Source organism: Synechocystis sp. PCC 7339 (assembly GCF_019924095.1).
Classification (GTDB): Bacteria; Cyanobacteriota; Cyanobacteriia; order Cyanobacteriales; family Microcystaceae; genus Synechocystis.
Window position 1 is genome coordinate 3505548 of the sequence record NZ_CP063659.1, and the last position, 57671, is coordinate 3563218.

At 48.9% G+C, this 57671-nt stretch carries 55 protein-coding genes (1 of these 55 only partly in view); 25 read left to right on the top strand and 30 right to left on the bottom strand.

The genetic code is table 11. The features are described 5' to 3' along the window. A protein-coding gene (gene aroF, locus IQE94_RS16680) for a 3-deoxy-7-phosphoheptulonate synthase (protein WP_194017512.1) crosses the window boundary here: on the top strand, window positions 1–436 show its final stretch. The gene continues 620 nt to the left of window position 1, outside the view; the window shows 436 of its 1056 coding nt (coding positions 621–1056); its start codon lies beyond the left edge, outside the window; it ends in the stop codon at window positions 434–436. 193 nt (window positions 437–629) lie between these two features. Here the strand turns inward: aroF and IQE94_RS16685 are convergent, their stop codons facing one another. The 3 genes from IQE94_RS16685 to IQE94_RS16695 form a co-directional block, all read right to left on the bottom strand. Next, on the bottom strand, window positions 630–1907 hold the full coding sequence (locus tag IQE94_RS16685) for a DUF4335 domain-containing protein (protein ID WP_255611326.1): 1278 nt from the start codon (window positions 1905–1907) through the stop codon (window positions 630–632). A 181-nt stretch (window positions 1908–2088) separates the two neighbouring features. After that, window positions 2089–3939, bottom strand: coding sequence for a precorrin-3B C(17)-methyltransferase (cobJ, locus tag IQE94_RS16690; protein WP_370630488.1), 1851 nt, complete (start codon window positions 3937–3939; stop codon window positions 2089–2091). Between the two features lie 55 nt (window positions 3940–3994). Beyond that, window positions 3995–5290, bottom strand: a complete 1296-nt coding sequence (locus tag IQE94_RS16695; protein WP_223342350.1) for an NYN domain-containing protein — start codon at window positions 5288–5290, stop codon at window positions 3995–3997. A gap of 102 nt (window positions 5291–5392) precedes the next feature. Between IQE94_RS16695 and IQE94_RS16700 the strand changes: the two genes are divergently transcribed. Continuing rightward, window positions 5393–6898, top strand: a complete 1506-nt coding sequence (locus IQE94_RS16700; protein WP_223342351.1) for a UbiD family decarboxylase — start codon at window positions 5393–5395, stop codon at window positions 6896–6898. Window positions 6899–6938: 40 nt separating this feature from the next. On the opposite strand, the gene IQE94_RS16705 is transcribed toward IQE94_RS16700, so the two are convergent. Beyond that, complete coding sequence (locus IQE94_RS16705; RefSeq protein WP_223342352.1) at window positions 6939–8159, bottom strand: SidA/IucD/PvdA family monooxygenase; 1221 nt, start codon at window positions 8157–8159, stop codon at window positions 6939–6941. Between the two features lie 105 nt (window positions 8160–8264). Between IQE94_RS16705 and IQE94_RS16710 the strand changes: the two genes are divergently transcribed. Continuing rightward, complete coding sequence (locus tag IQE94_RS16710; RefSeq protein ID WP_223342353.1) at window positions 8265–9236, top strand: GTP-binding protein; 972 nt, start codon at window positions 8265–8267, stop codon at window positions 9234–9236. Between the two features lie 69 nt (window positions 9237–9305). After that, window positions 9306–10355 (top strand): WD40 repeat domain-containing protein, encoded by a 1050-nt coding sequence (locus tag IQE94_RS16715; RefSeq protein ID WP_223342354.1) that lies wholly within the window; start codon window positions 9306–9308, stop codon window positions 10353–10355. Window positions 10356–10364: 9 nt separating this feature from the next. On the opposite strand, the gene IQE94_RS16720 is transcribed toward IQE94_RS16715, so the two are convergent. Continuing rightward, the gene (locus IQE94_RS16720; protein ID WP_190599269.1) at window positions 10365–10925 is read right to left on the bottom strand and encodes a hypothetical protein; all 561 of its coding nucleotides are present in this window, start codon (window positions 10923–10925) and stop codon (window positions 10365–10367) included. Window positions 10926–11174: 249 nt separating this feature from the next. Here IQE94_RS16720 and IQE94_RS16725 point away from each other — a divergent pair, with 249 nt between their 5' ends. Continuing rightward, window positions 11175–12350 (top strand): LL-diaminopimelate aminotransferase, encoded by a 1176-nt coding sequence (locus IQE94_RS16725; protein ID WP_223342355.1) that lies wholly within the window; start codon window positions 11175–11177, stop codon window positions 12348–12350. A gap of 24 nt (window positions 12351–12374) precedes the next feature. Then, entirely contained in the window at window positions 12375–12746 is a 372-nt protein-coding gene (locus tag IQE94_RS16730; protein WP_223342356.1) for a DUF1622 domain-containing protein, read from the top strand. A 103-nt stretch (window positions 12747–12849) separates the two neighbouring features. Here IQE94_RS16730 and IQE94_RS16735 read toward each other — a convergent pair whose 3' ends face one another. From IQE94_RS16735 to sir, 5 genes are all read right to left on the bottom strand, one after another. Continuing rightward, window positions 12850–13293, bottom strand: a complete 444-nt coding sequence (locus tag IQE94_RS16735; protein ID WP_255611327.1) for a pentapeptide repeat-containing protein — start codon at window positions 13291–13293, stop codon at window positions 12850–12852. Window positions 13294–13433: 140 nt separating this feature from the next. Further along, window positions 13434–14228 (bottom strand): tryptophan synthase subunit alpha, encoded by a 795-nt coding sequence (gene trpA, locus IQE94_RS16740; protein ID WP_223342358.1) that lies wholly within the window; start codon window positions 14226–14228, stop codon window positions 13434–13436. Window positions 14229–14382: 154 nt separating this feature from the next. Continuing rightward, on the bottom strand, window positions 14383–15558 hold the full coding sequence (dnaN, locus tag IQE94_RS16745) for a DNA polymerase III subunit beta (RefSeq protein ID WP_212719750.1): 1176 nt from the start codon (window positions 15556–15558) through the stop codon (window positions 14383–14385). 98 nt (window positions 15559–15656) lie between these two features. Further along, window positions 15657–16583: an EfeU/Ftr1 family ferrous iron transporter subunit gene (locus tag IQE94_RS16750; RefSeq protein ID WP_212719741.1), complete on the bottom strand. Its 927-nt coding sequence runs from the start codon at window positions 16581–16583 to the stop codon at window positions 15657–15659. 180 nt (window positions 16584–16763) lie between these two features. Then, window positions 16764–18671: a sulfite reductase, ferredoxin dependent gene (sir, locus tag IQE94_RS16755; protein WP_212719740.1), complete on the bottom strand. Its 1908-nt coding sequence runs from the start codon at window positions 18669–18671 to the stop codon at window positions 16764–16766. A 252-nt stretch (window positions 18672–18923) separates the two neighbouring features. Here sir and IQE94_RS16760 point away from each other — a divergent pair, with 252 nt between their 5' ends. Both IQE94_RS16760 and IQE94_RS16765 read left to right on the top strand, forming a co-directional pair. Next, on the top strand, window positions 18924–19586 hold the full coding sequence (locus IQE94_RS16760) for a hypothetical protein (protein WP_212719738.1): 663 nt from the start codon (window positions 18924–18926) through the stop codon (window positions 19584–19586). Window positions 19587–19673: 87 nt separating this feature from the next. After that, window positions 19674–20369 (top strand): hypothetical protein, encoded by a 696-nt coding sequence (locus IQE94_RS16765; RefSeq protein WP_212719736.1) that lies wholly within the window; start codon window positions 19674–19676, stop codon window positions 20367–20369. A gap of 164 nt (window positions 20370–20533) precedes the next feature. Here IQE94_RS16765 and IQE94_RS16770 read toward each other — a convergent pair whose 3' ends face one another. The 4 genes from IQE94_RS16770 to IQE94_RS18735 form a co-directional block, all read right to left on the bottom strand. Next, window positions 20534–21052, bottom strand: coding sequence for an adenine phosphoribosyltransferase (locus IQE94_RS16770; protein ID WP_212719734.1), 519 nt, complete (start codon window positions 21050–21052; stop codon window positions 20534–20536). 176 nt (window positions 21053–21228) lie between these two features. Further along, window positions 21229–21570: a DUF2973 domain-containing protein gene (locus tag IQE94_RS16775; protein WP_212719732.1), complete on the bottom strand. Its 342-nt coding sequence runs from the start codon at window positions 21568–21570 to the stop codon at window positions 21229–21231. A 120-nt stretch (window positions 21571–21690) separates the two neighbouring features. Beyond that, a complete protein-coding gene (locus IQE94_RS16780) occupies window positions 21691–22947 on the bottom strand; it encodes an MFS transporter (RefSeq protein ID WP_212719730.1) in 1257 nt (418 codons plus the stop codon). A 369-nt stretch (window positions 22948–23316) separates the two neighbouring features. After that, window positions 23317–23448 carry a hypothetical protein gene (locus IQE94_RS18735; protein WP_255611328.1) on the bottom strand — a complete coding sequence of 44 codons (132 nt, stop codon included), beginning with the start codon at window positions 23446–23448 and terminating at the stop codon, window positions 23317–23319. Between the two features lie 102 nt (window positions 23449–23550). Here IQE94_RS18735 and pstS point away from each other — a divergent pair, with 102 nt between their 5' ends. Genes pstS through pstB form a run of 4 tightly spaced genes read left to right on the top strand, consistent with a single transcriptional unit; the run spans window position 23551 to window position 27310 of the window. Further along, window positions 23551–24552, top strand: a complete 1002-nt coding sequence (gene pstS / locus IQE94_RS16785; protein WP_212719728.1) for a phosphate ABC transporter substrate-binding protein PstS — start codon at window positions 23551–23553, stop codon at window positions 24550–24552. 33 nt (window positions 24553–24585) lie between these two features. Beyond that, window positions 24586–25572 carry a phosphate ABC transporter permease subunit PstC gene (gene pstC / locus IQE94_RS16790; protein ID WP_212719726.1) on the top strand — a complete coding sequence of 329 codons (987 nt, stop codon included), beginning with the start codon at window positions 24586–24588 and terminating at the stop codon, window positions 25570–25572. Window positions 25573–25576: 4 nt separating this feature from the next. Beyond that, on the top strand, window positions 25577–26449 hold the full coding sequence (pstA, locus tag IQE94_RS16795) for a phosphate ABC transporter permease PstA (RefSeq protein ID WP_212719724.1): 873 nt from the start codon (window positions 25577–25579) through the stop codon (window positions 26447–26449). Window positions 26450–26494: 45 nt separating this feature from the next. After that, a complete protein-coding gene (pstB, locus tag IQE94_RS16800) occupies window positions 26495–27310 on the top strand; it encodes a phosphate ABC transporter ATP-binding protein PstB (RefSeq protein WP_223342359.1) in 816 nt (271 codons plus the stop codon). Window positions 27311–27456: 146 nt separating this feature from the next. Here the strand turns inward: pstB and IQE94_RS16805 are convergent, their stop codons facing one another. The 4 genes from IQE94_RS16805 to IQE94_RS16820 form a co-directional block, all read right to left on the bottom strand. Further along, a complete protein-coding gene (locus IQE94_RS16805; protein ID WP_223342360.1) occupies window positions 27457–27777 on the bottom strand; it encodes a hypothetical protein in 321 nt (106 codons plus the stop codon). Window positions 27778–27892: 115 nt separating this feature from the next. Beyond that, the gene (locus tag IQE94_RS16810; RefSeq protein ID WP_223342361.1) at window positions 27893–28300 is read right to left on the bottom strand and encodes a hypothetical protein; all 408 of its coding nucleotides are present in this window, start codon (window positions 28298–28300) and stop codon (window positions 27893–27895) included. 22 nt (window positions 28301–28322) lie between these two features. Further along, window positions 28323–28805 (bottom strand): YkvA family protein, encoded by a 483-nt coding sequence (locus IQE94_RS16815; RefSeq protein ID WP_223342362.1) that lies wholly within the window; start codon window positions 28803–28805, stop codon window positions 28323–28325. 8 nt (window positions 28806–28813) lie between these two features. After that, complete coding sequence (locus IQE94_RS16820; protein WP_223342363.1) at window positions 28814–28987, bottom strand: hypothetical protein; 174 nt, start codon at window positions 28985–28987, stop codon at window positions 28814–28816. A 525-nt stretch (window positions 28988–29512) separates the two neighbouring features. On the opposite strand from IQE94_RS16820, the gene IQE94_RS16825 reads away from it, so the two are divergent. Beyond that, window positions 29513–29725, top strand: a complete 213-nt coding sequence (locus tag IQE94_RS16825; RefSeq protein ID WP_010873299.1) for a hypothetical protein — start codon at window positions 29513–29515, stop codon at window positions 29723–29725. Window positions 29726–29750: 25 nt separating this feature from the next. On the opposite strand, the gene recO is transcribed toward IQE94_RS16825, so the two are convergent. Continuing rightward, window positions 29751–30566 (bottom strand): DNA repair protein RecO, encoded by an 816-nt coding sequence (gene recO / locus IQE94_RS16830; protein ID WP_223342364.1) that lies wholly within the window; start codon window positions 30564–30566, stop codon window positions 29751–29753. Between the two features lie 126 nt (window positions 30567–30692). Here recO and IQE94_RS16835 point away from each other — a divergent pair, with 126 nt between their 5' ends. Beyond that, the gene (locus IQE94_RS16835; RefSeq protein WP_223342365.1) at window positions 30693–32165 is read left to right on the top strand and encodes a phosphoglucomutase/phosphomannomutase family protein; all 1473 of its coding nucleotides are present in this window, start codon (window positions 30693–30695) and stop codon (window positions 32163–32165) included. Window positions 32166–32429: 264 nt separating this feature from the next. On the opposite strand, the gene IQE94_RS16840 is transcribed toward IQE94_RS16835, so the two are convergent. Beyond that, entirely contained in the window at window positions 32430–33014 is a 585-nt protein-coding gene (locus tag IQE94_RS16840) for a Uma2 family endonuclease (protein WP_223342366.1), read from the bottom strand. 228 nt (window positions 33015–33242) lie between these two features. Beyond that, a complete protein-coding gene (locus IQE94_RS16845; RefSeq protein WP_223342367.1) occupies window positions 33243–34397 on the bottom strand; it encodes an alanine--glyoxylate aminotransferase family protein in 1155 nt (384 codons plus the stop codon). 290 nt (window positions 34398–34687) lie between these two features. On the opposite strand from IQE94_RS16845, the gene IQE94_RS16850 reads away from it, so the two are divergent. Further along, a complete protein-coding gene (locus tag IQE94_RS16850) occupies window positions 34688–35113 on the top strand; it encodes an FHA domain-containing protein (protein WP_212719707.1) in 426 nt (141 codons plus the stop codon). 92 nt (window positions 35114–35205) lie between these two features. Here IQE94_RS16850 and IQE94_RS16855 read toward each other — a convergent pair whose 3' ends face one another. After that, on the bottom strand, window positions 35206–35505 hold the full coding sequence (locus IQE94_RS16855) for a 2Fe-2S iron-sulfur cluster-binding protein (protein ID WP_212719705.1): 300 nt from the start codon (window positions 35503–35505) through the stop codon (window positions 35206–35208). 144 nt (window positions 35506–35649) lie between these two features. On the opposite strand from IQE94_RS16855, the gene IQE94_RS16860 reads away from it, so the two are divergent. Further along, window positions 35650–36351, top strand: a complete 702-nt coding sequence (locus IQE94_RS16860; protein WP_223342368.1) for a HEAT repeat domain-containing protein — start codon at window positions 35650–35652, stop codon at window positions 36349–36351. An 83-nt stretch (window positions 36352–36434) separates the two neighbouring features. Here the strand turns inward: IQE94_RS16860 and IQE94_RS16865 are convergent, their stop codons facing one another. From IQE94_RS16865 to IQE94_RS16880, 4 genes are all read right to left on the bottom strand, one after another. Then, window positions 36435–37601, bottom strand: a complete 1167-nt coding sequence (locus IQE94_RS16865; protein WP_212719701.1) for a sugar phosphate nucleotidyltransferase — start codon at window positions 37599–37601, stop codon at window positions 36435–36437. Between the two features lie 164 nt (window positions 37602–37765). Continuing rightward, window positions 37766–38674: a CoA-binding protein gene (locus IQE94_RS16870; protein ID WP_223342369.1), complete on the bottom strand. Its 909-nt coding sequence runs from the start codon at window positions 38672–38674 to the stop codon at window positions 37766–37768. Window positions 38675–38780: 106 nt separating this feature from the next. Beyond that, window positions 38781–39830, bottom strand: a complete 1050-nt coding sequence (gene fni, locus IQE94_RS16875) for a type 2 isopentenyl-diphosphate Delta-isomerase (protein WP_194015249.1) — start codon at window positions 39828–39830, stop codon at window positions 38781–38783. Window positions 39831–40002: 172 nt separating this feature from the next. After that, on the bottom strand, window positions 40003–41109 hold the full coding sequence (locus IQE94_RS16880; protein ID WP_223342370.1) for a hybrid sensor histidine kinase/response regulator: 1107 nt from the start codon (window positions 41107–41109) through the stop codon (window positions 40003–40005). A gap of 104 nt (window positions 41110–41213) precedes the next feature. Between IQE94_RS16880 and IQE94_RS16885 the strand changes: the two genes are divergently transcribed. The 8 genes from IQE94_RS16885 to IQE94_RS16920 all read left to right on the top strand — a co-directional run bounded on the left by IQE94_RS16885 (window position 41214) and on the right by IQE94_RS16920 (window position 48449). Further along, complete coding sequence (locus IQE94_RS16885; RefSeq protein ID WP_223342371.1) at window positions 41214–41375, top strand: hypothetical protein; 162 nt, start codon at window positions 41214–41216, stop codon at window positions 41373–41375. 277 nt (window positions 41376–41652) lie between these two features. Continuing rightward, window positions 41653–41877 (top strand): photosystem I reaction center subunit IV, encoded by a 225-nt coding sequence (locus IQE94_RS16890; protein WP_190597961.1) that lies wholly within the window; start codon window positions 41653–41655, stop codon window positions 41875–41877. A gap of 34 nt (window positions 41878–41911) precedes the next feature. Further along, on the top strand, window positions 41912–42775 hold the full coding sequence (locus IQE94_RS16895) for a DNA-formamidopyrimidine glycosylase (RefSeq protein ID WP_212719670.1): 864 nt from the start codon (window positions 41912–41914) through the stop codon (window positions 42773–42775). Continuing rightward, window positions 42751–43536 (top strand): NUDIX domain-containing protein, encoded by a 786-nt coding sequence (locus IQE94_RS16900; protein WP_223342372.1) that lies wholly within the window; start codon window positions 42751–42753, stop codon window positions 43534–43536. The genes IQE94_RS16895 and IQE94_RS16900 overlap by 25 nt, the downstream gene beginning before the upstream one ends. A gap of 49 nt (window positions 43537–43585) precedes the next feature. Next, the gene (locus IQE94_RS16905; protein WP_223342373.1) at window positions 43586–45262 is read left to right on the top strand and encodes an NAD+ synthase; all 1677 of its coding nucleotides are present in this window, start codon (window positions 43586–43588) and stop codon (window positions 45260–45262) included. Window positions 45263–45478: 216 nt separating this feature from the next. Further along, entirely contained in the window at window positions 45479–46483 is a 1005-nt protein-coding gene (locus IQE94_RS16910; RefSeq protein WP_212719662.1) for a bifunctional diguanylate cyclase/phosphodiesterase, read from the top strand. A gap of 228 nt (window positions 46484–46711) precedes the next feature. Continuing rightward, the gene (locus IQE94_RS16915; protein ID WP_212719659.1) at window positions 46712–47854 is read left to right on the top strand and encodes a response regulator; all 1143 of its coding nucleotides are present in this window, start codon (window positions 46712–46714) and stop codon (window positions 47852–47854) included. A 142-nt stretch (window positions 47855–47996) separates the two neighbouring features. Continuing rightward, on the top strand, window positions 47997–48449 hold the full coding sequence (locus IQE94_RS16920) for a BLUF domain-containing protein (RefSeq protein WP_194015262.1): 453 nt from the start codon (window positions 47997–47999) through the stop codon (window positions 48447–48449). 248 nt (window positions 48450–48697) lie between these two features. On the opposite strand, the gene pheT is transcribed toward IQE94_RS16920, so the two are convergent. Beyond that, entirely contained in the window at window positions 48698–51130 is a 2433-nt protein-coding gene (pheT, locus tag IQE94_RS16925; RefSeq protein ID WP_212719656.1) for a phenylalanine--tRNA ligase subunit beta, read from the bottom strand. 277 nt (window positions 51131–51407) lie between these two features. On the opposite strand from pheT, the gene IQE94_RS16930 reads away from it, so the two are divergent. Further along, complete coding sequence (locus IQE94_RS16930; protein WP_223342374.1) at window positions 51408–53111, top strand: serine/threonine-protein kinase; 1704 nt, start codon at window positions 51408–51410, stop codon at window positions 53109–53111. 110 nt (window positions 53112–53221) lie between these two features. Here the strand turns inward: IQE94_RS16930 and IQE94_RS16935 are convergent, their stop codons facing one another. From IQE94_RS16935 to IQE94_RS16945, 3 genes are all read right to left on the bottom strand, one after another. Beyond that, window positions 53222–53890, bottom strand: a complete 669-nt coding sequence (locus IQE94_RS16935) for a response regulator transcription factor (protein ID WP_212719641.1) — start codon at window positions 53888–53890, stop codon at window positions 53222–53224. A gap of 98 nt (window positions 53891–53988) precedes the next feature. Beyond that, window positions 53989–57093, bottom strand: a complete 3105-nt coding sequence (ppc, locus tag IQE94_RS16940; protein ID WP_212719625.1) for a phosphoenolpyruvate carboxylase — start codon at window positions 57091–57093, stop codon at window positions 53989–53991. A 245-nt stretch (window positions 57094–57338) separates the two neighbouring features. Then, window positions 57339–57551 (bottom strand): hypothetical protein, encoded by a 213-nt coding sequence (locus IQE94_RS16945; protein ID WP_223342375.1) that lies wholly within the window; start codon window positions 57549–57551, stop codon window positions 57339–57341. Window positions 57552–57671 lie beyond the last annotated feature (120 nt).

The window sequence follows — 57671 nt, forward strand, 5'->3', positions numbered from 1 at the left end:
GAATAAGCCGGTGCTGTTAAAGCGGGGTATGGCGGCCACCATTGATGAGTGGTTAATGGCGGCGGAATATATCCTGGCGGCGGGCAATCCCAACGTGATTCTCTGTGAGCGGGGCATTCGTACTTTTGACGGCCATTACACCCGCAATTGCCTTGATTTGTCGGTGTTGCCGGTTCTGCGCTCCCTAACTCACTTACCTATCATGATTGACCCCAGCCATGGTACCGGTAAGTCCGAGTATGTACCTTCCATGGCCATGGCGGCGATCGCCGCGGGTACCGATTCCTTGATGATCGAAGTGCATCCCAACCCAGCCAAAGCCATGTCCGATGGGCCACAATCCCTAACCCCTGAACGCTTTGATGAAACCATGCAACAATTGGCGGTCATTGGCCAAACAGTGGGACGCTGGCCTAAAGTAGCGGCCCTAGCCTAGGAATCAAACTCTGAAAACTAAGACTATGGTTGGCAAAGTTTTAGTTTTTCCCAAAATCGACCTAGCTCCGGCCATACTGGGAGAACCTCAACCGTTTTCCCCCAAACCTGAGGGGCTTTTGAAAAACTTTCTAAAACCAATTAAACAAGGCCCGACGGAAAAACCAGCGGGCTTTTTTGCTTAATACCGTCGACTATTGGGGCTGATCCTCCAGAAAAGCCTTCACATCCCCCAGGGGAGTTAGGACTAAACGAATAGTTTCTGTCCTGTCATCAGCAAGGGGAGACACCAACGGTTCCCCCGGCGCAGGTTGGGGCAGGCGGGCCATGTAAATGCTAGCAGCCCGGCCCAGGGGCACAGTTCTTTTCACCGTCCCATTGGGTTCAATTTGCAGACGATATTCCAATGTTTGGGTTTGATCCTCCGCTGGTTGCCATTGCTGTTGATAAAATTTACGCACCTCCGCTACCTGGGGAATGGTGTCCAGTAAATTGGTGGAGCGGGGCGGCACAGAGCGGGGGCGGGGTGGTCTGAAACTAATGGGATTGGAACCCGGTGGCAAGGAAGGTAAATCAGGGACGTTGGGTAAAACTTGGCCAGCGTAGGGCAAGGGCTGGCCATCGGGGCGGGGCAAAATAGCTAGGGCATCGGGGGAAGGAGGCTCTGGCGGTGGAGTTAGGGGTTGTAGATTAGTGGGATCGGGAATAGCAATATAGGTTTCCCCTGGGGCTGCTGGAGCTTGTAAATCAGGGGGGCGCACCCTTTCTGGAGGCACCACCAACGGAACATTGGCATTGCGGGGAGGGGGAGTAGCCGCCAGCACGGCACTGGGGGAAGGTAGGGGGTCCCTTAAAGCGAGGGTCTGGGCCAATTGGGGGGAAGGAGTATTGCTCCGAGGAGGCGGAGGCACGAGGTTACTAACTTCGTTGAACTGGAATTGGCTCGGCACTGGCAGTTGAAAGTTGTCTTGTACCACTACTTCCCCTTGGGGTTGCCGCATCCACAGGGCCGCCATGGCGATCGCCAGCGCACCACCGGCCACGATTACTCCCCCTAGGATTAATCCCTGGGGTAACTTTTCCCTGGCAACGGCTAGGGGCATCCGACTGGGTTCTAGGTCCTGGAGACGAAAACTTTCCAGGGCCAGCATCAGATCGTACAACTGGGAAGTATTGAGGATAACGGGGGCCCCCATCCCCAATAGTTCATGGCTCCATAGTCCCTGGGGCCGTAGGCAAAAAGATGGTTCACCGTCAGCATTAAATATCGGCTCCGGATAGGTGCTTGGCTCCAGGGAAGCGCAGGGGTTCAGGCGTTGTTGGAGGTAAGATTCCACCGCTATAGCGAGGGCTTCCAGCTCCTCCGGTGTGCCTGACAAGGTTAGTTGTTCTACTTCCGGCAAGCGAGGATCGTCAAAGTGAAGCGCAAACCGATAATCCGGCGGCAAAGTTTGGGGGGCTCTTTGCCACACCCGCTGAGTTTGCCATAGCTCTAAAGTACAGGTCGGGGGGTATAGCGCCTCAGTTGTACATCCTTCACCAGCTTCATTGGAAAATACTCCCAGTCAACAGACTCACTTCCATCCAGGGTACCTTGAAAATTATGGGGCTAGAGGGTAGTTAACGCCGCTTCAATAACCGAACTGCATTTCCCTAGGCATTAGCATAATAGCCCCGGGGGGTGATCAAATAATCCTGATAATTGTAGGTGTTACTATTGCCGATCAGCACCACCGTCAACATATCAATGGGAAAGTTCAACATTGCCGCCAATGTGGTCCGCACAATGGTCTCATCCCGACGATAAACGGAACGCACTAGGGCCACCGGAGTATCTGGCGATCGCCATTGTAGGAAAATTGCCTGGGCTCGCTCAATCAACACAGTGCGCTTTTGGGATTTGGGATTGTACAAAGCGGTGACAAAATCCGCCTGGGCTGCCGCCGTTAACCGTTCCAGAATTTTTTCCTTGGGAGTAAGCAAATCACTGAGGCTAATGGCACAAAAGTCGTGCATGAGGGGAGCACCTACTCGGGCCGCCGCCGCCTGGAAGGCACTAATACCGGGAAAAACTTCTACTCCTGGGGTTTGCCCATCCCAACCTAATTTCTCCAGTTCCTCTAGCACTAACCCGGCCATGCCGTAAATGCCACAATCCCCGGACGATAACACTGCCACAGTTAAACCCCATTGGGCTAACTCAATGGCTCGCTGACAGCGTTGCCGCTCTTGGGTGAGGGGGAAAGTTTCGCAAATTTGGCCGGGCCGTCGCAGAGGATCGATCAAATCTAAATAGAGTCCATAACCGATGAGCACATCAGCTTGGGTAATAGCCGTGCGGGCCGCTGGGGAAATTTGGCTTAATTCTCCGGGCCCAGTGCCCACTAGCCATAATTGCCCTGGTTTGCCCTGGTATTCCCTTTTCCCCTCAGCGATCGCCACTGTTACCGCTTGCTGATCCTGTTTGACAATGACTTTTTCGACAATTAGTTTGCCTCCTTGACCGTAAATCTGGGCCGCCGTGAGGGCCGCCGCTTCTGCCACACTGGGGGTACCGACTTCCTGGTTGACCACATCGGAGGGATTGGGCACAGGCTGGGTCGCTAACTGTTCCGGGGCAAAGGTAAAAAAGGGTAAATCATATTTACTGGCCAATTGCTGAATGCCTACCTCATCAGCTTTTAAATGCACACTGGCCAGACCGGCGATCGCCAAAGGGCTTAAATTTTTCTGCTCTAAAACTCCTAGCAAAGCCTGTTCTAACAAAGCTAAATTGGTGCCCCGCACACAGCCCAGACCCACCCATAGCAGTCGGGGATGCCATTGAGCCATGGATTGCTCCTGGTATTCTGGAAGATTTTCTTGAATGGTAATGGCCAGGGTTGCCGCCGTTTCCTCAGTTCCAGAAAAGCTAAAACCATGGCCTGGGGGTAAATGGCATTGCCACAAAGTTAACCCCGCTGTTTGTGTTACTCCTACCAGCTTTTGACAAGCCAGGGCAGAACTTACCGCTGTCCAATCTCCTTTTCCTTTGCGCCAACCGAAGGGAATGCCCAAACAATCCACCGCTATTTGCCCTAAGCCACTGGCTCCGCCAGTGAGAATTGCTTTTCCTTGCAACTGTTCCGCCACTATCTCCGCCAGGCGATCGCCGCCGCCTTGGTGACCACTGAGCAAGCTAATCACCGCTGTGCCCATGGCATCCACCACCACCACAGCGGGATCGGTCTGTTTACTATGCAATAGAGGGGCAATTAAGCGGACTACGGCTCCCGTGGCTAAGCCAAAAATAAAGGCTTGATGGTTGCTCCATCTTTCCTCCAAAGCCACAGCTAGGGAATGGTTGTAGGTGTCCACCAGGGGATTGCCACCAAGGTCTAATTCCTCAGCCAAGGATTCTGATAAAAGCAATTTTCCCGTCAACGTTTCCACCACGGGCAGAAGCAATTTAACGGCTTGGGGAGTGACGGCGATCGCCATGAGGGGATGGAAAGTTTTCAACAATTTTTAACTGATGTATTTAAAGGAAGTGTTTTGATAAATAAAATATTTTTAGCTTCTATCGTAAACGGATAAAGGAACGTCCACCTTCATTTATAAGTTCTAGCGTTGATATTGAATTAATAAAATTTTTGTAGCTACCAAGACGACTGTCATTTTTAAGTGCCTTAGTGATTGGAACATTGTACTTTCCAGCAAACTTGGAAGCAATGTATCCTATTTCAAGTTTTTTATTTTTACTATTTTTAGTCTCTTCTTTTATGATTTTAACGAACATTTCTTCCAAAGATTCTTGTTTTTTTGAATGATTAAGTGGAGCAGATTGATTATCAACATCAAACAATGTGATAAAAGTATCTTTAGATTCCGGTGGATCATGGACAACAAAATAATTCTTGTATTCCAAAAATATAAACTTTGCTGTTTTTCCAGGAAAGTGTTGTTGAACAATATCCTTAAGACTTGATCCAAACTTACGATAAAATACGGTTGAAATCTGATTTAACGTAACCCATCGTTGTTGTGACGTGTGATCTGTAATTTCATGAATAATAGATTTGATTTCTTCAATAAATGTTTTTAAAACAGTAAAGTTTTTCTTGGAAAGTTCATTGAAAATAATGGGATATGACAAGACTTCATTTGTTTCAGAATTTTTAATACACAAACTGTTGGTTTGTCGAAAAACTTGATAGACGACAATATCTTTCTGAGATAGAAAGTTGCATAAAGTCTCAAGATCTTTATCCGAAGAACAAACAAAAATTTCTTTTATATCAGGATAATTTAGGCAAATAAAAGATCCTATACTTGTCATTCTTTGATCTGCATTATTTTTGCCTGAAGGCACGTGAAATAGTTCATATCCTCTTTTGTGTAACTCTTCATCTTTATTTCCCAACTTTTTCCAGTTACCAAAAGCCAAGTAGTGTTTTAGAGAATGCCTACTAAGTTTTTTAATTAAGTCTTCTTCTACAACGTCTAAATAAATATTTTCTATGTCAATTAAAAGTACTGAAAATCCTAAAGTTGTCGACTTATCATCTAAGTGTTTGCTATATTCAATTGATTTGTTTTTTATGCATAAGTCCACAATATCTTTATCACTTAAACTAAATGGCACTAGGAATTTACGAAAAATGGATAAGCTAATATTTAGAAAAAAACTATTTTCTCCATTATCAACTAAATTATTAAGATGATAAGAAAAGTATTTTGTAATGATCTGGGATGTTTTCTCGCTATCCCAATCATACTTTCTGTATTTTTCGAGCAGGTATTCCGGATGAATTCTGATAATGTTTATTAAAATATTTGAAAGGTACTTAGCCAAATCATTTGATTGATAAGACATTTTAAAAGAAAATATAAAAATAATCCACGAGAAGATTATAGCTTATTTTCGAAGCTAAAGTCTGTTAGTATTAAATGTGGAAAGTATAGTTTTTTGACTGCCATGGCCAGAGATTTACGGGGATTCATCCAGTTGTTGGAAGCACGGGGGCAGTTGCGCCGCATTACCGCTGAGGTGGATCCCGATTTGGAAGTGGCGGAAATCTCTAACCGCATGCTACAGGCTGGTGGTCCAGGGCTATTGTTTGAAAATGTCAAGGGTTCCCCCTTCCCCGTGGCGATGAATTTGATGGGCACAGTGGAGCGCATCTGTTGGGCCATGAATATGGATCATCCCCTGGAATTGGAAGATTTGGGCAAAAAGCTAGCCCTGTTGCAACAGCCTAAGCCGCCTAAGAAAATTTCCCAGGCCATTGATTTTGGCAAAGTCTTGTTTGATGTGCTCAAGGCTAAACCGGGGCGCAACTTCTTTCCCCCCTGCCAGGAAGTGGTCATTGGGAATGACGATCTCGATTTAAATCAAATTCCCCTGATTCGTCCCTACCCCGGTGATGCGGGCAAAATTATTACCCTTGGTTTAGTGATCACCAAGGACTGTGAAACGGGCACGCCCAATGTGGGGGTTTACCGTCTGCAACTGCAATCCAAAACCACCATGACCGTCCATTGGCTATCGGTGCGGGGAGGGGCCAGACATTTACGGAAAGCGATGGAACGAGGCCAAAAACTAGAAGTGGCGATCGCCTTGGGGGTAGATCCATTAATCATTATGGCGGCGGCCACACCGATTCCCGTGGATTTATCGGAATGGTTATTTGCAGGGCTATACGGTGGTTCCGGGGTGGCATTAGCTAAATGTAAAACCGTAGATTTGGAAGTTCCCGCTGACTCAGAATTTGTGTTGGAAGGCACTATTACCCCCGGTGAAATGTTACCGGATGGGCCTTTTGGTGATCACATGGGCTATTACGGCGGCGTGGAGGATTCTCCCCTAGTGCGGTTCCATTGCCTAACCCACCGCAAAAATCCTGTTTATTTAACCACCTTCAGCGGCCGTCCCCCCAAGGAAGAAGCGATGATGGCGATCGCCTTGAACCGTATTTACACTCCTATTTTGCGGCAACAGGTTTCGGAAATTACCGACTTCTTTTTGCCCATGGAGGCGTTGAGCTATAAAGCGGCCATTATTTCCATTGATAAAGCCTATCCCGGCCAAGCTAAACGGGCCGCCCTGGCTTTTTGGAGTGCTCTGCCCCAATTCACCTACACCAAATTTGTCATTGTGGTGGATAAGAGTATTAATATCCGCGATCCCCGCCAGGTGGTTTGGGCCATCAGTTCCAAGGTGGATCCGGTGCGGGACGTGTTTATTTTGCCGGAAACCCCCTTTGACACCCTTGATTTTGCCAGCGAAAAAATTGGACTGGGGGGACGCATGGGCATTGATGCCACCACCAAAATTCCCCCGGAAACGGATCACGAATGGGGCGAGGTATTGGAATCCGATCAAGCCATGGCGGAACAGGTCAGTCAACGCTGGGCGGAATATGGTTTGGGGGATATTAATTTAACGGAAGTTAATCCCAATCTGTTCGGCTATGACGTTTGAGATCGTCTTTTTTTCAAGGACTCCCAATGGTCTTTGGTCTTCATAAACAAGCTACCAGGCGATCGCCCGCCATCCTAGCCCCAGCCAAGTTCCGGGCCACAGGGCCGAGTTGGAGAGAAGCGGCTCCTCCCATGATGTGTAAATTGCAACCAGGCCAACGTAGGGCAGAATCCAGCACTGGTAGGCCATGGATCATTGGCGCAGGATAGGTGGTTTGAATTTCCCTCAGCAGGGGCCATTGCCGAACGTCGATCGTGCTCCCCGTACAGAGCCAAATACGATCAATCGCTAAATGGGCCAGACAATCATGAGCTCCGGGATAATTGCAACTCACCTGCCAATGATTTTCTTGCCATTGGGCTTGGCTAACTTCGCAATTTTCATAAAAAGTCAGTGACCCTTCTTTTTCCAGACGACGTAGATGGGTTAATACCGCAGGGGTGAGGGAACCTCCATTACGGGCGGATTGAATCAACTGCCAGCGTTTATCCCAACTCGGTTCAGCATAAAAGCCTTTCAAATATTTAGGGCCTAGCCAGCCCGGTTCCGCATCAAAAAGCTTCTCGTAAAATTGCCGCCGGGCCATCATCAGTACCTTAGCTCCCCGTTTAATGGCTCCGATCGCCAAATGGCCGCTGGTCAGGCCACTACCGATGATAAGAATTTTTTCCCCCGTTAGATGCATGCTTCTCAGATCAATTTTTTCTGAATGAGCTAGGGTATGGACTGGATAAGAAGACGAAATCTGATCCACCCAGGCCGGAATTTGGGGCTTTCCCCCGGCGATCGCCAACACCACCCGACGGGTCAGTATTGATTGACCATCCGCTAACCAAAGACGAAATCGCTGTCGATTCTGATGTTCTAGAGGTTCTATTTCCCTGATCTGGGCAGGGTAAACCAAATTTCGCAATTGCCACCGCTCGATAACCTCTTGGCAAAATTCCCAAAACAGAGCTGTACCGGGTAAATCGTAGGGAGGAAATAATTCCCGGGGGCGTTGTTCCGCAAAAGTACGGAGGGCATGGGGATTGGGGTCGGGATGGTGTACCGCCGGGGATCGCAGATGGGGAATTTCCGCTGCCGCAAATTGGTATTGCCAACGCTGGAGCCAGTCACCACTGGGATCAAATACCAAAAATCTTCCCCGCAGGCGTTTTCTTTTTTGCAGTAAATGGGTCACCAGGGTTAGGGCTTGGGGCCCCGCTCCGGCGATCGCCAAATCAATAAACTTTGGCAGGATTCTAGGCTCAGGTACCATAGACAATGAAAATGATTATCGTTATTTTCGATAACAGAACATCCTACGGGTGAATCCGGATTAAAATCAAGGTCGTTAACTATCCTCTGAATCTGAAATCTGATTATGGTTATTGCTAATGCCCTACGTTCAGTTCCAGTCACAGTGCTTACAGGCTATCTAGGGGCGGGTAAAACAACTCTACTAAATCGCATTCTCACCCATGAGCATGGTAAAAAAGTGGCGGTTATTGTCAATGAATTTGGTGAGGTGGGCATAGATAATCAACTGATCATTGATGCCGACGAAGAAATCTTCGAAATGAATAACGGCTGTATCTGCTGTACTGTGCGGGGTGATCTGATCCGCATCATTAGCAACTTGATGAAGCGTCGGGACAAATTCGATCACCTTGTTATTGAAACCACCGGACTAGCTGACCCGGCCCCAGTAATTCAGACTTTTTTTGTGGATGATGAGGTACAAACCCAAACCAGCTTAGACGCAGTGGTGACGTTGGTGGACGCCGCCCACATTGCCCAACACTGGGAAGCAGAAGAAGCTGTGGAGCAAATTGCCTTTGCCGACGTCATCTTACTTAACAAAACTGACCTGGTTACGGAAGTTGAGTTACAGGCTCTAGAAGAAAAAATCCGGGCAATGAATGCGATCACCAAAATTTATCGCACCCGTGATGCCCAGGTGGAGATGGATTCTATCCTTGGGGTGAATGCCTTTGATTTGGGTAATGCCTTAAAAATTGATCCCGAATTTCTCAACGAAACTGCCCACGAACATGACGAAACCGTTCATTCCATTGCTTTAGTGGAACCAGGGGAAATAGACGGATCTAAACTGAACCGCTGGCTGGGGATATTGCTACGGGACCATGGCCCCGATATTTTTCGTATGAAAGGTATCCTCAACATCGCCGGGGAAGACTGCCGCTTTGTTTTCCAGGGGGTTCACATGTTGTTTGAAGGGCGTCAGGATCGGCCTTGGCGGGACAATGAAACCCGTAAAAATGAGTTGGTCTTCATCGGCAGAAATCTGGAAGCCATGGGTTTGGAGAAAGGATTTCGGGAATGCCTGCAATAGTCCCAGGTTTTTTGGCTAATCAAACCGTTCCATTGCCGTTAAATTTTCCCAACTAGTTTCTTCTGTTCCATGGCTAAATCCCTGCTTACCCTCCGTTGGCAAACCATTCTGTCGGATTATGTAACAGCGATCGCCTGGTCACCGAACGGATCTTGTCTGGCGGTGGCTTCAGCAGCGGGGGAGGTAGTGCTATTAACGCTCCAGGAAAAAAATTTACTAACTTTGCGGGAAAAGCAGGGTTTTTCGCTGGATGCAATCGCCTTTTCAGCCGATGGTCAATTTTTGGCAACGGGGGGCCAGGATGGCACAGTGCGTATTTGGCAGGTGGGGGAGGATGGGGCAGTATTACTAACCGAACTGGAAAATAAGCGGACTTGGGTCGATTGCCTGCGGTGGCATCCCCAGCGTCCAGAACTGGCCTTTGCCCTGGGAAAATACACCCAAATATGGGATGGGGGCCTCAAGGCCGTGGTGGCAACGATTAACTTTGAAAAATCGTCGGTGTTGGATATGGCCTGGCATCCCAGCGGCAACTTTTTAGTCCTAGCCGGTAACCAGAGCCTCAAAGTTTGGAAGACAAAAGCCTGGGATGATGATCCACATCTGTGGGATATCAGTGGAGCTAGCGGGGTGATCGCTTTCTCCCTCGATGGGCAGTATTTGGCTTCCGGTAATAATGACCGAACATTGTTAGTTTGGGAATGGGAAAACCTTGACCCCTGGCAAATGCAAGGATTTCCGGGCAAGGTACGGCATTTGGCCTGGTCTATGAAAGCTCCGGAAAGCTCACCCCTGTTGGTTTCTAGCAGTGGTAAGAGTATGGTGGCCTGGGTTCAGGGAGAAAATGATAATTGGGTCGCTCAACCCTTGGACTTACACAATGGGACAATAACGGCGATCGCCTTTAAACCCCGTTCCAACCTATTGGCCTCTGCTTCGGAAGATGGTTTAGTCTGCCTGTGGAAAAAAGCTACCCATGCCGCCCAAGTTCTGGAAGGAGTAGCCGCCGGATTCTCTACCCTAGCCTGGTCACCCCAAGGGAATCATCTCGCCGCCGGGGGCTGTGGCGGGGAATTGCTTCTATGGGCAGAGAATATGACTGGCAAAGGGGATGCGTAGGCACAAGGGTTAGAAAGTTTCCTTTGCCTTTTCCACAGACTCTTCATTTTCCAGGGTTTGCAGAACCACTTGGATATCCTCTTCCGTTGCCAATTCTTGAAGATTGGCCCAGCAATGCCCTTCCACTGGGTCATTAAACCTAGCCTGGTTTTTGCTAAAAAAGGATTTATCGGCAGTGGGGCGGTTACTGGTTAACCTTTGGGAAGTGTAGGGCTGACTCCGTAGTTGTCGCAAGGCACCGATACAGGCCGGACAATCACAGCCAAATAGGGCAACGGCCGCATCACTTTCCGCATAGCTAAAATCGAAGTCGAACTCCTGGGATTGACTGGGGTTCTCCGCTGGAATGGGCACATTGGCCGCTGAAGCCATTAAAACTTCTCCGTGGGGCGATCGCCCTAGGGAAATAACCTCTTCTGGCAGGGGACAGGAAGCCAATGGAGATGGCGGATTCTGGCCGGAATAAGCCTCAAATGCCGACCCCTTGGGCAAATCAAAAATTCCCATGGTCGCTATGGACAGGGCAAAGGCCGGCACGGCCAAAAACTTGAGAGAAAAATTACTATTCATCCCACTATGGTTGTTTCACAAACTTAATCTAGGTACTCGCCAGTAACCATTTAAACAGACATTCTCCGATTATGGGGTTGCCGAGCAAGGAGGAACCGTTAGCCACACTACACCAATCCTTTTTTGTCATGGTTACCACTATTTTGCCGATTACCTAGTTTACCAATACCGTTAGGGGCAAGCTTTTGCTAATTACTTAAACTGGTGGGCTAGATTGGATCGATCCTGATAATTTCTAATCACTTGTTTATGCAATTTGCCGATCGTCTCAATTCCTTTGGTGGCAACGTTTTTGCTGATATGGATCTGGCTAAAGCCCAGGCCAGGGCCCAGGGACAAACCATCATTGATCTTTCCCTTGGTTCCTCCGATTTACCTACCCCCGCCCCCATTATTGCCACGATCGCCAAAGCGTTGCATGATCCCCAGACCCATGGTTACCTCCTGCACCAAGGAACTCTACCGTTGCGCCAGGCGATCGCCGTTTGGTATGAAAAACGCTTTGGCATCGGAGTGGATGCGGAAACGGAGGTGTTGCCCCTGATTGGCTCCCAGGAAGGCACAGCCCATCTCCCCTTGGCGGTGTTGAATCCCGGTGATGTAGCTTTGTTAATGGACCCCGGTTATCCTTCCCACATGGGGGGCGTGTACCTGGCCGGAGGAAAAATTTATCCCATGGCGTTGCGGGCAGAAAATAATTTTTTGCCAGTGTTTGCGGCTATTCCCGATGGGGTTTTAGGCAAGGCCAAAATGATGGTGCTCAGCTATCCCCACAACCCCACCACGGCGATCGCCAGCTTAGAATTTTTCCAAACAGCGGTGCAGTTTTGTCGTGACCATAATTTAGTCTTGGTACACGATTTTCCCTACATGGATTTAGTTTTTGATGGGAGAGAATTGCCGCCATCAATTTTGCAGGCTGATCGCCAAAAAACCTGTGCCATTGAATTTTTTACTTTTTCTAAATCCTATAACATGGGGGGCTTTCGCATCGGTTTTGCCATTGGTAACGCTCAGTTAATTTCTGCTCTGAAAAAAATTAAAGCAGTGGTGGATTTCAATCAGTATGAAGGCATTCTCCAAGGGGCGATCGCCGCCTTGGAAAGTCCACCGGCTATTGTCCAGCAAACGGTGGATATATTTTCCCAACGGCGGGCCACGCTGGTTGATGCTTTAGCTAAAATTGGCTGGGCTGTGCCCCTACCCACCGCCACCATGTACGTCTGGGCTCCATTTCCTCCTAGTTGGTCTGGCAATTCCCTGGAATTTTGTCAAAAACTGGTGGCTGAAACCGGCGTCGCCCTTTCCCCTGGTTCTGGTTTTGGTCAGGGAGGGGAGGGCTATGTGCGTTTTGCCTTAGTGCAGGAACCGGATATTTTAGCCACAGCGGCTAAAAAAATTGGTCAATTTCTTAACCAAAACTAGATTGAAAGGAAAGAGAATAAAACCATGGAAATTTTGGATCATTACCTGGGAAACCTAGTCGGCATCACCAAGTTTTTCCTGGAAAGTTTTTCTGTACTCTGTATTATTCTCGGCTTAATAAAAACTTTGCACATGGTTTGGGCTGCTGATCGCCGTACCATGGGCACCCCGAAATTTTTTAACAGTGTTCGTCTGCAATTCGGTTTGTGGTTAGCCTTGGCGCTGGAATTTCAACTGGGGGCAGACATTCTTTCCACCACCATTGCCCCCACCCTAGAAAGCCTGAGCAAGCTGGGGCTGATTGCTGTGATCAGAACTTTCTTGAACTATTTCCTCGGCAAGGAACTGGAATCGGAGATCAGGATGGAAATGGAGCAACAGGAAAAGAGCCATTAATACTTGCCCCATGGCGATCGCCACTCTCTGACCAGATTTTACCGACACACTCTAACCGCCCTAAAGGGCTAGGCTTTAAAACCATCTTTCTTGGTAAAGGCAATTAGTCGTCGCCGCCGCCAATACCAATGCCGGTGTTATAAATTTCTGCATTTTGGATATTCATGCCATCAACGGTGGCACCGGTTACGTCCACATCGTAGAGTTTGGCAAAGGCAAAATCTGCCTTGGTCAAATTGGCTTGGTTGAGGGTGGCATTGGTGACCATGGCTCCCCGCAGGTCAGCATTTTCTAGGTTAGCGCCGGTTAGATCGGCCCCTTCCAAATTGGCTTGGTTGAGGTTAGTGCTCGCCAGGTTAGCGTTGCGTAAATCGGCCCCAATCAGATGGGCTCCGGCCAGGTCTGCCCCGGACAGGTCACAGTTCATACAGGCATTGGTTTCCAATAGCTGCTGTACGTGATCAGCATTTTCGGCCATCGCCGTGCCTCCCCAGATCAGGGGGCTAGCAACAATTAGACCAAGGGCAATTAATGGGCTTTTAATCATTTTCATCATCTTTCTCCTCTCGCTCAGTTAATCTCACGATAAAGGGAAACTGCCCAGGCTGTCTTCACCCAAACGGGCTAATTTCCCTGGGGGATGGGGATTTCCGCCCTTAATTTCTTGTTTTGGTCAAATAATTGTCTTTAACTGATGGCGGCCTTAAGCTGACGACAAAAATCCTCTAGGGATTGCAATGCTTCTGCTGGGGTTTGTTCCGCTAATCGTTTTACCATGGCACTGCCCACAATTACCGCATCTGCTCCCCAAGCTTTCACCTGCCGAGCCTGTTCCGGTTGGGAAATGCCAAAGCCAACTCCAATGGGCTTATCGGTCACTTGGCGCATCCCGGCCAACAATGTTTCCACCCTTGATCCCACTGCCGTCCTCACCCCCGTTACCCCCGTCACACTGACGAGGTAAACAAAGCCCTGGGATTTTTTGGCGATCGCCGTCTGTCTCTCCGGGGAACTGGTGGGAGCTACCAACAAAATTAACTCCAGCCCCCGCTCGGCAGTGGCCTCCAACAGGCGATCGGATTCTTCTAGGGGTAAATCTGGTACGACTAGACCCTTCACCCCAGCGGCCTTAATTTTATCCAGGAAAACTTCTACGCCTTGGTAAAAAATAGGATTGTAGTAGGTGAATAAAATAATTGGTGCCTTAATTTCCCCGTGGACCTGCCGGACAATGGCGAGCACATCATCCAACTTGACCCCTTTTTGTAAAGCCCTGGTGGCCGCCGCTTGGATAACCGGGCCATCGGCCAAAGGATCGGAATAGGGCACCCCCAACTCAATTAAATCTGCCCCTGCCCGGTCTAAAACCCGCAACGCTAAGGCTGTGGTGGCTAAATCTGGGTCCCCTGCTGTGAGGAAAGGAATCAAAGCACATTCCCCCCTTTGACGGAGAGCAGTAAAACAAGCGGCAACAGCGTTCATGGGCAGGCGACCAAAAAGACAAAAAAATAAGCAAGCATCAGGGAATGGGACAGTTTCCCCAGACAAACCGGCAGAAAGGATGGCCATCAGCGGTTTGAGCCTCACATATTTTGCCATAGTCCCATGGCCAATCCCTAAAGGATTTTGCCCAACCCTAGCCCACTAGCCGCACCGGCATAACCAGATAGGTCATTTTCAGCCCCCCCAGGGGAGTAAAAATCACTGGCTGATTACCTTCATTGAGTTGCATTTGAATATCATTGCTAGGCAATGCCTTCAGTCCGTCCATTAAATATTTGATATTGAAGGCAATTTGTCCGCCTTCGCCAATAATTTCTGCCCCCATGGATTCTTCCCCATGGCCCAAGTCCTGGGCTTCCACCGCCAACCGGAGTTGGTTACCGGGGCTTTGGAGGGTGAAGGTGACTAAGTTATTTTTCTGATCCGCCAGCACAGAAACCCTTTCCAAGGAGGTAATTAACCGTTTTCGTTCCATGGTGACAGTGCGGCTAAACTGTCGGGGAATAAGCTGGTCATAGGCGGGATAGGCCCCTTCCAATTTGCGGCTAGTCAACCTTTGATCCCCCAACTCGAAAATTACCTGGGTATCGTTCACCACCAGGGAAACTAAATCACTATTACCCTGGCTGGCTACCATTCTTTCTAATTCCCGTAGGGCCCGGGCCGGAATGGTAACAGCAAAATCCGCCAGGTCACTGCCAGTAACCACTGCTTCCCCTTCATCGTTTTCAATTTGGGTGGGAGCCTCCACCACAGCGAGCCGGTGACCATCGGTGGCCGCAAATTCCAAACTATCGCTACTACCTTTGATATGCACCCCCGTCAGCACCTGTTTAGTCTCATCAGTACTGGCGGCGAATAAGGCTCCCCGTAACCCTTCATTGAGGGTTGCCACCGGTAACATTAATGGTTTGACTCCTTCCACGGTGGGCAGGGCAGGAAAATCATCCGCATCTAGACCTCGAATTTGGAACCGCCCCGACTCTGAGGTGATAGTGGTTAAATAACTATCCCCAGCCTCTTCATCGGGATCGATCGCCATGGTAATATCTCCGTCCGGTAGGCGAGAAACAATGTCATTGAGTAATTTAGCGGGCAGGGTGATGCGGCCACTCTGTTGGACGTCGGCGGTAAAACTACTCTGGATACCGAGGCTGAGGTCAAAGGCTGTTAAGCGTAGATAATTTTTCTCTGCATCGGCTTCGAGGAGCACATTACCCAACACAGGATGGGTGGGCCGGGAGGAAACAGCCCGACTGACTAGGGATAGACCACTGCTGAGATCACTTTGACGACAGATGAGTTTCATATACGCACGGGAAAAGGGGGGAAAGAAACCCTACCATTTTACGGATGCTAAGAAAAGATTGGTTGAGAGGAGAGATTGGGTCAACGAAAGACCTTGTCCTAGGATTTTGGAGCTACGGTGCTGGGGGAGCCTGGCTTGTTTGCTAAACGCCGAAAATAAAGGCCGCCAATGACGCTTAAAAAGATGCCATAGGTGATCGCCTGGAGTAAATACAGATGGTCTCGGTAGCCCGTCAGGGTTTTGAGCAGAATGCCGGGAAATTGATTATCCGGTAGCCAGGGGGCCAAATTCCATAATTGGGGTCCCAACAGGCAGGAGTCGCCGGGGACAAAACAGAGATAGCCCAGGCCTAGATTAGTCAGACCCATCATGCTGACGGCCAAATCAAGATTTTTCAGCACCCCAATCACGAGTCCCCCAATGATAATCAGCAACAGGGTACCCATCACTTGAAAAAAAAGCTTGAGATTAAGTTTGACCCCAACGCGGAAAATTAATAGGGCCATACCCACTGCCGTAGCAATGCCGGCCAACGCCGCTCCGATCGCCGCCGGATTAGCCATATTCTGTTGGGCCGCAAGGAATAGGACCATTTCAAAGCCTTCCCGCACCACCGCAATGAACACCACCACGGCAATGGCTCTGCCTCCCCCTTCCTCGGCCAAGGCTTGGTCAATTTGTCCTTGGATTTCCCTCCGCAGGGAACGGGCCTGTTTAGTCATCCAGAGCAACATCCAACTCAACATACCCACGGTGATCGCTCCCAACAGAGCGGCCAAAAGAGCTTTGAGGATGGGAGTGTAGGGCCCCGGTAGATGATCCACTCCCTGCAACACCCCTGCGAGCAGGCAACCGACTAGCACACTGGCTACCACACCAGCGCTAATGCCCCGATAAACCCAGCCCTTCAAATGTAATTGCTGGGCCTGGGCCAAACAAGCGAGCACAATGCCCACCACCAAGGACGCTTCCAACGCTTCCCGCAGGGTGATAACGAAAATGGGTAAACCGGCGGCAAAATCCATCTTGATTAACGGGTTAGGGGGACTGGGGGACGGCTAGTTTCAGTTTGGTTAAGCTGGTCGGCAAAATCCTAATTTTTCCCCTCCATAGCCCCAGGAGGGGAGATTTCGATCCCATTGGCCCCCAACTGGGAAGCTGGGACAGTTTAGCCAACGGCATCTTAGGAGGATAATAGTTGGGCCCTATGTGCCGAGGTAAGCGGTGAGGGCTTCCTGGACAATTTGATTCATGGGGCAGTTATCCCGCTCAGACCGGGCCTTGAGCTGGGCATACATTTCATCGGACAGGCTAACCCGGCGTTGATTTTTGCGGTTTTTGTTGCCCTTGGTCGGCACAGTGTAACTCTGGCTAAATTCCCGTAGGGCAGTGAAACCAACCCGATGGCAAAAGTCTCCAAAGCTCTCCTTAGCTTTGCGACTCTGTTTGAAGAAGACAAATAGAGGCTCAAAAAAGCTTTCTAGCTGTTCCAGGGGCATTTTTTCTGTGTAGGCAGCGGCCAAATGTTCCTGATTAGGACTCCCCCCCAGCCACACTTGGTAACTGTTGGGGGCACTGCCGACAAAGCCAATTTCCGCCATGTAGGGCCGGGCACAGCCGTTGGGGCAGCCGGTCATCCTGGTGACAATGCTCTCGTCGGGCAAATCCAGACTGTTTAACAGGTCCCGCAGGCGGGCATTGACGCTGGGCATAATCCTTTCCGACTCGGTGACTGCTAGGCCACAGGTGGGCAGGGCCGGGCAAGCCATAGAGTAACGCACCAGGGTGTCGATCGCCTCTGGGTCGGTAACTACACCGTGCTGTTGAAAAATTTGCTCGATCGCCATTTTATCCTGGGGATTAATTTCGTAGAGCAGGATGTTGTGGTTAGCGGTGAGGCGCAGGGGCAGTTGGAACTCATCCACCACTTTCCGTAGGGCGGTTTTCAGTTGGAAGTCCCCTTCATCTTTAATGCGGCCATTTTCCACCGAGAGACCGAAAAAGAGTTTGCCGTCTCCCTGTTCATGCCAACCGAGGTAATCTTGGTAACGCCAGGCCGGTAGGGGCTTAAAGGATTGGAACGGTTTGCCTAAATACTTTTCCACCTGTTTGCGGAATTTTTCTACTCCCCAGTCTGCCAACAGATATTTCATCCGGGCATGGCGGCGGTTATGGCGATCACCGTAATCCCGTTGGGTGGCCACAATAGCTTTGACCAGATCGTAAACATCGTCTTTCCCTACGTAACCAATGGGGTCAGCGGCCCGGGCAAAGGTTTCCTCTTTATTGTGGGTACGGCCCAACCCCCCCCCAGCCAGCACATTGAAGCCCCGTAGCTCCCCATGGCGATCGGTGATCACCACCAAACTAATGTCGTGGGTATAAACGTCAATGGAATTGTCCCCCGGCACAGTAACGCTAATTTTAAATTTGCGGGGCATGAACTGTTGCCCGTAAATGGGTTCCTTGGGGTCATCTAGGTTGGTGCCATGGAGATTTTTTTGCCGGGCCGCCTTCACCTCTGGCGCTTCTTCTCCACTAATAACTTTTTCCCCATCCAGCCAAATTTCGTAATAGGCACCGCTCTGGGGACTGAGCAGATCCGCCACCTTATTGGCATAATCCCAGGCATAGCCATATTCGGGCTTGTCTCGGAAGGGAGCCGCCGGAGCCATCACATTACGGTTAATATCCCCACAGGCCCCCAGGGTAGAGCCCAAATTATTCACCACAGTGGCGATCGCCATTTTCAAGTCTTTTTTGACAATGCCGTGGATTTGTAAACCTTGCCTGGTGGTCACCCGGAGAGTCTGGTTGCCATGGGTTTTGGACAGATCATCCAGGGCGGTGTAGAGTTGGGCCGGAATCAATCCCCCCGGATTGCGGGTGCGGAGCATAAACTGATAATCCTTTTCCTGGCCCTTAACCCGATTGTCCCGATTGTCCTGCTGGTAGGAACCGTGGAATTTCAAAATTTGGACAGCATCATCCGTAAAATAATTCGCATCATTCAACAGTTCGGTGGCCAGGGGTTCCCGTAAATAATTGCTTCTTTCCTTGATGCCTTCTACCTTGGATGGTTTACGGGGGGCAGCGGTGGGGGTGGTTACCATTAACTCTCTCTATGTAATCGACGGGAAAATCGTCCGTGGTTAATCCACAGAAAACCCTATTTTAACTTTAATAGTGGGCGAGAGATATCATTCCCTTGGTCAAGCGGCGATCGCCAAATAGTTTTCTCTCCCCAAATTTGAGAACAGCAAAACCGATTAAATTTCAGCTAACTAGCTTAATATTGACCCCAATCAACGGCCTTTCTCCCCCTTGGACCCCAAGTTACTGCCCCTCGCCCTCCTCTCCACCAAATGTTAAAAATTCTGCAAAAATTACTCATCGGTGCCCTCGCCCTTTGCCCCACCATAGCCCTGGCCGGGGTGCCCAACGGGACTTGGTTATCCCAGCCCCAAATCCGTTTCTACGCCTCCCAAAACGCCCTGGATCAGGTAATGAGGGATATTCAAAGCCAGGGTTACCGCCTCGTATTCCTTGATTTTCGGGGAGTAGCAGACGATGTACAGGAAGAAATTAGTCAACAAGCCCGCAGTCATAACCTCATTCCCATTGCCTGGATCCAATCCCCCCAACACCGCCGCCTCACCATTGAGCAAATTATCAACGAAGCCCGTCACACCGATGGATTACAGGTGGATGACCATTTTTTTGCCAACTATTCCGCCAGGGATTTTGAGTATTTAGCCAATCAGTATCGCAAGTTTATTTTTTGCTCCATCCAGCCATTCCAAAAGAATCTGGTGCCCCGCTACGGTTGTAACCAAATTGATGTGCAATGTTATACTTCCCCCACATTTAAGCAATGTCTTAATTTGGCAAATCAACTTAACGCAGTGGTGAGTCTCTACGAAAAAGATACGTTCAAGTATCGGGAAAAAATTGGCGGCAAAAATTTTAATGTTTTTCTTTGGCCCTACACCAATCAGCGCCTTTCCGACACGGGCAATTTTCGCTAATCTAACCGCCGCCATACTAATGTGGTTTGAAGGTGGGGGATGGTGGAAGCGTTCCCTGGGGTTTGTAATTGTTAGAGGCTCGTAACCATGAATATCCGTGATATTGGTGCTTTTTTAGCCGCTACTGTGGTGTTAGGACAGGGGGGGGCAGTGGGGGCGGAGGTCAACTGGATTGTTAAGCCTTTGGTTGACTCAGCCAATAACACCGTTAGTTGCCTGGGCCTATACCAAAACTATTCCCATCAGTTAACCAAAGACCAACTAATTTTATTTATTCCTGGGGAATTTGAGCGAATTGAACTAGAGGTTAGTTATGGTGAAGCAAAGCCAACCTTATCTTTGGCCGTGGGGGAAAAATCCACCTTTGGAGTGGCCATCACCGGGGAAATTTTTGCGGAATTACTCCAAGCTGAGCAGCTAACGATTAAAGGGCATCAAGCGGCTCCAAAGGCCGAGGCGTCCGGTACCGAAGTAATCATTGAGAGTCTCAATATGGCGGGCATGGCGGAAGCGGTGGCTGTATTGCGAGAGAAAACCTGTGCCACGGGGGAAATTTATCAGTTTCCTGCCCGATACTTTTTGCGCTACGAAGACCCCATTGCACCAGACCTGGTGCCCCAGCCCATGAATTTACCTAACTGGGATAAACCCCCCAGTGGTCCCCACAACAATAACATTCAATTTCCCCGGCCCTCCCGCCAAGGTCTACCCGATACCACTGGTGGTGGTGGCACTAGGGCGATCGACGATGACAACAATAACAATCCTGACATTCCCTTTTGATAGTGTGTTTGAAAAGTCTAAAAATGCTCACTAATTCTACCTGTCTCACCTTGGGAGGGGGTAAATGGTCAAAACTCCCCCTTTTTGAGTTTAAGGGTGATTCTTTACCGACAATGCAACTTTTCAAACGCTTTCTTAGACCAGCTTGAATACCATTGCAACCCTTAATATTCCACCAGGGAAATAATTGGTAAATCAGGCAAATATTGACGACCATTCAGGGCCACAAGCTCAATGATAAAAGCAAAGCCCAATACCTCACAGCCAAGCTGACTCAGCAATTCCGCAGTGGCCTTGGCGGTTCCCCCCGTGGCAATTAAGTCGTCCACAATCAAGACCCGGTGGTGGGGATCCACTGCATCCTGGTGAATTTCCAGAGAATCTTTCCCGTATTCCAACTCATACTCTACCCGGTGGACTGGAGCTGGTAATTTGCCTGGCTTCCGTACAGGGATAAAACCGGCATTCATTTGATAGGCAAGGGGCATGCCAAATAAGAACCCCCTGGATTCCATGCCCACGACATGATCCGGTACCAGTTCCCGGGATTGACATTCTTCCACCAAGGCGTCAATGGTGTAGCGCAGTCCCTCCGGGCTATTGAGCAGGGTAGTAATATCCCGGAACATAATGCCTGGCTTGGGGAAGTCTGGTATATCCCGAATTAAAGCTTTTAAATCCATAATGCGATGGTTTCAGACCGTCAAGGCCACAGGGTTCAGGGTACAGTGTACCTTTAACCATTCTCATTTCATACGGAACAAGACCCAGCCCTTCCTAAAGCTATCGCCTAGCCACGGTTATAGTCATTTTGCCCAGGGAAAAACCAATTTCTACTGATGCTCGATGGGACTACTGATTACTTCTCGTCTTCCCCTTCCTGGACGGTAACGCTGGGGGACGCATCAAAAATGGCGTTTAACTTTTCCCTGGCATCGTCCACATTAACGGAGCGCATTACCAATAGGGGTTCGCTGATGGGCATACCCTGATTGTCAAACAATTCTGGGTGACTGCTTTGGCCAAAACGACGGGAAAAACTGTTGGGCGGGGTGCGCTGGCTACCCATGCTGACGGAAATTAAGCTCCGAATTAGGTTGCTAACAGCAAGGAAGGCAATCACCGTGAAGGCCAGAATATAGATAAGATGCAGCACTGAAATTTTCCCCAATTGTTCGATGGCGACCCCGCTGAGCGCCATGGTAGAAAAGTTTTTTCAGCATGGAGCTGGGCAGGAAAAATCTAGGAATGATCGCCTAAGTCTTCTCCTAGCTTAACAAGATTTTCCGCCGTTGACAGGAATTACCCAGGCCCAGCGGGTCTATTGGGGAGTGGCGTAGAGGTCTCGACTGCGGCCAATGCAAAACTTGAGAGAACGGCCGATGGTGGGGTTGGAAAAGATGCCAAAAACCATGATGGCGGCTAGGGCCAATCCACCGCTGAGCCAAAATACATGGCGGTAACCAAATATCTCGTTCAGCACTCCCATAATTGGGGCGGCAATGGCAATGCCCCCGTCAAAGCCACTCATGCAAACGGAGAAAACCCGGCCCCTTTCCTCCAAGGAAGAGCGATCGGAAATCAAGGCAATGGTGGTGGGTAGTAAAATGCCACTGCCAGCTCCTTCTAGGGCGGCGGCGGTCAATAATTCCCAAGAGTTATCAGCCTGAGCAAGGCATACCATGGATAATAAATAGCAGATCAAGCTACCGGCAATGAATAGTCCCCGGCCATAGGTGTCCGCTAAGGGACCAAGGAAGAGGCGGGGCAAAAAGCTGGCGATCGCCGCCACACTGTAAAAAATTCCGGCATAGGAGGCTAGGTCAATTTCCCGCACAAAGAGGGGCAAAAAGGTAGCTAAGTTGCCAAACAAAAGACCAATCAGCAGTAATACCAGGGTGGGCACGGCCATGGATCGACTGGTGAGTAGTTTGACGATGGAACGGGGCCGGGGGCGATCGCCGAAAACATCCTCTGCTGATGACTGGTCTGGGGAACGCTTTTCCCGCACCTGCAAGGCCAAGGCCAAGGAAATAAAGCCCAACAGGGAAGAAATGATGAATAGGACTTCGTAGCCGATGGTTTGGGAAATGTAAGCTCCCATGGCCGGTCCAAATCCCATGCCAATGGGCACCGCCAAACTCATATAGCCAATAATTTCCCCCCGTTGCTGGGGCGGGGATAAGTCCACTACTAGGGCGTTATAGCCGGTGGTATAGGCGGCCAGGCAGATACCGTGGAAAGCCCGGATTGCCATCAAGGCCCCCACCGTGGCAGTGAGTAGGTAGCCCAAGGGAGCCAGGGCCACCACTAATGCACCAATAACAATGGCAATTTTTCTCCCCCGGCGATCGACCAACTGGCCAATCCACAGGCGAGAGCCCAACAGGCCAAGGGCAAAACTCCCCATAATCCAACCCACTTGTTGCTTAGTCGCCCCCACATCCTGGGCATACATGGGCAGGGTAGGAAGGAGGGCAGTGAGACTGAGCCAAAACATCAGCACTGAGGCAAACAACAGGGCAAAGGTCTTCTGGGTGGAGGGGGATAGTTGGCGCAGGGTCTGGAAAGAACTCACGGAATAATTTGCTGGGGAGAAAGTAAAAACGTTGCAACTGCTTAAAGTTTCTTTACAGTTGTCCATTCATCATAAGCCTAAATTCCTTCTGACCGTGGGCTAGTGCATGAATACGCAACTTGTATTCTAGGCTGGGAGAGTAAGCATTTTGCTGATGGATTTAAATTTCATTGCCAAAGCCCCAATCTACAAATTAAATGTCGCAAGAGCGGGATCGTGTCTTGCGGGAAAAACGGTAAGCCTACTGGTTGTGTTTAAACAATGATTTTGCCTGTTTTAACCTGGTCTTAATATGGTCTTAATTCAAGCTTAATAAATTAGTGACTTTAGCTAAAGCGAGTGAAATTTAACCGAAAGTTAATCGACTTTTTAATGGGTTTGTGTATTAAAAATAAAAATATTTTTGGGGTTGTAAATTAACAAAATGCCACTAATATTATTAGCTAGAAATCCCCAGACAATTTTCTGGGCTTGTTGACGGTAAACGGCCGGTTTAACCATGGATTTTTGCCGTTTTTCGGTCGATAGCTAAACCAATGGAAGCCCCATCAGCAAAGAAGGGCTGACTTTTTCAACTGCACCATATTCCCATTGTAATTTCCTATGCTTAGTTCATTTCAAAAAGTTGCCACCTTCTCAGTGGTTAGCGTCATCGTTGGTTTTGGTGGCATTGGTCAGGCCATCGCCGGTACTCTGAATGGGGCAGGGGCAAGTTTTCCTGCACCACTCTATCAACGCTATTTTGCAGAGTATAAAAAAGCCACCGGCAACACTGTCAATTACAACTCCGTTGGTAGTGGCGCTGGTATCCGTCAATTCATTGGTGAAACCGTGGATTTTGGCGCTACCGATGCGGTACCAACCTCTGCCCAACGTCAACAGATGAAACGGGGAGTGGTAATGGTTCCCACCGCCGGTGGATCTGTGGCAGTGGTTTACAATTTACCGGGTAAAAAAGTCCAACTTTCCAGGATAGCCCTGGGTAAAATTTTTACTGGGGAATTAAAAACTTGGAACCAGATCGATTCCAAGCTACCCAATATGCCAATTCGAGTGGTGGTAAGGGCCGATGGTAGTGGCACCACTGATATTTTTACCAGCCATCTCAGTGCCATAAATAGTACTTTTAGGAGCAAGATTGGGGCCAGTCAAGATCCCAACTGGGGCTTCCAGGTGCTCAAGGGGCCGAAAAATGATGGGGTGGCGGCCATGGTTAAGCAAACTCCCGGGGCGATCGGCTATGTCCAGGACACCTTTGCCCGTCGCAATGAAGGGCCAAATTTGCAAACAGCTAAGGTGCAAAATAAAGCTGGCCAGTATGTGGAACCAAGCTTAGCAGAGGCCAATAAAGCCATCAGTGGAGCTAAGTTTGACGCCAACTTTGTGGCGGAAATCAATGATCCCGCCTCCGGTTATCCCATTGTGGGTTTGACTTGGTTGTTGGTGTATCAAAACAACAAAAATGCCACCGTCGCCAAGGATATCAAAGCTCTGGTGCGCTGGATTTTAACCACAGGGCAAAACCACAATACCCAATTGGAATACACCAAAATTCCCCCAGCAGTGGCCCAACGGGCGATCGCCGCGGTAGACAAAATCAAATAGTCAGCCAACGTACTCAAAATTAAAGCAATAGTTATGGTGGAAGGTTTTTCGCCTCGTCCGGAATTTCCCCCGGCCCAAGGGGTAAACATTACCCAGGGAAATGCCGTTAACAGTGGCTTGGACTGGGGCTTCAAACAGTTGACCCGTCTCTGTTCCCTCGGAGTGGTGGTGATTCTCACTTGGATTGCCTGGGTGGTCTTTGCCGATGCCCAACCGGCGATCGCCAAGTTTGGTTGGGAATTCATCCTCAGTCAACAGTGGGACAGCGGCGAGCAACTATTTGGGGGCTTGCCCTACATTTTCGGCTCGGTGGTGAGTTCCCTCATTGCCCTGATGTTCGCCTTACCATTAGGGCTGGCGGTGGCCGTGATGACCAGCGAAAATCTTCTGCCCGCCCCAGTGCGGGTTCCCATCGCTTTTCTGGTGGAACTGATTGCTTCTATTCCCAGTGTAATCATTGGTCTGTGGGGAATTTTTGTCTTTATCCCTGTGCTAATGCCGTTACAAGTGGCATTGTTTGACTACCTAGGTTGGCTACCAATCTTTGGCACCGAGCCCTTTGGTCCGAGCATGCTGGCGGCGGGATTGGTGCTGGCGGTGATGATTATTCCCACCATCGCCTCTATTAGTCGGGATATTTTACTTTCTGTTTCCCCCAGCCTCCGCAGTGCGTCCATGGCCCTGGGATCAACTCGGTGGGAAACTATTTGCCTAGTTATTTTGCCCTCTGCTAGTTCGGGGATTGTCGGTGCCACTATTTTGGCCCTGGGTAGGGCCCTGGGAGAAACCATGGCAGTAACAATGGTGATTGGAAACTCTAATATTATCTCTGCTTCCTTGTTGGCACCAGGGTACACTATTCCCTCGGTGTTGGCTAATCAGTTTGCCGAAGCAGTGGACGAGCTCCACATCGGCGCTTTGATGTATTTAGCTTTAATTCTGTTTGTTATTACCCTGGGCATTAACAGTCTGGCGGTATTAATGGTGGCAACTATTCGTCGCCAAGGGGAGGGACAGTAAGGCAATGAAAAATGCAGCCCCCAGTAGTCTGCTTACTCCCCTATCCTTGTTCCGTAATGGTTTTGCCTGGGTGATGGGGGGGTTATCCTTTACCCTAACCCTTGTAGCCCTTCTGCCTTTGTTGGCAATTTTGGCCGCCATTATCCAGCGTGGTTTACCCACCCTTTCCTGGGAAGTGTTTATCCATCTGCCGGCTCCGGTGGGGATAGAAGGGGAACCCAACGGTTTTGCCAATGCCATTGTGGGTACTCTGACCATGGTGGGTTTAGGGGCTCTTTTTAGTGTTCCCCTAGGGGTGATGACTGGCGTGTTTTTAGCGGAGTTTGCGGCCGGTTCGGCGATCGCCAATGGGGTACGTTTCGTCACCGTGATCCTGAGCAGTGTACCCTCGGTAATTGTGGGGGTGTTCGCCTATGGGGTACTGGTTATTACCACCAAGCAATTTTCGGCCTATGCTGGCGGCCTCGCTTTGGGGGTAATTATGACTCCCATTATTGCCTTGACCACAGAAGAAGCCCTCAAGTTGGTGCCCATACAATACCGTCTAGGCTCCGCCGCCCTGGGAGGCAGTAAATGGGAAACCACAGTCAAAACGGTCATTCCCTGTGCCATTCCCGCCATTACCACCGGGGTTCTATTGGCCGTGGCTAGGGCCGCCGGGGAAACGGCTCCTTTGATGTTCACCGCTCTATTTAGTCAGTTTTGGCAAGAGGGATTAATGGCCCCCACCCCGTCTCTTCCTGTACTGATTTATAACTACGCCAGTTCTCCCTTTGAGGAGCAAAATGCCATTGCCTGGACCGCTTCCCTTGTACTGTTAATGCTGGTTTTGATCATTAACCTATTTTCCCGCTTGCTGATCCGTCGGCGCTTTTAATGTGCCCTCAATAGTTAATTTTTCAGTTTTCTCCGTTTACCACCTATGACTAATTTGTCCGGTTCAATGCCTAGCTCAATCGAAAAGGGTTTACAGCCCGCCATCAGGGTTGAAGGTTTGGGATTTTATTACGGTACCAAAAAAGTGTTAGAGGGGGTAACCATGACCATCCCCGTTGGTAGGGTCACCGCCATGATTGGGCCTTCTGGCTGTGGTAAATCAACTTTACTCAAAGCATTTAACCGCATCGCCGAACTGGAGGGCAGAGTAAAAGTAACCGGGACAGTGGAGTTTTTGGGGCAAAATATTTACGATCCCAAGGTCAATATCAACAGTCTACGCCGGGAAGTTGGTATGGTCTTTCAACGGCCCAATCCTTTTCCCACTAGTATCTACGACAACATTGTCTATGGGGTGAAGCTCTGTTGCCGGGCTAGCCGGGGAGAACTGGATGAAATTGTGGAACGCTCCCTCACTAGGGCTGTGTTATGGGATGAGGTCAAAGATAGTTTGAAAAAGTCCGCTTTGGGTCTGTCGGGAGGACAACAGCAACGGCTATGTATTGCCAGGGCCCTGGCAGTTAATCCCAAAGTACTACTAATGGACGAACCCTGTTCCGCTCTCGATCCCATTTCCACTCTCAAAATTGAGGAGCTGATTAAAAGTCTGCGGGAAAAGGTGACCATCACCATCGTTACCCACAATATGCAACAAGCTCTGAGGGTATCGGATTACACGGCTTTTTTTAATACTGACGAGAGCCGTATTGGTCAGTTGGTGGAATTTGATAGCACCCAGAATATTTTCTCTAGTCCCCAGGAAAGCCAAACCAGGGATTACGTAGCCGGCAGATTTGGTTAGATACTGAAAGGAGCTCTACCACTAAATTCAAGTCTGAAATAATTTCAAAGAGAGACTCCTTCTACACTAAGGGGGAATTAATAGTCGTCATAAATTTTGTGTATAATCCCTTCTAAGGAGAATACTAACTCAGACAATAAAAATGTTTATCTACCAGTGCCAACCATCACAGATGGACAGGTTTCTTTAATGTTATCTGTAATTACTTGCCCATACCTAAAAAACATCTGCTGTGACGCACTATTTACAGCATTGGCATTGGTAACACCATTTTGCGCCATATACTGTTTAAAACGCTGGTCATATTGTGCCCTGGCTTCTTTAACTGCATCAAAATGGGCTTTATTATAATTTCTTGCACCACAATAAGTATTCACGTAGTAGTAACTAGCTTCATTAAAAGCAGCGGCCGAATTTTGCTCTGCCTTTTTTGATTGGTCTGAGTGCATACTTTGAGCAAAAGCCATGTTGGAGGGAATTATAGTTATAGTTGCTATGAAGACTGACACACTGACAGTTAAATTTATTTTCATTGTCAACAGTTAAATAATTTTGTAGGAACATTAATAAACGATGCTGAATTTAGCAATATTTTTGACCCCGACTAAGCCAATCACGTTTGAATGGCTCAATGAAGTTATAGAGAATACTAACCATCCTGATTGAATTTTGCATTGTCTTAGGTTCCTTCATATTGATATAGACCGTCTGGTAATTATCAGCTCCCTCTAGAACGTAGAAAGAGACCATATGACTTCTACATGTTGCACTAACTGTTGATTTGAAGTTACCTTGCTTACTACCATTTTGTGAGACAAAAAGTAAGTAATTATATCCCGAATAAGTTGGGGTACTGCTATCAGAAACATGTACGGTATAATTTGCTCCTTTTTGCAACAATCTGACTGGAACTCCATCAATTGTCATGGCCTGAACTAATCCAGATCCAAAACCAAATAAAAGTAAAGCCGCAGAAAATAGAGTTTTCATGCTATGTATTCTCAGAAACCAATCAATTAACTTGAATAGATGTGCTAACTTTATTGGGAAAATCTTTTAAGTCTTCGAGTATTGCATTAGATAAAATACTTTCAGATATAGCAACGAGATTCTTTATCTTATCGAAGCCAATAAGATCAATAGAATTTTCGGGTTCTTTGTCTATCAATTGAAGCCCATAATATAAAATTAAGGCATCATCAAGAAACCCAAAAATAGAATGGGAATCATCAGGAATGTAGTCAATAGGATTGAATACATAACTGTAAATCCCACTAGCTATCGCCTTAGTTTTGACTGATGTTGATGGCTCTCTCATTAGAGAAATTAATTCTATCAGCATTTCCGGGATAACTAAGACTAGATCTATGCACTCAGGGGGTATTGAGTTGATATTGTCATTCTTCAAATAAGAAGAAATTGAAGCAATATCTACTCCATTAATCTGATATTCCCTATGAATATTTTGGATGTGCTGTGTTAGAAGTTCAATCATAAAATATATCAATTGTCATCTTTTTTAGTAATTGCATAACCAACCACAACAGCAACGGCAACATAGGGGGCTGCCGCAGTAGCCGCCGCTGCAATTGCCCCCCATCCTGCAACTGCACCTGCTGCGGCGATAGGTGCTAGATACCGCACAGAAGATTTTACGATAGGTGAAACATCACTCATAAAATTCACCAAAGTAATTTTAAATTACAAGTACATTATCAAATGTACAGCTTTTATCGAAAAATGGACGAAGCCAGTCTCAAAATCAATAAATCTTTACGTTTGTACATAAATGATCATTGATGACTGAAAGAGTCTTGGGCGATTGAGCAACATTATTGTATGCCGAAATACTAAAGCTTTATCAGATCAGATGTTGCATCATCTTAATAAATTGTGATAATTGACTGAGCCTCAGATCGGGGAGCAATGTAGAGAGGAGGGTATATACAGTGAAGCCTAGTTAATTTCTCATCCGAGAAAAGAAAGATAGCGACTGGACTCAGGTAGTGCTTTTCCTTGTTTCAGAAGCACTTTGGAATTGATATTTAACAAGGAAAAGTCAAGGGAGCATCTAGTAAAAGCCCCGTCGGTCAAGGATTTTGGCTATATTTACCCGACCTCAGCCCTGGGTTAATTAGGTATAATGGCGGGTATTGCCTGTCTCAAAATTTTTCGCCCATTGAACCTTATTAGCTAATGCCCATGTTTCTTGAAGAACTTAAGCCAGTGACCCGTGAGCTTTGTCAACAACCGATCGCCTTTGCTGGGGGGTTTGTGTCTGGTGTGCTACGGCTAAAATTGACCGATGATCCCCTGAAAAAATGGTTACAAAAGCAAGGGGTGACGGACTTTTCCGGGGCGGACATTAATCAAACAGCCCAGGATAATCGCCCCCAAAGCATTGATATCGATTAGTTTGGCGTTAATGGGGAGGGGTACGCTAAAAATCCACCTCCCACATACTGTCTAGCAAAACAGCGGCCCGGAAGCTTTTTCCCAGTTGACGTTGGGCATAATGGCGCATTAGGTTTTCCGCTTTTACCCAATCCCAGAGGCGGAAGTTGTTCCGGGCGATCGCCGGAAGATATTGTTGGGGGTCGGGCAAAACGGGTTGGTTGAATTGTTGCAACAAACTGAGTTCCATTGCTGTTAACCGGCGCATTTGAGGAACGGGGCCGATGTCTTTTTGACTGCTGAGGTCAACAATGCCCCCTAATTCCGGGATAAAACCTACCCGCCATTGGCGATCGTAAAAATTAGGGCGAATGGTTTGGGTCGTGATGGCACAGTGGTGAAATTGGGGTGCAAAGCCCTCCGCTCCCAGGCAATGGAACAACGCTTGGGCCAAATGGCCATAAATATCCTCCGCCGTTGCTTCTGTTTCCAACCGGCGTAAATGTTCAGTGAACAGTTCATACAGAGATGCCTGGGCGCTGGCTTCTGTCCCCAGGGCCAGGATTAGTTCGATTAAATATTGCCCTGCCGCCAAATTACAAACATTTTGCCCCAGGCCGGGATAGGAGTATTGGGTTTCCGCCTGGTTAATACGATCCAAACTTTTGCCCGCAAATAGCAGAAACTGATTCACCACAAATAGCTCGGTGCGGCCCCTCAGGCTGGATTTTGGTTTTCTGGCCCCCGGCGCAATGGCTCGAATCAGTCCATATTCCGGCGAAAAAATGGTCACTAGGCGATCGGATTCCCCAAAGGCCATACCTTTAACAACAATGCCTAGGGTTTGGTAAGTACGGCTCAATGGTGGTCAGCGGGGCGATAGTAGATGACTCTCCCATTGTAGAAAATCCTGCCCCAGGGGAAAGGGAAAGCCAAGGCTTAGGGTAAAATAGCCACGGGTAATTGCTCCAACAATAATAGGTTTGTCATGGTTTATACTCCTGCTCCGATTAAATTTGGCACCGACGGCTGGCGGGGGGTAATTGCGGCGGAATTTACCTTTGAAAGGGCCTCCCGGGTGGCGGCAATCTCAGCTCAGGTATTGGCAGAAGAATTTGGGGACAATGGTCGGGAAAATCGAATTATTGTCGGTTACGATCGCCGTTTTATGGCGGAACAGTTTGCCCTGCTGGTGGCCCAAACATTGCAAGAACTGGGCTTTGAAGTTTGGCTGAGCGAATGTTATGCTCCCACGCCGGCCTTTAGTTGGGCCGCCCACCAGGAAAATGCCCTAGGTGCATTGGTATTAACTGCCAGCCATAACCCCGCTAATTACCTGGGATTGAAGGTGAAAGGGGCTTTTGGTGGTTCCGTCGGCGGTGAAATTACCGCAAAAATTGAAGCTCAACTGAAAAATCCCTTACCCCCACCCGAGGAAGGGGGAAGTTTAAAATATTTTGATCCCTGGCCCAGTTACTGCCAAGGCTTACAAGCCAAAGTGGATGTGGAACCAATTAAAACTGCGATCCAACAGGGAAAACTCCGGGTATTTGCCGATGTGATGCACGGGGCGGCAGCCAGTGGTTTGCAACGTTTGCTAGGTTGCCCCATCGATGAAATCAACGGCGATCACGATCCCTTGTTTGGTGGTGGTTCTCCTGAACCTTTGCCCAAATATGTCCCTAAATTATTAGCAGCGCTGAAAACGGTGGCCGAAGCTAGCGGGCCAGAGTTGCGGGTGGGTTTGATTTTTGATGGGGATGCGGACCGCATTGCCGCAGTGGACGGCCAGGGCAATTTTCTCAGTTCCCAGGGTTTAATTCCCATTTTGATTTACCATCTGGCTACCCAAAAGGGCCTCCAGGGGGAAATCGTTAAAACCGTTAGTGGCTCCGACCTCATTCCCAAGTTGGCAGAGCTTTATGGCATTCCCATCACAGAAACGGCGATCGGTTATAAGTACATAGCCGACAGGATGTTAACTAGCCCAGTGTTGATTGGTGGGGAAGAGTCCGGTGGCATTGGCTATGGGAGTCACATTCCCGAACGGGATGCCCTGTTATCGGCCCTGTATGTTTTGGAAACGGTGGTGCAGTCCCAGCAGGATATCAGTGAGCAATATGGTCGGCTCCAGGAAAAAGTCGGCTTTGTTAGTGAATATGACCGCATTGATTTACCTTTGGCCAGCATGGCTGTCCGCACTGCTTTGGTACAAACCCTAAATGAAAACCCCCTAACGGAAATCGCTGGGGAAAAGGTAACAGACGTATTGACCACGGACGGCTACAAATTCCGCATGGCCGGTGGCGGTTGGCTATTAATTCGTTTTAGTGGGACGGAACCTTTACTACGGCTTTACTGCGAGGCTCCCACCAGTTCCCGGGTACAGACGGTGCTCCACTGGGCAAAGGATTGGGCAAATGCGGTAACGCCTGCCAAGCCTGCACAATCATCTCACTGAGGCGGTCCCTTTGGACGTAATCCAATAAACCATCCTCCGCCAAAATTTCCTGAACCACGTCATCCAAAGATTGCTCGTTGGCCCGGGCCCAGTTAATGACCCCGGCGATCGCCACTGCCACCAATTCCTCGTTAGCGGGGAAACGGCGTAGGGCATCTAGTTCGGCGTAGGTTTTGGGGATGGCGTAGTGCATAGGGTTGGAAGCTTAGCACGGTTCTCTCTATTAAGCAATGGTTAAGTTGGAAATAGTGGTCTGCAATGCAGTTAGGGCCAGATGCGATTTAAGGAAAGAAGAAAATCAGGCAGTATATCTTCTCCCGACAAAGTATCTGGCTGTTCCAAAATTTCCACTGTTTTACCTGTGGAACGATAAATCTCCACTTGACAGTTCTGGGGATCGATTAACCAGCCTAAACGGGCACCGTTCTCCATATATTCCCGCATTTTTTCTTGCAAGGTAGACAGGCTATCAGTTTTGGAGCGCAATTCGACTACAAAATCGGGACAAAGGGGGGCAAGCCCTTCTTTCTCGGCTGGACTCAAGGACTCCCAACGCTCCCGGCGGACCCAAGAAGCGTCAGGGGCACGGGTAGAACCATTGGGTAAACGAAAACCACAGGAAGACTCAAATGCCACCCCTAACTCAGAATGGTTTTCAGCCCAATTCCAGAGCTGTGCGGTAATACTCAGATTACGACGGCTGGACTCACTACCCGTTGGTGGGTTCACAATTAATTCTCCGTTTTCAGTTCTCTCTAAGCGTAAATCTGGGTTAGCAACGGCGATCGCCAGAAATTGCTCTGGGGTTACGGTGAGGGGAGTCTCCGGTAAACAAATGGATAACTGCATAAAAATCTGAGCCCTACGTCCAACTCTTTCACCCTATCAGTTCTGCTTCAAACTGGCTGGGTCAAAGCTGTTAACTCCGTTAACTAACGATGTCCAGCATAAGCAAAGGGGAGTCAAAGCCAAGGTCAGAAACTGCCCATTCCCTGGTTTAACTCCCCCCTGGGGCGATATTTGGCTATTTGGCGATCGCCATTGTTAATATTGCCGGTTTAAGACTTTGTCGGGTAATTAACCCTTAGCCAAAACCCCAGCGGCGGCGGCTACTCCAGCTCCCGGAGTCACACCCTCATAACCCAGTTCAATTAAAGTAGCTTCCAAAGCGCCGATGCAACTGAGGATATCCCGGTCACAGACAAAACCGAGGTGTCCAATGCGGAAGATTTTGCCTTTGAGGTGATCCTGCCCACCGGCCATGGCAATATCGAATTTTTTACGCATGGTACTGCGAATTTTCTCTGCTTCCACTCCCAGGGGAGCAACGGCGGTGATGGCATTACTGGCCGCATTGTCGGGGGCAAATAGGGGAAGATTGAGTGCTTTCATTGCCGCCCGGGTCGCATTGGTGTGCCGTTGATGGCGAGCCAAAATAGCCTCCAGGCCCTCCGCTTTCATCATTTGCAGAGATGCCTGCAATCCATACATTAGGTTGATGGGGGGAGTGAAGGGGGAGCTATCTTCATCGGTGGATTTTTTATATTTTTTCAAATCCAGATAAAAACGGGGAATAGTGGCGGTTTCATAAGCCTGCCAAGCTTTGGCGCTCACAGAAACAAATCCCAGCCCAGGGGGAATCATATAACCCTTTTGGGAACCGGACGCCACCACGTCCAGACCCAGCTCATCGATCGCCACTGGAGTAGCCCCTAAACTGGTCACCGCATCCACAATCATCAACGTTCCACCATGGACCTTAGCAGCGGCATTGATGGTGGCTAAGTCATTCAGCACTCCCGTGGAGGTTTCGGAATGGGTAATGATCAAAGCTTTGATGGTCTTGGCAGTATCCGCTTCCAACAGCGTTTTAAAAGCATTGGGATCCAATGGTTTGCCCCATTCAGCCTTAACTTCTTCCACCGCTAAACCGAAGGTTTTGGCTACTTTGACCCAACGATCGCCAAATTTACCGTTGTTGCCCACCAACACTCGATCGCCAGGGCTGAGGAAGTTAATTATGCCGGCTTCCATAGCACCAGTGCCGCTGGTGGTCAGCATCAACACATCATTTTGAGTTTGGTGTAACCATTTGAGGTTTGCCGTCAATTCAGCAATGATTTTGCTAAAGTCACCACTGCGGTGGCCAATGGGATGTTTTGCCATGGCCAACAAAACTTTTTCTGGTACGGGAGTTGGCCCCGGAATCATCAACATTTGCTTATTGTCCATCGCGGTCAATCCTCCCCTTCGCTAAATGCAGTCAGGTAATTTTCTAGGGTTAATTTGTCGGTAATTGTTATCAATGCCGAAGTAATTGGGCATGATAGTTAGGCTTCCCATATTATCAAAACATGGCGCTGGCTAAATCTGCGCTGTGGCCCCAGTTTGACTTCCTCCGTCTACATTGAGGGGGTCTTAATGGGATGCTCCGGCGATTATCCCCGTCAAGATTGCCTGGGTGTAAAAGCAGGACAGACCGTACAATGGGAAACAGTTAATCAAATGCACGCATAACTTGAATGTCCGCCATCACCCTCACCCTCCTCCTGCCGGGTAAAAGCGTTCCTGTCCAAAGCTGGACTTTTGAATCGGAACGAAACGTCCGTGTGGGTAGGGCGGCGGATAACGATGTTGTACTCTACAGTGCTGTAGTATCCCGTCACCATTTAGAACTCCGACCGGAAGGGAATGGCTGGGTCGCCGTCAACTTGGGGGCCAATGGCACCTATATGGAAGCGGAAACCGTGGAAGAACTAGTCCTAGAGGATGGCATGGTTCTGCGTCTAGCCAGTTCGGGCCCCAAAATACAAATTCGCTTCCAGTCTGAACTCAGTACCCTCGAACGGGAACTAGCCAAGCAAAATACCTCCCCGGCCGGGGCAGGGGAAGAACAGAAGTCTGGCCCTCTCCACCCTGGGGATTCGAAAGAGACGGTTATTAATTAGATTTGAGGGTAATTTTGGAACCCGATTAAGGGATATGGCTACCCTCGACAAGGCTTTATCAAATCCTGATCCTGAATCCCCGGCGATCGCCCCTAGCCCTTGGGTTTGGTGTTCACACTCACTGGCCCATTGACCAAGGTTTGGCAAGCGAGGCGGAAATTGTCGGGCTTTTTGCGTAACACCTTATTTTCAAAATCGGTTTTAGGGGAAAGATTTTCTATGCCTGCTGTGATTTCCACTATGCAGGTGCCACATTGGCCGTAGCCGCCACAGTTCATCAATTTTCCCTTGAGGGTGTAAATATCAACGCCATTCTGCAGGGCTTTTTCCCGTAGGTTGGCACCCTGGGCCACGATAATATCTTTCTGCTCTTTAACAAAGGTAATGGTCACCGCAATTTCCTCCTGTCCTCAGGGGACGAACTATATTAAGAAAGTTTACGGGATTATGTTGCCTGGGGAAAATTTGTCGGTGGGGGGTTTACCGACCGATCACCGGGGGAGAACACCAAGATAACTTTATAAAGTTTTGTTACAATGATGGAAGAAATTCTCAGAAATCTAGCCATGACAGCCCTGACCCTCGAACAAATTGCCAGCCAACTCGACAGCCCCAATTCCCGCGATCGGCTCATTGCCCTAGCTTCCCTTAGGCCCTATTCCAGCGAGGAAGCGGTGCCTCTGATCAAAAAAGTTTTGGATGACGATACTTTACAGGTGCGTTCCATGGCGGTGTTTGCCCTGGGTATTAAGCAAACGGAGGAATGCTATCCCATTCTGGTTAAGCTGTTGGAAACCGATGAGGATTATGGCATCCGGGCCGATGCGGCGGGGGCCCTGGGTTACCTAGAAGACGAACGGGCTTTCCATCCCCTCTGCCGAGCTTTTTACGAAGATACGGAGTGGTTGGTGCGGTTCAGTGCGGCGGTGGCCCTGGGCAACTTAAAAGATCTTCGGGCCCAAACTGTCTTGCTAGAAGCGTTGAAAAGTGCCGAAGTAGTGGTGCAACAAGCGGCGATCGCTGCCCTGGGGGAAATTGGCGCTGTGGAAGCAGTGGAGGCAATTTTGGCGTTTGCATCCCACGAAGATTGGTTAATTCGCCAAAGATTAGCGGAAGCCCTGGGTAATTTACCCTGTGACCAGAGTCGTTCTGCTCTGACTTTCATGGTTAGGGACGAGCATCCCCAGGTGTCCCAGGCGGCCCAGCTATCTCTGCAAAAATTGGACTTGCCTAACTAGATTATCTGTCCAAGTTTCCCCCATTCAATCAAAAATTAGAACCAGGGGAAAAGAAAAACAATTTCCTCCGTCCATTGCTCCTACTATTCCGGCTGGAGAAGTCTGGAAATTTCTCTTTGGGGCGGATACTCTTGGCGGTATTGCACAGCCGCATGGCGGGCATCGGTGATTAGCCAATCCAAAGCCGCTGCCTGCACATCGATCGCCGCTCCGGTTTTATCCACGCAGTAACGACCAAAGACCAACTTATCCACTAAACGAGCCCCGGGGCCTAAACGGGAATACTCAAAAATTACGCTGTTGTCCACCACCGCCCCCCGACAGATCAGGCAACTGGGGCCAATCATGGAGGGGCCAATAATTTTTACCCCATCTTCAATGCGGGTCATGCCACCGATATACACTGGGCCCTCAATTTCAATGTTGTCCCAGTTAGCCGCCACATTAATGCCGGTATAAACTCCTGGTCTAACTTCAATACCGGGAATTTGTACATTTTTAATTTCCCGGGAAAGTACCCCCCGGATGGCCTGCCAATAGTCCGGCACTTTGCCAATGTCCACCCACTCAAAGTCCATATTCACTGCATAAAAAGGCAGGCCGCTATCCACCAGCTTGGGAAATAGATCTCCCCCCAGATCGTATTCCTGACCAGAAGGAATGTAATCAATCACTTCCGGCTCAAAAATATAAATGCCCGTGTTAATTTCTGTGCTCAGGGCCTCTTCCACCGCTGGCTTTTCTTGGAAAGTTAAAATTTTGCCATGGTCGTCGGTGACCACCACCCCATAGCTAGATACCAATTCCTTCGGCACCGTTTTGGTAACAATCGTGGCGATCGCCCCCTTTTCCCGGTGGAGCTTGACCGCAGTGGTGAGGTCTAAATCAATTAGTGCATCACCACAAAGCACCACAAAAGTATCGTCAAAAAAGGGATTGAACTCTTGAATTTTTTTTAATCCCCCCGCCGATCCGAGGGCCTTGCCCACCAGGTCGCCATCAACAATATTTCCTTCAAAAGAATAGGCTATTTGTACACCGAACCTCTGGCCATCCCGAAAATAACTCTCTATCTCCTCCGCCAGATGGCTCACATTGACCATGATTTGATCAAAACCGTGTTGCCGCAATAACTCCAGCAAAAATTCCATCACTGGTTTTTGCAGAATGGGGATCATCGGCTTGGGAATGGTGTGGGTGATTGGTCTAACCCGAGTGCCCTTGCCGGCGGCCAAAATCATGGCTTTCATCAACAATTTTCCTCAAACTCAATCACACAAATTGGCATAGCTTCCCGCCAGTCTATCAAGATTCTTCCCGCTACTCCAATAAGCATAGCTGAAAGCTTGGGGTGGAAACCAACCCCACAGTGACCACTAGGGGGAAAGAAGAAGCTGTCTCCATAATCTTTGCCCTAATCGTTGCCCAAATGGCGACTTTCCATGGCCAGGGGTAAAAAAATGGACAGTTCCCAGGGGGCTTCCGCCACCGGAATATTAGCTTTTTCAAAGGCTTGTACCGTTTGCTCAACGCTGGTTAAGAGGGGACGTTTATGGGACAGTTGGTTGGCCACAATGGTTAGGGAGTCGCCAAAGTGCCGTTTGATTTTTGCACCCCGCCCCGCTAGATAGGCTACCACTGGTTTTTCGATGGCGGAGGCCACATAGTCTGCCGCCCGCATTTCCCCGTTGCTGTTGGGTTGCCCCAGCAATAAAATAGTTTCCGTTTGTTCGTCTTCTTCTAGTACCTGGAGCCATTGTTCAAAGTTGGAGCCATTTAGGCCGTCGGTGCCCAGGCTGATTACCATGGATTGCCCTAGGCCGGCCGCGGTTAAGGTTTGGGCAATGTCGTCGGTGAGGCGATCGCAGTGGCTAATAATGCCGATGGGCCCGGGCAGATAACAATTGGGATCGAGGGTGCCAACGGAGAACTGTTGGGGCACCATAATGCCTTGACTACCAGAACCAAGGATCAGGGTGTGGGTAGCTTGGGCTTCCCGCAGGAGGGTGATCATATCCAGGGGAGGGACTCCGGTGGACACAATTACCAGTTGACGAATACCGGCGGCGATCGCCTCTAGGGCCGCATCTAAAACTCGGTAGGGGGGATTAAGAATTAAACTAATGTCTACGGAGCCCACAGTTTTAACGGCCAAATCCACCAAATCAAACACCGGCAAGTCCCCAATCAGTTCCCCTCCATGGCCCGGACTCACCCCTGCCACCAGTTGGGTACCACAACTCCGCATCTGCTTTAGATAGGTTAAACCGAGGGGATGATGTACTCCTTGTAATAATACTTTGCTTTCTTTATGCCATTTCATGGGGGGATTATTGAAGGAAAACTATGGCTTGATGCCCTACTCCGCAGGTATATTGAGATCAAGCAGTCCAGCCTTCACTGTATCGTCAACCAGAGCAAAATGTCCCTTAAGGTTTAGTTAACCTTTGTCCCGATTGTTTGTCCCAGAGGGGCACCTGGGCTAGTTGGGCCAGATTGGCCGCGTCACAACAAAAGGCGGCGATTTGCAGTTCCCTTAAGCGGGCTTGGTAATGGTCATAAACCCTTTGGGCGTTGACTGTGGCTTCCGCTAATACCGGGGCGGCACTGCCCACCAGGGTGGCCCCCAGGGCGATCGCCTTGGCCCCATCAATGCCGGAACGAATACCGCCGCTGGCAAAAATTGGGATCTGCTCAGTGTTCTGCACCACCTGTTGCAAACTCAGCGCTGTGGGCAATCCCCAATCGGCAAAGTTATGGGCCACTTCCTTCGCTTGGCGATCGGTTTGTCGATGGGCTTCCACTTCACTCCAACTGGTGCCCCCGGCTCCGGCCACATCGATCGCCTTGACTCCACATTCCTGCAATCTTTTGGCCACTGGGCCGCTAATGCCATTGCCCACTTCTTTGACAATGACCGGCACTTCCAAACTCCGTACCAATGTTTCCAGCTTGGACCAGAGCCCCGACCAACGGCGATCGCCATCGGGTTGCACTGCTTCCTGGAGGGGATTGAGATGCAAAATCAAAGCGTCCGCTTCAATCATAGCCACCGCCCGCTGGGCTTCTGCCAAACCGTAGCCATAATTTAATTGCACTAATCCCAGATTGGCAAAAAGTAAAATGTCCGGCGCCACAGACCGGACTTGATAGGTGGCGGCTAAATCAGGATTTTCAATGGCGGCCCGTTGGGAACCTAAACCCATGGCAATGCCCAAGGCTTGGGCCACCTCTGCCAGAAATAGGTTAATTTGCTTGGCCTCCGGAGTTCCCCCGGTCATACTGCTGATCAACCAAGGGTAGGTTAAGGATTTATCCCAGAGGGTCAGCCCCAGATCCACCCCGTCCAAGTCCACCCCAGGCAAGGCACAGTGTTCTAACATCAATCTTTCAAAGCCGGTGGAAACCCCTTTGCCTAGGACATCTTCTTCTAGGACAATGCGGATATGGTCAGACTTACGGTGGGGAGTGCTATCCATGGGGAATTACATTACAACTATCGGCAAACAGGCAACGCTCCCATCAACTAGGGAGAATGGGACAATATTTTAAAAATAACTTACCTAGGATTTAAAGCGGGGCAGATTGTGGCGCTGCCAGGAGATGTTAGAAAATATCACTTTCAATACTATTCACCAGTTCATCAGTGCTTTAAATGGGGGTCGATTCCCAGCCCTGAATGGTAATGGTGGTGCCTTCCCCGGGGACACTGGCGATCGCCAATTGGCCACCGTAGAGTTCCGTCAGTCTTTGAGCTAAGGTCAACCCTAGCCCAGAACCCTGTTGCTCAAATTCGGAGCGCTGAAATTGGACATGGGCACCGATGGAATTTAATTCTTCTTTGGCCATGCCCCGGCCCTGATCTTGGATCGTCAATTGACAAATACCATTTTTAGCCACAGCTTCCAGTCTTACCGGGCTGCCGGGGAGAGAAAACTTAAAAGCATTGTCGATCAATTCTTGCATGATTTTCTGAAAATCTGGTTCGGCCACTTGGATACGCTGGGGCATAACCATCATTTCCACATCCTGACGGCGGGGCTGGTTCTGTCCCAAATTCTCCAACATCGGGGCCAAGCTCGATGGGAGTTCAGTGTATTGACTCAAACGAGATTGCCACACCTGCAAGCGGGCGGGGCTGGCCAATAACAAGTCTAAATCCGCCATTAACAAAAAATTCTCCACCAAACGGTAGAGTCTTTCCCCCGAGGTTTTGATGTCATGCAACGATTCCATCACTTCATTGTGGGACAGGGAATCGTAGAAATTGATCAGCAATTGGGACGTGCCTAAAATACCGTTCAGGGGGGTCAACAATTCATGGGGCAGGGAACGGGTAACGTGCTGGCGTAAATTATCCAGACGACTTTCCACCATGGCCTGGCGCTGATAATGGCGGTCTAAACGGGTGGTAATGGCATGGAGTAGTTCATCAATGGTAAAGGGTTTGGTTAAATAGTCATCCGCCCCTAATTCCATCCCCTGGCGAAATGCATGGTGATCCGCCTTCGCTGTCAATAGGATGAAGGGAATAACTGCCAACGCCTGATCCTGACGCAGGGTCATCAATACCTCAAATCCCGTTACTCTGGGCATCATCACATCACAGAGAATTAAGTCCGGTAGATGTTGCTTCGCCAAAGCCAGACCGGTCTCACCATCGGGGGCAGAGATAACTTCGTAGTCTTCTAAGGTGAGGATATCTTCTATGTTCTGCCTGACTTCTAGCTGGTCTTCGATCACCAAAATTTTAGCCATAGGTCACATTTTGAAAAAGTGATTGTAGGTCATTTTGACTTTTTTATGATTTCTTGATCTGAGGATTGGGACCATAGTCCCCAAGCTATACATTTTTACCTACCATGGGTTTCTCCCTGGGAAAACCTTCAGACCACTGGGCCATCGGGAAATTAAAAATCCTGGCCACGCCACAGGTCATCCAGCAACAACCGGATCAAACCCTATACCGGACTGCGGTACAAAGGAATTTTATTGGTTTTTGCAAAGTAGAAAGGCAAGTTTAAAGAAAATTTAAAATTATTTACCACTACCGATTGTCCTTCCATTATCCATCCATTGTTCCAGAAAGGGAGATTTGGTCAAGATCTTCTCCCTGGAACTGGCTCCCAGGGCATTGATATGTAAAGAATTGTTTTAGGAAAGTCGACGGAAGGGGGAGGACGCAGAATAAAGCTGGTAGAATTTGGCGTTAAGTGGGCTGGGTTGTTGCCTGGGGCTTCCTTGGGACACCAGCAAACGGGATAGTTTTTTACAAATCGCAATTATCTAAGGAATTAAATCATGGCCTTAAATCGTGGTGACAAAGTTAGAATCAAACGCACTGAGTCCTACTGGTACGGTGATGTTGGCACGGTTGCTAGTGTGGAAAAAAGCGGCATTCTCTATCCGGTGATTGTGCGCTTCGAGCGGGTGAACTACAACGGTTTCAGCGGTAGTGCTTCCGGGGTAAACACCAACAACTTTGCCGAAAATGAATTGGAATTGGTGCAAGCAGCGGCAAAATAGTCTTGACCATAGACTAAATTTGCATCGTTGAACCGTGCCAGAACTACCAGAAGTGGAAACAGTATGCCGGGGGCTCAATCGTTTGACCCTGGAGCAGACCATCGGGGGAGGGGAAGTGTTGCTTGATCGCAGTCTTGCCTACCCCGTTTCTGTTGAAAATTTTCAAAGTCAAATTACCGGTTGTCGTTTGGTGGGCTGGCAACGGCGGGGTAAGTATTTGCTGGGGGAACTCAGAAGAAATCAAACCCCAGAGCCAACGGCATGGTTAGGGTGCCATTTGCGCATGACAGGACAGTTACTCTGGGCGGAACGGAGTCAGCAGAGACCACGGCACACTAGGGTGGTGCTCCAGTTCGAGGGCGGCCGGGAGCTACGCTTTGTCGATACCCGCACCTTTGGCAAAATTTGGCTCCTACCAGGTGATCGCCCTTGGGCAGAGGTGATCACGGGGCTGGGGCAAATGGGTCCCGAACCCTTTGGGGAAGATTTTACGGCGGAATATCTCTACGAAAAGCTGAAATCTAGTCGCCGCCCTTTAAAAAATTCCCTGCTGGATCAACGTTTGGTGGCAGGATTGGGCAATATTTACGCCGATGAGGTCCTATTTTTTTGCGGCTTGCATCCCACCATGGTCAGTAATCAGGTTAGTCGGCAGGACTGTGAAAGGATGCATCAACAAATCCAAGCCACGTTAGCGGCGGCCATTGCAGCGGGAGGCACCAGTTTCAGTGACTATCGTCAGGTGACGGGTATCAATGGTAATTACGGTGGTATAGCCCAGGTCTATGGTCGGGAAGGGGAACCTTGTCGCCATTGTGGTACGGCGATCGCCAAACTTAAATTAGCTGGCCGTTCGGCCCACTTTTGCCCCCAATGTCAGCCGAAATTGAATCAGTAAACGTCGACAAATATAGGTCAAAAAAATTATTAATAAATCCTATGGGCCAGCCTCGACCAAACTATTTAGCTGACTTTAAAGTGGGTGTGGATAATGTTATTTTTTCCGTCGATACCCATCTGCATCGTTTGCTGGTCTTATTAGTTAAACGGGAAGATGAGCCCTATCAAAGTTATTGGAGCTTTCCCGGTACTTTAGTAAGAATGGGCGAAACCCTAGAAGGGGCGGCCCACCGGGTTTTATCGGAAAAAATTGCCGTCAAAAATCTTTATCTAGAACAACTATATACATTTGGTAACCCCGGGCGAGACCCCAGGGAAGCGCCGGATCAGTATGGAGTCAGGTATCTATCCGTCAGCTATTTTGCCCTAATCCGCTACGAAGATGCCCAGTTAATGAGCAAAAATCTGAGTCAGGTCAGTTGGCATAATGTGGCCGCCATTCCCCCATTGGCCTTTGACCATAACCAAATCCTTGATTATGGTTATCAACGGCTCCGTAATAAGTTGGAATACAGCCCCATTGCCTTTGACGTACTGCCAGAATTGTTCACGTTAAACGATTTATTTCAACTGTACACCACGGTTTTAGGGGAAGATTTTTCCGATTATTCTAATTTTCGCTCCCGCTTACTAAAATTGGGTTTCCTCAAAGACACGGGCCAAAAAATTAGTAAAGGGGTGGGTCGTCCCGCCAGTCTTTTTCGTTTTGATGCCCAGGCCTTTGCCCCTTTTAAAGATAAGGCCCTTATATTTGTCTGAATTGACATCGGTGGATTAAAGTAACAATTACCATAATACCCCTCTGACTATGTTTACCATTGCCCTTGCCCAACTTAATCCCACCATTGGGGCGATCGCCGAGAATGCTGAAAAAATTGTCACGGCAGCCCGACAAGCCCAGGCAAGAGGAGCAGATCTACTATTAACTCCAGAATTAGCCCTATGTGGTTATCCCCCCAAGGATTTATTGCTTAATCCAAGTTTTATTCAACAATTGGAGGAGGAATTACAACGGTTGACGAAAAAAATACCTCCTTCCCTGGCAGTTTTGGTTGGCACTGTTACACCGCACCATGAGGCAGAACGTCAGGGGCAGAAAAAACTTTGGAATAGTGCCGTATTAGTTGAGGAAAGACAGGTAAAGCAGCGGTTTCATAAATGTCTCCTACCCACCTACGATGTATTTGACGAAGATCGTTATTTTGCCTCGGCCCCCAAGAGTAAATATTTTATTTATAAAAATGTCAAAATTGGTGTAACTATTTGTGAAGATCTATGGAACGATGAAGCTTTTTGGGGGCAAAAGTTTTACCAAGTTAATCCCCTCATGGATTTGATCGACCAAGGGGTGAATTTAGTTGTTAATCTGTCCGCTTCTCCATACAGTTGTAGCAAGCATCGCCTGCGAGAATCCTTAATTAGCCATAGTGCCAAAAAATTTAATGTTCCTTTAATTTATGTTAACCAAGTAGGGGGCAACGACGATTTGATTTTTGATGGCGGCAGCTTTGCTGTCAACAATCAAGGCAAAATTATCGGGCGATCGCCATTATTTCAAAAGGATTTAGCCCTATTAAATTACGACTTCAATAAAGGGGAATTAATTGGGCAAAAATTGGCTAGTCTACCCATGGCTGGCACCGAAGAATTGTGGCAAGCTCTGGTACTAGGGGTGGGAGATTACCTGCATAAATGCGGCTTTAGTAAAGCAATTCTAGGTCTCAGTGGTGGCATTGATTCCTCCCTGGTGGCGGCCATTGCAGTGGAAGCTTTAGGAAAAGAAAATGTCCTGGGAATTCTGATGCCTTCTCCCTACAGTTCCGACCATTCTGTGCAAGATGCCTTGGCCTTGGCAGAAAATTTGGGAATTGCCACCCAAACCATTGCCATTGGCCCGATTATGGCCACCTATGACCAAGCCCTAGAACCTCTCTTCCAGGGCACTCCCTTTGGCATTGCCGAAGAAAATCTCCAGTCCCGCATCCGGGGCAACCTCCTCATGGCGATCGCCAACAAATTTGGTCATTTACTCCTCAGCACTGGCAATAAATCCGAACTAGCGGTGGGTTACTGCACCCTCTATGGGGATATGAACGGCGGCCTAGCGGCGATCGGCGACGTGCCTAAAACCCAAGTATTTGAACTGTGCCGTTGGCTCAACCGGGAACAAACCATCATTCCCCCCAGCGTCCTCACCAAGCCCCCCAGCGCCGAACTCAAACCAGGGCAGGTAGACGCTGACTGCCTCCCCCCCTACGATATTTTGGATGGCATCCTCGGCAGATTGCTGGAAAAACACCAATCCCCCCAAGAAATTATCAACGCTGGTTTTGAACGAGAAACTGTACTAAAAATTTGCCAACTGGTGCAAAGATCAGAATTCAAACGTCGCCAGGCAGCCCCAGGTCTGAAGGTCACAGATCGAGCCTTTGGCAGTGGCTGGCGCATGCCCATTGCCCAAGCTTTCCATCCCCAAAAGTGTTAATTGCAACAGCAAAACCCCACTCCAAGGAGGAATTAGTCTGTGATGATCATTGAATTTTTTCCCTGGACTACGTTAGGATTTAACGAGCGTAAAGAAAACATAATCACAATCCGATTACCTCCAAATTTGGCATCTAAGCTTGATATTTGTCTAGGATAACTGAATTGCATTTATTTAAAATCGATAATTTCACTCTTTTTGGAACAAACAAATGTTATGAATTCTCCGCTTTACCATGGTGATAAGATCTACCATTGGTTCCCTAACTCCTCCCTAGATTTTGTTTCCTCACCGCAAGTAATGCTGGACAATTTATCGCAATGGTTTCGTAATTTTCGTATTCCAAATTTCAGTAAAATTTTCTTACCTCTGCATGGGGTTAATGTTAATATTGCTACCAACTCTACTCAATTTAATCACCCAATTCAAAACCTAGCCTGGGAAATGGCCCATTGCCTAGAGCAAAATAATTTTCATCTCCATTACCAGCCCCAGGTTGACCTCAAAACCGGAGCTTTATTGGGGGTTGAAACTCTCATCCGTTGGCATCATCCCCGTCTGGGTTTGATCTCTCCCGCCGAATTTATTCCCATTGCTGAACAAACTGGATTAATTGTCCCCATGGGCTACTGGGTGCTACAACAAAGTTGTCTTCAATATCAACGTTGGCTTTCCCAGGGTATTCCTCCCTTCAAGTTATCAGTCAATTTATCCCTACGTCAGCTACAGGAACAAAATCTGGTAACCGAGATAAAAAATATTGTTAACCAGACTAAAATAAATTGCCAACAAATTACCCTAGAAGTCACAGAAAGTCTCATGCTCTACGAACCAGGGGAAACCATTAACCGCCTCAATCAACTCAACGACATGGGTATACAAATTGCCATTGACGATTTTGGTGTCGGCTATTCTTCCCTCTCCTACCTCAAGGATTTACCTCTCCAGACGTTAAAAATTGATAAATCTTTCTTAGATGACCTTTTAGCCAAAGAAAAAAATCAAGTCATTCTCCAAACCATTATTGAACTAGGCCATCGTCTAGGCTTGAAAATTGTTGCTGAAGGAGTGGAAAGTTTAGAACAGTTAGCAGTGCTCAAATCCATGGATTGCGACTATGGTCAAGGTTACCTGTTCAGTCGCCCCTTAACGGACCAAGATGTCACCGCCCTTTTCAGAACATCATCCTTTCTGGAATCCCACCCCCTGGCCACAGTTTAAAGAATTTGTTTTTAATATTTTTATTAATGCTTAATTAATGCTTAAATGTCCCATGAATTTTATTAGTAACTTTAGACTAAATTTGCCTCTCAATCTGGGTAAATCAGCTCAAACAGTCGAAGTCTTAGAAATCAAATAAGACACAACACCATTAAATAATCAGCCAATTGCTCCGCAAATTAACTAATTTCACCATCGTCAATCTCCATCCACTGCCCAACCACTATAATGAGCAATTTAGTTCTGTCCACTTCTTTCCCAGATAATGCCCGAATTCAGCAGGCGATTCCCGCCAAGCTACTCTATGCTCTTGTCAACCAAAAAGCTAGCGGTAAACTGGTGGTGCAAAACCCCTTTGACGAGTTCGTTTACTGGCAAGTTTATTTAGGAGATGGTCGTATTCACCTGGCCAACAGTGCCAACGGTTGCTCAGAAAGACTTAATTATCTAATCGGTAGCACCCTCCGTCAGAGGGGCATTGAACTGCCGTCGAGAATTGCTGACGATTATCTTTTTCTTTCCGAGCTATGGAAAAAAGATGTTTTTTCCTTTCAGCAAACCCGTTCGATTTTGACCCAAGCCAGCCAGGAAGCCCTAGTGCAGGTACTTTCTTTACCCAAAACATCCTATCGTTTTAATCAAGAAAAAGAACTGAGCGAACTTTTTTTAAATCTAGAGTTAGAAAAAACCATTACTCCCATTAAGCATAAAATTCGCTACTGGTGGGAATTAAAATCCTATATTAACTCGCCTTTCCAGCGACCCCTAGTGGAAAATTGGCTTAGGTTACGCCAGAATCTGGTGAAAAACAATCTCCATGGCCAACATTGGCTAAGGCGTTTCCACACTTGCTTGGAAAATTTAAATTGCCTGTATGAAATTGCCAGTCATCTGGAAATCAGTACTTTGGAGTTGGCACTGATGTTACAGCCGATGGTCAAGACTGGCGAGATCAAAATGCTCCCCTATCAAGAAATTCAGGTGGATGATCGCCCTTTGGTGGCCTACGTTGACCACCGGGAAGCTCACCAACGCATGATGGTCTATTCCCTGGAAAAAGAAGGCTATCGAACGTCAATGCTAGATGAGCCTTTCCGGGCCTTAACAGTTTTGTTGAATTCTCCCCCCGATCTGATTATCATAAATACTGACCTGCCGGATATGAACGGTTATCAACTTTGTTCGTTTTGTCGTAAGTCAAATCAACTTAAAGACGTGCCAATCCTACTATTGGGTAAGGGAGACAATTTAATCAGCGGTATTCGTACCAAACTTTGTCAAGCTTCTGGGTACCTAAGCGAGCCTTTTGTGCCGGAGGAATTACTCGGTCGGGTGGCAGAATTTCTCCCCACTAACAAAACCAACTCCTGACGGCCTTTCTGGGAGACGGGACGGCGGGTTTAGGGGAATGGTTTTCCTTGTCCATAACTCTTATTCTCAATCCTGATCCAGATGCCAACCAAAAATATTATTAATCTTAAAATTATAAAATAGCTAAAAGCTAAGCACAAAAATGAGTTTGTACCGTTTGATTTACAGCAGTCAGGGTATTCCCAGCTTACAGTCCCAGGATTTAAAAGACATTCTAGAATCTTCCCAAAGAAATAATGCGGCCAATGGCATTACTGGACTGCTTTGCTACAGCAAGCCTGCTTTTTTACAGGTGTTGGAGGGGGAGCATGAACAGGTCAATCAAACCTATCATCGCATCGTCCAGGATGAGCGGCATCATACCCCCCAAATCATTGAGTGCTTACCGATCAAAAGCAGAAATTTTGAAGTTTGGTCTATGCAGGCTATCACGGTGAATGATTTGTCAACAGAACAGGTAAAGACCTTAGTGTTAAGGTATTCTGGCTTTACCACCCTACGCCCCAACGCCATGGATCCGGAACAATGCCTTAATTTTTTGTTAGATATTGCCAAAATCTATGAATTATCCGATAACTTTTTCCTCGATCTTTAAAGCCTATTTTTAAAGTCTGATTTCGTCCTTTAAATCTCCTCACTAAAGCTCCGGCAATATTGGGGGAATCTGCCTCTGTTTTCCTCCAAACTTGGGGGGTCAGGGGGGCTTTTCAAACATATTCTTAGAAGCTTGTTCGCAAAGTTTTAGCTATTGTAGTTTCTCCCCCCATCGGCCTACTAAAGTTAGGGCAGTAATAGAGAGTTTCCCCCTAATTTTGGCAGTTCGGGGAGGCTTTTCTAAGCCTTTTAACTTCGTAAACTAACAGAAAATTGCTTGGTCAAAGCTTCACGGATTTGATTATGTAGGGGTTCTACATCGGCATCGGTGAGAGTCCGATCGCCGACCCGATAGGCCAAACTGAAGGCGAGACTGCGTTGTCCAGCCGGGACGGATTGCCCCCGGTATTCGTCAAATAGTTCTACCTGCTCGAGTAAATTGCCGCCGGCCTTGACCATGGCTTGGGTAAGTTCCGCCACCGTCAATTCCAGGGGAGCGTAGAGGGCCAAATCCCTGGCCACCGCTGGGTAGGGAGAGTAGGAATGGAAATGGGGCGTACCCAGAATTTGGGTTTCCATGGCTTGGTATAGGGAGGCTAGGGCGATTTCAAAGGCGTAAACTTCATCAATCAGACCCTTTTCTCGGCGTAATTCGGGATGGAGTTGCCCAAAACGGCCCAAAATTGTTCCGTCACAGCTTAATAGGGCAGTGCGGCCGGGATGGAGGCGGGGGTCTTGGCGATCGCCGCCGTAGGTGACCATTACGCCCAAACGCTGAAAAATTTCTTCCAATAAACCTTTGGCATCGTACCAGCCCATGGCTTGGGGTTTACCACCTTGAGGCCAGGTGCCTTGGGTAATCTGGGAACCGCCACAAATGCCCGCCAGGTGATCCGCTTCACCAATGTCCCCTTCGTTTTGCCAAAAAACTCGACCCACTTCAAAGGCATTCAAAGCCCCGTTATTTTGGGCCTGGTTATTGGCAAAGGCGGTAATCAAACCATCGAGTAAATTGGTGCGGAGAGCGGAATATTCCGCAAAGAGGGGATTGGCCAATACCACTTCGGGGCCTTGGGGTTTGACGAGGGAGTAATGGACCACCTCCGTTAAACCAGCACCCCGACAGGCTTCCCGCAGGGCCAACTCAGCTTGATAGGTGGGGGATAAACCACCGGGCACTGCATTATTGGGTAACTGTTCACAAAAATGGTCATAGCCGTAGAGCCTGGCCACTTCTTCAATGAGGTCAATTTCCCGTTCAATGTCCCGTTGGCGGTAGGAGGGCACTGTCACAGCCCACACTGGACTGGCACTGTCCGATTGCAGGGTTAATTCACAGCCTAGATCAGTCAAAATTCGTTCTACATCTTCAGCGGTAATCTCGCCAATGCCATTGGGGGTGTTCACTTTACCCAGCAATTGTTGCAGGCGTTTTAAACGCAGATTAATTACTACTTTCCCCAGGTTCTGCAGCTGGTCGGCCTTGCCCTGGCGAACCACGGTGCCCCCGGCCAGTTCTGTCATTAAGGCGATCGCCCGGTGCAGGGCTACTTCCAATTCACACTGGTTCACGCCCCGTTCATAACGAGTGGAAGATTCACTGCGGAGGTTAATGGCCTTACTGGATTTACGAATAGTGACCCCATCAAATAGGGCAGTTTCCAGCACAATATTTTGGGTATTTTCATCCACTTCCGTGGCCGCTCCCCCCATCACCCCAGCGATCGCCACTGGTTGGTTGTTGGCGGTAATTAACAAATTTTGGGGTTGCAATGTCCGTTCCTGGTCATCCAGGGTAATCAACTTTTCCCCTTCCTTAGCAAACCTTACCCCCAGATTAATATCCGCTCCGGCCGCTAGGGCTTGCAATTTATCCTGGTCAAAGCTATGTAGTGGCTGACCCCATTCCAAAAGCACGTAATTAGTCACGTCCACCACGTTATTGATGGGCCTAGTTCCCGCCGCCAAGAGTCGTTGTTGTAACCAATCTGGGGAAGGGCCCACCTTTACCCCCCGCATCACCGTCCCCACATAGGCCGGACAAGCTTGGGGTTCCGTCACACTGATGGGCAAATCCTGGTCCGATACCAATAGGTCTTTCACCTCCGGCAGGCTCAACTTACCCCCGGTGAGGGCCGCCACTTCCCGAGCTACCCCCACCATACTGAGGGCATCGGCCCGGTTGGCAGTGGGGCTAATTTCCAAAATTACATCATCTAAGCCCAGCAGAGGCCCCACGGGACTACCCAGGGGCAAATTCAAATCGGCAAAAATATGGATGCCCGCCGACTCCTTACTGAGACCCAACTCCGCCAAGGAACAGATCATGCCGGAGGATTTTACCCCCCTTAGCTTGGCCGGCTTAATTTTCAGATCCATTTTGGGTAGATAACTGCCCAGGGTGGCCACCGGCACGAGAATGTCTGCCCTCACATTGGGGGCTCCACAAACGATGGTAGAAGATTCTTCGGCCCCGATATCCACCACGCAAACGCTTAATTTATCCGCATTGGGGTGTTTTTCCCGGGAAATTACTCGCCCCAGCACCACCCCCGCCGCCCAACTCCGACGGTCTTCGATTTCCTCCACTTCCAAACCGGCGATCGTCAGCAATTCCCCAAGCTCTTCCGGAGATAAATTAAGTTCAACCAGGGATTCCAGCCAGTTGACAGAGATACGCATGGGTTTCCTTTTCTACTGATTTTTATTAATGCTTGCTTGGTTTGCTATGGCGTCAGCGGCATCTATTGTATCGCTGAAGGCATTACCCCAGGCCATTCCAACCAATGTTTGACAACTTTCGGAACAAATTTATGGTGGCGGGGGCTCAATGAACCAAAGTTTCTCGCTAACTAGCCTAAAATAGAGTGGCTTTCCCAATCCCATCAACTTTTCGGAAAATTTAGCGAATTCGATAAAGCATAGATTAGTCTTACATCACACCATCTGGTGAACCGGAATGAGTTTTTGCGTTAATCCCAATTGTCCCCATCCTAAGAATCCGAATGACGTGCAGGTGTGCCAAGCCTGTGGCAGTAGCTTGCGCCTTAATGGTCGTTACCAAACCTTGGGTTTATTAGGAAAGGGGGGATTTGGGGCTACTTTTGCGGCAGCGGATGTGGCACTACCCGGGACTCCCATTTGTGTGGTGAAGCAGTTACGGCCCCAAACTGATGATGCCAATGTGTTCCGTATGGCCAAAGAACTGTTTGAGCGGGAGGCCCAGACCTTGGGGCGGGTGGGTAATCATCCCCAGGTGCCTCGTTTGCTGGATTACTTTGAGGATAATCATCAGTTTTACTTAGTGCAAGAGTATGTCAAAGGTCATAATTTACACCAGGAAGTGAAAAAAAATGGCACTTTTACCGAGGGCAGTGTCAAGCAATTTTTAACAGAAATATTGCCCATCCTTGACTATATCCACTCCCAAAAAGTTATTCATCGAGATATCAAGCCCGCTAACCTAATTCGTCGCCAAACGGACCAAAAATTAGTGCTGATCGATTTTGGGGCGGTGAAAAATCAAATTGATTCAGTTTTATCTTCCAACACCTCAGCTCAAACAGCCTTAACGGCCTTTGCGGTAGGCACGGCGGGTTTTGCGCCTCCAGAACAGATGGCCATGCGCCCAGTTTACGCCAGCGATATTTATGCCACCGGGGTAACTTGTTTATATTTACTAACTGGCAAGACTCCCAAGGAGATTGATTGCAATAGCCAAACGGGGGAAATGGACTGGGAAAAACATGTGACAGTTTCGAGCAAATTTGCTGAAGTGATCCGCAAAATGCTGGAACTTTCCGTGCGCCACCGTTACAAGAGTGCCCAACAGGTGCTAGATGCCCTGGAGATGCCCACCTATGAAGACGGTATGATGCAGGGTATGGTTTCTACTCCCTTTAGCACCATAACAGGGGCTGGGGATGAACCGGTGACGGGGATTCGCATGGGGAATAGTGCGTCTCCAGATTATGGTGACCCATCCACTCGGTTTAACACTAACGTCCAACCCAGGGGACCTAGCTCCACTAAATTTAATACTGGCATTAAAACCCGCACCGCTAAACCGAAAAATGTTGAGCCTCCGGCCACTAGGGTGCGCCCATCTTCCAATGCAGGGGATGGAGGACCTGTTGGGGCGGGGGGTATTGATTACAACATGGTTAACCAAAAGCCCCTTTCTCGTCGGGAACGGGAAGAGGAAAAGCCGGCGATCGCCAGTCAACAGGAGATCAAACGTTGGAATGGCAAAACTTTTTTGGCAGAGTATGCCCAGGGCAAACGGGACTTTGCCGATCAGAATTTAGTTGGCATCGTTTTGGCTAAGGCTTTTGTGCCGGGAATTAACTGTTACCAAGCCAATTTGACCAATGCCAATTTTGAGCAAGCGGAGCTGACCAGGGCGGACTTTGGCAAGGCCAGATTGAAAAATGTCGTCTTCAAAGGGGCCAATTTGAGCGATGCCTACTTTGGTTATGCCGACCTACGGGGGGCGGATCTACGGGGAGCAAATCTCAACGGCGTTAATTTTAAATACGCCAATCTCCAGGGGGCTAACTTCTCCGGGGCGGATTTGGGCTCAGCCAAGGTATCCCCAGAGCAGTTAAAGCTCGCTAAAACCAATTGGCGCACAGTTCTGCCCGGTTCCAGTCGGCGGAGATAGACCTAGGGCCGACATGCCCATTTTTCTGACAAGGCATTAGGTTTAAGACCCTGAATTTCACTTTGGAGTCAATCGCCACCGGCAATGTCAACGACCCAAATTAATTGACCTCAATTAACCAGTCCAGAGCGGATGGCCCGTACCGCCGCCTGGGTACGATCATTGGCGCAGAGCTTATTAAGGATATTTCTTACATGGGTTTTAACTGTGCCCACGGTGATATAGAGTTTTTCCGCAATGTCGGCATTACTACAACCGTCCACAATTAATTGCAGAACCTCCAATTCCCTTTCTGTTAACCCATAGGACAAAGATGTTCGACTGGGGGAAGACGGTTCAGATGGTTCCGCCGCCGGGGCATGGGCCAATACTATTCTGGCGATCGCCGGGTCAATCCAGGCAAAACCACTGTGGGTAGCTTGAATAGCCTCAATTAACAACTCCGGGCGGCTGTCCTTCATGCAATAGGCATCGGCCCCGGCACTAAAGGCGGCCAGTACCGTTTCCTCCTGGTGATTCAGGGTCAAAATCACCACCCGACATTGGCAATTAAGGGGGCCTTTTTTGAGCCTTTGGGTAACATCAATGCCACTCATGTCCGGCAAGCCAATGTCAATGATCACCACGTCGGGGCGTTGTTGTTCCATCATTGCCAGTCCTAACCGGCCATTGGCCGCTTCCCCCACCCATTGGAAAGTAGGCTCGGTGTTTAAAGCATCCCGCAAGCCCTGGCGAATTAAATCTTCATCTTCAATTAAGGCAAGGCGAATTTTCTCCATGGTTAGGGGTTATGGTGTTGGGTAATGTTCAAACACAGCGGAGGTGGAAGGGGATAATCCCTAGCCCCTAGCTCAATATTAGGTACCCTATCACCGAATCAGCCAGTATTACGCATTCCCGCCGCAATACCGTTGATGGTCAACAGGGCCCCCCGCAGTAGCTCTTCTTTGGAATAACGACGGTAGCGCACACCACTAGTCTCCGCTTCCTGAGTCACTTGGCGTAAACGTTTTAGTAGGGAAATCTGCAATAGTCCCAGGGGCACAATGGTGCGATTGCGTAATAACACCGACCGTTGCAGAGAACGATCGCCGTCGAGGAGGTGGGGATGGGCCGTAATTTCCATGGCAAAATCCCTGGTTAATTGATACTCCTGTTTGATCTGCTGGAAAAGGCGATCAAATCGCTCCCGGTCTTCTGGCTTAGATAACTCCTGCACATAGTGGGAAGCGATGGTGAGATCCACCTTGGAAAGGGTCATTTCCACCTTCGAGATCACCATGTTGAAAAAAGGCCATTTGAAGTAAAAGTAACGCAACAACTTCATATTCTTAACCGGATCTTGATCCACAAAAGATTTCAACGCCGTCCCCACCCCGTACCAAGCTGGCAAAAGGAAACGGGTTTGGGTCCAACTGAACACCCAGGGAATGGCCCGCAAACTACTGAGATCCGCTTTGCCCCCCTTGCGCCGGGCTGGGCGGGAACTGATTTGTAACTCGCTAATTTCAGGAATGGGGGTAACCGTCAGGAAGAAATCTAAAAAGTCCGGTTCTTCATAAATCAAACTCCGGTAGGCCCGACGGGCGGTGCAGGCCAACTCCTCCATAATCCGGTTCCAGGGCTCAATGAAATCAAAACTGCTTTTAAGTAAACTAGCTTGAATGACCGCCGTGGTTAAAGTTTCCAGGTTGTATAGGGCCAACTCCGGCAGGGAATATTTAGAGGCTAATACTTCCCCTTGTTCGGTAATTTTGATCCGACCATCCACGGTGCCTGCGGGCTGGGCCAAAATGGCTTTATAGGCTGGACCGCCCCCCCGACCAACGGATCCTCCTCGACCGTGGAACAACCGGAGAATCACCCGATGCTTTTGGGCCACGGCCTGGAGTGCTTTTTGAGCCTTGTGAATTTCCCAGTTACTACTCAAAAAGCCCGAATCTTTATTGCTGTCGGAATAACCCACCATAATTTCCTGGAGATTACCGGGACTTAATTGAGCCTTGGTGGTGGGAATTTGGTAATAGTCCCGGGGCTGACTTTCCAATTCCCGGAGAGATTGGTAACTGCCGGCCAAAGTGGCACGGTAAAAGGGCAAGCTGAAAAGGGAATCCATAATCCCCGGGGCATTTTTTAGATCTTCCACTGTTTCAAACAGGGGCACAATGCGGAGGGAATTGGCCGCCGTAGCGGGGTCATACAATCCGGCTTCCTTGGCTAATAGCAATACTTCCAACACATCACTGGCATCGTTGGTCATGCTGATGATGTAAGTTTGGCAAATATCCACCCCAAATTCCATCTGCAGATGGCGCAGGGTGCGGAGGGTTTCAATGGTTTCCCTGGTCCGTTCCGAAAAGGGCATTTCCTGGGGAATCAGAGGCCGGCGGGTTTGGAGCTCGATCGCCAGCCAGGCCAATTTATCCGCTTCGGGCATTTCCTCATAGGGAGTGGTGAGTACTCCCATATACTCAGCAATTTCGGCGATCGCCTCGGCGTGGCGGGACGACTCTTGGCGAAAATCCAACTGGGCCAGATTGAAGCCATAGACTTCCAACTGGGTAATGAGGTTTTCCAACTCCAAACAGGTCAGCCCCGTTTCGGTGAGATTACGCTGAATTAGCCTTAATTCCTCTAATAATTCTTCCCCGGTACGATAGTGATTTTCGGCAGGCATGGTGATCATGGTTTGCCGTTCTTCCGGGTTAGCTAAACGGTTATTGCGCCGCAGGGTATTTTCTAGCCGCTGGGTAACGTAGGCCAGCTTCATCCGATAGGGTTCCTGGCGATAGCGGAGGGACAACTCTTCATAAATTTCCGGTAATTGAATGCGGTCCCGTTCTAGGGAATCCAACAATTCCTGGGACACCTTACACCAATGCAGGGAAGGACTGAGAATGGCCACCAGTTCTCCCAAGCTAAACAGATATTTGCCCAGCACTAAACCCCGTTGATAGCAGGCCGTTTGCCAGGTTACCTCCGGAGTCACAGAAGGGTTGCCGTCCCGATCGCCGCCGACCCAGGAGCCAAAATAGCAAAAATTAGCCCGGGGGGCCCGCAGATGGGGAAAAGTTTCCTTGATGGCTTGCCCTAAGCGTTTGGACAATTCTGGCACAGCGTCGAACAGCACTTCATCAAAATAATGGAGGGAATAGTCCACTTCATCCAACACGGTGGGCTTGAACTGATGGAGCTCGTCGGTGCGCCACCAGAAGCGGATTTCCTCGGTTAATTGGGCGATCGCCGTTTTTGCGTCCCAGGTGTTGAGCCAGTCCCGACCCACCACAGAACCCTGCAGTTGATCCAACTTGCGCAGAATGCGGTCTACCCTTCTTTGCTTGCGGCGAATGGTGTGGCGGACAATTTCCGTGGGGTGGGCGGTGATCACCAGACGAATGTCCAAATGATCCAGTAAATCCTGGATGTGTTGGGGGGGCACATTGAGACGTTTTAGCTCCCTCATTAACCAGTGAAAAGTACCCACCGAAGCTTGCACTTCGTTTTGATCAATTCCCACCGGCAAGGGCCCCGCCGAGGACCCAAGCCTTGATGGATTCACCAATTCTTCTTCATTGCCAGCCTGCTCATAGAAGTTGGTTTCCTGGGAAGCCTCCCAACGGTTACGCTGTTGCTCGTTTTGTTCGTAGTGCTGTTCAACAATGTTAATCAGTTGGAAATACAGGGCAAAAGCCCGGGCTGCTCGGATGGCATCATTGAGTTCCAAATGCTCAATCCGCTGAGTAATGCCCATGATAACTTCTTCGGAAATTTCGCTGGCGATCGCCTCATGGGTACCCTGGAGCCGCAATTCCGTCAGTAAATCCACCAATTCCTGGCCACATTCACTCTGGAGCACCCTTTCCCACAATTCCTCCACCATCTTTAACCGCTGGTAAAGCACCGACTCTTCTTCAGAGTTGGAACCATTGCCATTACCAGACCAGTTAGTGGAAATACCGAATGCAGGAACTGCCAAGTTCATGGGAACCTCTAGGACAAGATAGTGACGCTAACAACACCCAGAATGCGTTGCTACTGTACAAGATACTACGGGATTATCACTCCCTCACTCCGCATCCCAGGCTACAGCCAGCGGTTTGTCGATGCTCTCTCCAGATTAAGGCAGAAAAAAACCCCTGGGGCAGGGGAGGGAAGAAGACAATGGACTAGGGCACCAAAAGCCAAAATTACCGCAGTCATAGATGAACGAAAACTGAAGAGTAGTTCCTAGTAGGCTAGGGTTTCTAGGGTTTGACGAAGATAGTGACGTACTTGGGCGTCGAGCAGGAGAGGGGCCACAGTTTCTGTTTTAGACACCACAGCCTCGCCATTATCATCCTGCCAGCATTTGAAACCGGAGCTGTCAGCGATCGCCAATTTGAGACTGTTCCAAATGGCGGAATCAGAGTTAGAAGCAGATGCAAGGGTAGCAGTAGTCATATTTTTATATCTCGCAGTGGTGGTCAGGAAACAAAGAACGGGGTCCGACGTGACTTTGAGGTAACAGCTAAACACAGCTATGTTGTCGGCCTTAGCTCAACTACCTTCAGGTTAACCCAA

Coding starts and splice junctions, on each gene's coding strand:
- IQE94_RS16695 (WP_223342350.1), bottom strand. CDS start 5,290: ATGTCTTATCAATCAAATGATTTGGCTAAGTACCTTTCAAATATTTTA.
- IQE94_RS16700 (WP_223342351.1), top strand. CDS start 5,393: ATGGCCAGAGATTTACGGGGATTCATCCAGTTGTTGGAAGCACGGGGG.
- IQE94_RS16705 (WP_223342352.1), bottom strand. CDS start 8,159: ATGGTACCTGAGCCTAGAATCCTGCCAAAGTTTATTGATTTGGCGATC.
- IQE94_RS16710 (WP_223342353.1), top strand. CDS start 8,265: ATGGTTATTGCTAATGCCCTACGTTCAGTTCCAGTCACAGTGCTTACA.
- IQE94_RS16715 (WP_223342354.1), top strand. CDS start 9,306: ATGGCTAAATCCCTGCTTACCCTCCGTTGGCAAACCATTCTGTCGGAT.
- IQE94_RS16720 (WP_190599269.1), bottom strand. CDS start 10,925: ATGAATAGTAATTTTTCTCTCAAGTTTTTGGCCGTGCCGGCCTTTGCC.
- IQE94_RS16725 (WP_223342355.1), top strand. CDS start 11,175: ATGCAATTTGCCGATCGTCTCAATTCCTTTGGTGGCAACGTTTTTGCT.
- IQE94_RS16730 (WP_223342356.1), top strand. CDS start 12,375: ATGGAAATTTTGGATCATTACCTGGGAAACCTAGTCGGCATCACCAAG.
- IQE94_RS16735 (WP_255611327.1), bottom strand. CDS start 13,293: ATGATTAAAAGCCCATTAATTGCCCTTGGTCTAATTGTTGCTAGCCCC.
- trpA (WP_223342358.1), bottom strand. CDS start 14,228: ATGAACGCTGTTGCCGCTTGTTTTACTGCTCTCCGTCAAAGGGGGGAA.
- dnaN (WP_212719750.1), bottom strand. CDS start 15,558: ATGAAACTCATCTGTCGTCAAAGTGATCTCAGCAGTGGTCTATCCCTA.
- IQE94_RS16750 (WP_212719741.1), bottom strand. CDS start 16,583: ATGGATTTTGCCGCCGGTTTACCCATTTTCGTTATCACCCTGCGGGAA.
- sir (WP_212719740.1), bottom strand. CDS start 18,671: ATGGTAACCACCCCCACCGCTGCCCCCCGTAAACCATCCAAGGTAGAA.
- IQE94_RS16760 (WP_212719738.1), top strand. CDS start 18,924: ATGTTAAAAATTCTGCAAAAATTACTCATCGGTGCCCTCGCCCTTTGC.
- IQE94_RS16765 (WP_212719736.1), top strand. CDS start 19,674: ATGAATATCCGTGATATTGGTGCTTTTTTAGCCGCTACTGTGGTGTTA.
- IQE94_RS16770 (WP_212719734.1), bottom strand. CDS start 21,052: ATGGATTTAAAAGCTTTAATTCGGGATATACCAGACTTCCCCAAGCCA.
- IQE94_RS16775 (WP_212719732.1), bottom strand. CDS start 21,570: ATGGCGCTCAGCGGGGTCGCCATCGAACAATTGGGGAAAATTTCAGTG.
- IQE94_RS18735 (WP_255611328.1), bottom strand. CDS start 23,448: ATGGTTAAACCGGCCGTTTACCGTCAACAAGCCCAGAAAATTGTCTGG.
- pstS (WP_212719728.1), top strand. CDS start 23,551: ATGCTTAGTTCATTTCAAAAAGTTGCCACCTTCTCAGTGGTTAGCGTC.
- pstC (WP_212719726.1), top strand. CDS start 24,586: ATGGTGGAAGGTTTTTCGCCTCGTCCGGAATTTCCCCCGGCCCAAGGG.
- pstA (WP_212719724.1), top strand. CDS start 25,577: ATGAAAAATGCAGCCCCCAGTAGTCTGCTTACTCCCCTATCCTTGTTC.
- pstB (WP_223342359.1), top strand. CDS start 26,495: ATGACTAATTTGTCCGGTTCAATGCCTAGCTCAATCGAAAAGGGTTTA.
- IQE94_RS16805 (WP_223342360.1), bottom strand. CDS start 27,777: ATGGCTTTTGCTCAAAGTATGCACTCAGACCAATCAAAAAAGGCAGAG.
- IQE94_RS16810 (WP_223342361.1), bottom strand. CDS start 28,300: ATGAAAACTCTATTTTCTGCGGCTTTACTTTTATTTGGTTTTGGATCT.
- IQE94_RS16815 (WP_223342362.1), bottom strand. CDS start 28,805: ATGATTGAACTTCTAACACAGCACATCCAAAATATTCATAGGGAATAT.
- IQE94_RS16820 (WP_223342363.1), bottom strand. CDS start 28,987: ATGAGTGATGTTTCACCTATCGTAAAATCTTCTGTGCGGTATCTAGCA.
- IQE94_RS16825 (WP_010873299.1), top strand. CDS start 29,513: ATGTTTCTTGAAGAACTTAAGCCAGTGACCCGTGAGCTTTGTCAACAA.
- IQE94_RS16835 (WP_223342365.1), top strand. CDS start 30,693: ATGGTTTATACTCCTGCTCCGATTAAATTTGGCACCGACGGCTGGCGG.
- IQE94_RS16840 (WP_223342366.1), bottom strand. CDS start 33,014: ATGCAGTTATCCATTTGTTTACCGGAGACTCCCCTCACCGTAACCCCA.
- IQE94_RS16845 (WP_223342367.1), bottom strand. CDS start 34,397: ATGGACAATAAGCAAATGTTGATGATTCCGGGGCCAACTCCCGTACCA.
- IQE94_RS16850 (WP_212719707.1), top strand. CDS start 34,688: ATGTCCGCCATCACCCTCACCCTCCTCCTGCCGGGTAAAAGCGTTCCT.
- IQE94_RS16860 (WP_223342368.1), top strand. CDS start 35,650: ATGATGGAAGAAATTCTCAGAAATCTAGCCATGACAGCCCTGACCCTC.
- IQE94_RS16865 (WP_212719701.1), bottom strand. CDS start 37,601: ATGAAAGCCATGATTTTGGCCGCCGGCAAGGGCACTCGGGTTAGACCA.
- IQE94_RS16870 (WP_223342369.1), bottom strand. CDS start 38,674: ATGAAATGGCATAAAGAAAGCAAAGTATTATTACAAGGAGTACATCAT.
- fni (WP_194015249.1), bottom strand. CDS start 39,830: ATGGATAGCACTCCCCACCGTAAGTCTGACCATATCCGCATTGTCCTA.
- IQE94_RS16880 (WP_223342370.1), bottom strand. CDS start 41,109: ATGGCTAAAATTTTGGTGATCGAAGACCAGCTAGAAGTCAGGCAGAAC.
- IQE94_RS16885 (WP_223342371.1), top strand. CDS start 41,214: ATGGGTTTCTCCCTGGGAAAACCTTCAGACCACTGGGCCATCGGGAAA.
- IQE94_RS16890 (WP_190597961.1), top strand. CDS start 41,653: ATGGCCTTAAATCGTGGTGACAAAGTTAGAATCAAACGCACTGAGTCC.
- IQE94_RS16900 (WP_223342372.1), top strand. CDS start 42,751: ATGTCAGCCGAAATTGAATCAGTAAACGTCGACAAATATAGGTCAAAA.
- IQE94_RS16905 (WP_223342373.1), top strand. CDS start 43,586: ATGTTTACCATTGCCCTTGCCCAACTTAATCCCACCATTGGGGCGATC.
- IQE94_RS16910 (WP_212719662.1), top strand. CDS start 45,479: ATGAATTCTCCGCTTTACCATGGTGATAAGATCTACCATTGGTTCCCT.
- IQE94_RS16915 (WP_212719659.1), top strand. CDS start 46,712: ATGAGCAATTTAGTTCTGTCCACTTCTTTCCCAGATAATGCCCGAATT.
- IQE94_RS16920 (WP_194015262.1), top strand. CDS start 47,997: ATGAGTTTGTACCGTTTGATTTACAGCAGTCAGGGTATTCCCAGCTTA.
- pheT (WP_212719656.1), bottom strand. CDS start 51,130: ATGCGTATCTCTGTCAACTGGCTGGAATCCCTGGTTGAACTTAATTTA.
- IQE94_RS16930 (WP_223342374.1), top strand. CDS start 51,408: ATGAGTTTTTGCGTTAATCCCAATTGTCCCCATCCTAAGAATCCGAAT.
- IQE94_RS16935 (WP_212719641.1), bottom strand. CDS start 53,890: ATGGAGAAAATTCGCCTTGCCTTAATTGAAGATGAAGATTTAATTCGC.
- ppc (WP_212719625.1), bottom strand. CDS start 57,093: ATGAACTTGGCAGTTCCTGCATTCGGTATTTCCACTAACTGGTCTGGT.
- IQE94_RS16945 (WP_223342375.1), bottom strand. CDS start 57,551: ATGACTACTGCTACCCTTGCATCTGCTTCTAACTCTGATTCCGCCATT.